Annotated in this window: 57 protein-coding genes and 1 pseudogene; 26 read left to right on the forward strand and 32 right to left on the reverse strand. The window is 62.2% G+C overall.

Features of this window, described 5'->3' with window-relative positions:
- Positions 1–3: 3 nt before the first annotated feature.
- From hisC to N5D53_RS06685, 10 genes are all read right to left on the reverse strand, one after another.
- Positions 4–1050: a histidinol-phosphate transaminase gene (gene hisC / locus N5D53_RS06640; RefSeq protein ID WP_104960859.1), complete on the reverse strand. Its 1047-nt coding sequence runs from the start codon at positions 1048–1050 to the stop codon at positions 4–6.
- 2 nt (positions 1051–1052) lie between these two features.
- Positions 1053–2378 (reverse strand): histidinol dehydrogenase, encoded by a 1326-nt coding sequence (gene hisD, locus N5D53_RS06645; RefSeq protein WP_064492416.1) that lies wholly within the window; start codon positions 2376–2378, stop codon positions 1053–1055.
- 286 nt (positions 2379–2664) lie between these two features.
- Positions 2665–3300 carry an ATP phosphoribosyltransferase gene (hisG, locus tag N5D53_RS06650; protein ID WP_003255118.1) on the reverse strand — a complete coding sequence of 212 codons (636 nt, stop codon included), beginning with the start codon at positions 3298–3300 and terminating at the stop codon, positions 2665–2667.
- A gap of 91 nt (positions 3301–3391) precedes the next feature.
- Positions 3392–4657 (reverse strand): UDP-N-acetylglucosamine 1-carboxyvinyltransferase, encoded by a 1266-nt coding sequence (gene murA / locus N5D53_RS06655; RefSeq protein ID WP_003255119.1) that lies wholly within the window; start codon positions 4655–4657, stop codon positions 3392–3394.
- Positions 4658–4680: 23 nt separating this feature from the next.
- Positions 4681–4920, reverse strand: coding sequence for a BolA family protein (locus tag N5D53_RS06660; RefSeq protein ID WP_003255121.1), 240 nt, complete (start codon positions 4918–4920; stop codon positions 4681–4683).
- 117 nt (positions 4921–5037) lie between these two features.
- Positions 5038–5340 (reverse strand): STAS domain-containing protein, encoded by a 303-nt coding sequence (locus N5D53_RS06665; protein ID WP_003255122.1) that lies wholly within the window; start codon positions 5338–5340, stop codon positions 5038–5040.
- Positions 5337–5984 (reverse strand): ABC transporter substrate-binding protein, encoded by a 648-nt coding sequence (locus tag N5D53_RS06670; RefSeq protein WP_010952153.1) that lies wholly within the window; start codon positions 5982–5984, stop codon positions 5337–5339. The genes N5D53_RS06665 and N5D53_RS06670 overlap by 4 nt, the downstream gene beginning before the upstream one ends.
- Before the next feature lie 9 nt (positions 5985–5993).
- The gene (gene mlaD, locus N5D53_RS06675) at positions 5994–6479 is read right to left on the reverse strand and encodes an outer membrane lipid asymmetry maintenance protein MlaD (RefSeq protein WP_014755441.1); all 486 of its coding nucleotides are present in this window, start codon (positions 6477–6479) and stop codon (positions 5994–5996) included.
- A complete protein-coding gene (gene mlaE / locus N5D53_RS06680) occupies positions 6479–7276 on the reverse strand; it encodes a lipid asymmetry maintenance ABC transporter permease subunit MlaE (RefSeq protein ID WP_003255125.1) in 798 nt (265 codons plus the stop codon). The genes mlaD and mlaE overlap by 1 nt, the downstream gene beginning before the upstream one ends.
- Positions 7276–8085, reverse strand: coding sequence for an ATP-binding cassette domain-containing protein (locus N5D53_RS06685; RefSeq protein WP_003255127.1), 810 nt, complete (start codon positions 8083–8085; stop codon positions 7276–7278). Before N5D53_RS06685 ends, mlaE begins: the two co-directional genes overlap by 1 nt.
- Before the next feature lie 248 nt (positions 8086–8333).
- Here N5D53_RS06685 and N5D53_RS06690 point away from each other — a divergent pair, with 248 nt between their 5' ends.
- The 10 genes from N5D53_RS06690 to N5D53_RS06735 all read left to right on the forward strand — a co-directional run bounded on the left by N5D53_RS06690 (position 8334) and on the right by N5D53_RS06735 (position 15345).
- Positions 8334–9308 carry a KpsF/GutQ family sugar-phosphate isomerase gene (locus N5D53_RS06690; protein WP_104960858.1) on the forward strand — a complete coding sequence of 325 codons (975 nt, stop codon included), beginning with the start codon at positions 8334–8336 and terminating at the stop codon, positions 9306–9308.
- Between the two features lie 12 nt (positions 9309–9320).
- A complete protein-coding gene (locus N5D53_RS06695; protein ID WP_014589828.1) occupies positions 9321–9845 on the forward strand; it encodes an HAD family hydrolase in 525 nt (174 codons plus the stop codon).
- Between the two features lie 8 nt (positions 9846–9853).
- Positions 9854–10426 (forward strand): LPS export ABC transporter periplasmic protein LptC, encoded by a 573-nt coding sequence (gene lptC, locus N5D53_RS06700; RefSeq protein WP_019438078.1) that lies wholly within the window; start codon positions 9854–9856, stop codon positions 10424–10426.
- Complete coding sequence (lptA, locus tag N5D53_RS06705) at positions 10413–10937, forward strand: lipopolysaccharide transport periplasmic protein LptA (protein WP_003255131.1); 525 nt, start codon at positions 10413–10415, stop codon at positions 10935–10937. Before lptC ends, lptA begins: the two co-directional genes overlap by 14 nt.
- Positions 10938–11663, forward strand: a complete 726-nt coding sequence (gene lptB / locus N5D53_RS06710) for an LPS export ABC transporter ATP-binding protein (RefSeq protein ID WP_003255132.1) — start codon at positions 10938–10940, stop codon at positions 11661–11663.
- Between the two features lie 175 nt (positions 11664–11838).
- Entirely contained in the window at positions 11839–13332 is a 1494-nt protein-coding gene (locus N5D53_RS06715) for an RNA polymerase factor sigma-54 (RefSeq protein ID WP_003255133.1), read from the forward strand.
- A 79-nt stretch (positions 13333–13411) separates the two neighbouring features.
- The gene (raiA, locus tag N5D53_RS06720) at positions 13412–13720 is read left to right on the forward strand and encodes a ribosome-associated translation inhibitor RaiA (RefSeq protein WP_003255135.1); all 309 of its coding nucleotides are present in this window, start codon (positions 13412–13414) and stop codon (positions 13718–13720) included.
- Between the two features lie 12 nt (positions 13721–13732).
- Positions 13733–14197, forward strand: a complete 465-nt coding sequence (ptsN, locus tag N5D53_RS06725; RefSeq protein ID WP_003255137.1) for a PTS IIA-like nitrogen regulatory protein PtsN — start codon at positions 13733–13735, stop codon at positions 14195–14197.
- 2 nt (positions 14198–14199) lie between these two features.
- Positions 14200–15054 carry an RNase adapter RapZ gene (gene rapZ, locus N5D53_RS06730; RefSeq protein WP_010952145.1) on the forward strand — a complete coding sequence of 285 codons (855 nt, stop codon included), beginning with the start codon at positions 14200–14202 and terminating at the stop codon, positions 15052–15054.
- 18 nt (positions 15055–15072) lie between these two features.
- Entirely contained in the window at positions 15073–15345 is a 273-nt protein-coding gene (locus N5D53_RS06735) for an HPr family phosphocarrier protein (protein WP_010952144.1), read from the forward strand.
- Positions 15346–15372: 27 nt separating this feature from the next.
- Here the strand turns inward: N5D53_RS06735 and N5D53_RS06740 are convergent, their stop codons facing one another.
- The 6 genes from N5D53_RS06740 to pmbA form a co-directional block, all read right to left on the reverse strand.
- Complete coding sequence (locus N5D53_RS06740) at positions 15373–16266, reverse strand: ZIP family metal transporter (protein WP_104960857.1); 894 nt, start codon at positions 16264–16266, stop codon at positions 15373–15375.
- Positions 16267–16277: 11 nt separating this feature from the next.
- Positions 16278–16889, reverse strand: coding sequence for a superoxide dismutase (locus tag N5D53_RS06745; protein WP_104960856.1), 612 nt, complete (start codon positions 16887–16889; stop codon positions 16278–16280).
- A gap of 1 nt (position 16890) precedes the next feature.
- Entirely contained in the window at positions 16891–17352 is a 462-nt protein-coding gene (locus N5D53_RS06750; RefSeq protein ID WP_064492413.1) for a hypothetical protein, read from the reverse strand.
- Positions 17353–17379: 27 nt separating this feature from the next.
- Complete coding sequence (locus tag N5D53_RS06755) at positions 17380–18756, reverse strand: class II fumarate hydratase (protein ID WP_029615372.1); 1377 nt, start codon at positions 18754–18756, stop codon at positions 17380–17382.
- On the reverse strand, positions 18749–19150 hold the full coding sequence (locus N5D53_RS06760; protein WP_012051310.1) for a hypothetical protein: 402 nt from the start codon (positions 19148–19150) through the stop codon (positions 18749–18751). The genes N5D53_RS06755 and N5D53_RS06760 overlap by 8 nt, the downstream gene beginning before the upstream one ends.
- 242 nt (positions 19151–19392) lie before the next feature.
- The gene (gene pmbA / locus N5D53_RS06765) at positions 19393–20739 is read right to left on the reverse strand and encodes a metalloprotease PmbA (RefSeq protein WP_014589820.1); all 1347 of its coding nucleotides are present in this window, start codon (positions 20737–20739) and stop codon (positions 19393–19395) included.
- Positions 20740–20848: 109 nt separating this feature from the next.
- Here pmbA and yjgA point away from each other — a divergent pair, with 109 nt between their 5' ends.
- Positions 20849–21370 carry a ribosome biogenesis factor YjgA gene (gene yjgA / locus N5D53_RS06770; protein WP_003255152.1) on the forward strand — a complete coding sequence of 174 codons (522 nt, stop codon included), beginning with the start codon at positions 20849–20851 and terminating at the stop codon, positions 21368–21370.
- A 57-nt stretch (positions 21371–21427) separates the two neighbouring features.
- Here the strand turns inward: yjgA and tldD are convergent, their stop codons facing one another.
- The 8 genes from tldD to mreB form a co-directional block, all read right to left on the reverse strand.
- The gene (gene tldD, locus N5D53_RS06775) at positions 21428–22867 is read right to left on the reverse strand and encodes a metalloprotease TldD (protein ID WP_003255154.1); all 1440 of its coding nucleotides are present in this window, start codon (positions 22865–22867) and stop codon (positions 21428–21430) included.
- 2 nt (positions 22868–22869) lie between these two features.
- Positions 22870–23721 (reverse strand): carbon-nitrogen hydrolase family protein, encoded by an 852-nt coding sequence (locus N5D53_RS06780; RefSeq protein WP_014589818.1) that lies wholly within the window; start codon positions 23719–23721, stop codon positions 22870–22872.
- Between the two features lie 8 nt (positions 23722–23729).
- Positions 23730–27551, reverse strand: a complete 3822-nt coding sequence (locus N5D53_RS06785) for a YhdP family protein (RefSeq protein WP_279840179.1) — start codon at positions 27549–27551, stop codon at positions 23730–23732.
- 82 nt (positions 27552–27633) lie between these two features.
- Positions 27634–29091, reverse strand: a complete 1458-nt coding sequence (rng, locus tag N5D53_RS06790) for a ribonuclease G (RefSeq protein ID WP_010952135.1) — start codon at positions 29089–29091, stop codon at positions 27634–27636.
- Positions 29092–29144: 53 nt separating this feature from the next.
- Positions 29145–29756, reverse strand: coding sequence for a Maf family protein (locus tag N5D53_RS06795; protein WP_190869666.1), 612 nt, complete (start codon positions 29754–29756; stop codon positions 29145–29147).
- Positions 29757–29788: 32 nt separating this feature from the next.
- Entirely contained in the window at positions 29789–30277 is a 489-nt protein-coding gene (mreD, locus tag N5D53_RS06800) for a rod shape-determining protein MreD (protein ID WP_003255161.1), read from the reverse strand.
- Positions 30277–31338 (reverse strand): rod shape-determining protein MreC, encoded by a 1062-nt coding sequence (gene mreC / locus N5D53_RS06805; RefSeq protein ID WP_104960852.1) that lies wholly within the window; start codon positions 31336–31338, stop codon positions 30277–30279. The genes mreD and mreC overlap by 1 nt, the downstream gene beginning before the upstream one ends.
- 166 nt (positions 31339–31504) lie before the next feature.
- Complete coding sequence (mreB, locus tag N5D53_RS06810; RefSeq protein WP_003255163.1) at positions 31505–32542, reverse strand: rod shape-determining protein MreB; 1038 nt, start codon at positions 32540–32542, stop codon at positions 31505–31507.
- A 205-nt stretch (positions 32543–32747) separates the two neighbouring features.
- Between mreB and gatC the strand changes: the two genes are divergently transcribed.
- The 5 genes from gatC to N5D53_RS06835 all read left to right on the forward strand — a co-directional run bounded on the left by gatC (position 32748) and on the right by N5D53_RS06835 (position 37564).
- Positions 32748–33035, forward strand: coding sequence for an Asp-tRNA(Asn)/Glu-tRNA(Gln) amidotransferase subunit GatC (gatC, locus tag N5D53_RS06815; protein ID WP_003255165.1), 288 nt, complete (start codon positions 32748–32750; stop codon positions 33033–33035).
- 15 nt (positions 33036–33050) lie between these two features.
- A complete protein-coding gene (gene gatA, locus N5D53_RS06820; protein WP_104960851.1) occupies positions 33051–34502 on the forward strand; it encodes an Asp-tRNA(Asn)/Glu-tRNA(Gln) amidotransferase subunit GatA in 1452 nt (483 codons plus the stop codon).
- A gap of 11 nt (positions 34503–34513) precedes the next feature.
- Positions 34514–35959: an Asp-tRNA(Asn)/Glu-tRNA(Gln) amidotransferase subunit GatB gene (gene gatB / locus N5D53_RS06825; RefSeq protein WP_010952130.1), complete on the forward strand. Its 1446-nt coding sequence runs from the start codon at positions 34514–34516 to the stop codon at positions 35957–35959.
- Positions 35960–36085: 126 nt separating this feature from the next.
- The gene (locus tag N5D53_RS06830) at positions 36086–36460 is read left to right on the forward strand and encodes a septal ring lytic transglycosylase RlpA family protein (RefSeq protein ID WP_010952129.1); all 375 of its coding nucleotides are present in this window, start codon (positions 36086–36088) and stop codon (positions 36458–36460) included.
- Between the two features lie 60 nt (positions 36461–36520).
- Complete coding sequence (locus N5D53_RS06835; RefSeq protein ID WP_064492408.1) at positions 36521–37564, forward strand: calcium/sodium antiporter; 1044 nt, start codon at positions 36521–36523, stop codon at positions 37562–37564.
- Positions 37565–38116: 552 nt separating this feature from the next.
- On the opposite strand, the gene N5D53_RS06840 is transcribed toward N5D53_RS06835, so the two are convergent.
- From N5D53_RS06840 to N5D53_RS06850, 3 genes are all read right to left on the reverse strand, one after another.
- Entirely contained in the window at positions 38117–39478 is a 1362-nt protein-coding gene (locus tag N5D53_RS06840; protein WP_104960850.1) for an amino acid permease, read from the reverse strand.
- A gap of 56 nt (positions 39479–39534) precedes the next feature.
- Positions 39535–40476 (reverse strand): AEC family transporter, encoded by a 942-nt coding sequence (locus N5D53_RS06845; RefSeq protein WP_012051304.1) that lies wholly within the window; start codon positions 40474–40476, stop codon positions 39535–39537.
- A gap of 193 nt (positions 40477–40669) precedes the next feature.
- The gene (locus tag N5D53_RS06850) at positions 40670–41557 is read right to left on the reverse strand and encodes an acyl-CoA dehydrogenase (protein WP_266022587.1); all 888 of its coding nucleotides are present in this window, start codon (positions 41555–41557) and stop codon (positions 40670–40672) included.
- Positions 41558–41717: 160 nt separating this feature from the next.
- Here N5D53_RS06850 and olsB point away from each other — a divergent pair, with 160 nt between their 5' ends.
- Both olsB and N5D53_RS06860 read left to right on the forward strand, forming a co-directional pair.
- Positions 41718–42473: an L-ornithine N(alpha)-acyltransferase gene (gene olsB, locus N5D53_RS06855; protein ID WP_190869668.1), complete on the forward strand. Its 756-nt coding sequence runs from the start codon at positions 41718–41720 to the stop codon at positions 42471–42473.
- On the forward strand, positions 42473–43261 hold the full coding sequence (locus tag N5D53_RS06860) for a lysophospholipid acyltransferase family protein (RefSeq protein WP_104960848.1): 789 nt from the start codon (positions 42473–42475) through the stop codon (positions 43259–43261). The genes olsB and N5D53_RS06860 overlap by 1 nt, the downstream gene beginning before the upstream one ends.
- Before the next feature lie 112 nt (positions 43262–43373).
- On the opposite strand, the gene N5D53_RS06865 is transcribed toward N5D53_RS06860, so the two are convergent.
- Positions 43374–43958, reverse strand: coding sequence for an ACP phosphodiesterase (locus tag N5D53_RS06865; RefSeq protein ID WP_190869670.1), 585 nt, complete (start codon positions 43956–43958; stop codon positions 43374–43376).
- A 150-nt stretch (positions 43959–44108) separates the two neighbouring features.
- Here N5D53_RS06865 and N5D53_RS06870 point away from each other — a divergent pair, with 150 nt between their 5' ends.
- Positions 44109–44411, forward strand: a complete 303-nt coding sequence (locus N5D53_RS06870) for a helix-turn-helix transcriptional regulator (RefSeq protein ID WP_003255178.1) — start codon at positions 44109–44111, stop codon at positions 44409–44411.
- Positions 44412–44428: 17 nt separating this feature from the next.
- The gene (locus N5D53_RS06875) at positions 44429–45478 is read left to right on the forward strand and encodes an alkene reductase (RefSeq protein ID WP_010952123.1); all 1050 of its coding nucleotides are present in this window, start codon (positions 44429–44431) and stop codon (positions 45476–45478) included.
- 109 nt (positions 45479–45587) lie between these two features.
- Here the strand turns inward: N5D53_RS06875 and N5D53_RS06880 are convergent, their stop codons facing one another.
- The 3 genes from N5D53_RS06880 to N5D53_RS06890 form a co-directional block, all read right to left on the reverse strand.
- Positions 45588–46457, reverse strand: coding sequence for an ATPase (locus N5D53_RS06880; RefSeq protein ID WP_190869671.1), 870 nt, complete (start codon positions 46455–46457; stop codon positions 45588–45590).
- 73 nt (positions 46458–46530) lie between these two features.
- Positions 46531–47523, reverse strand: a complete 993-nt coding sequence (locus N5D53_RS06885; protein WP_064492402.1) for an NAD(P)-dependent oxidoreductase — start codon at positions 47521–47523, stop codon at positions 46531–46533.
- Between the two features lie 49 nt (positions 47524–47572).
- On the reverse strand, positions 47573–48463 hold the full coding sequence (locus tag N5D53_RS06890) for a LysR family transcriptional regulator ArgP (protein ID WP_003255184.1): 891 nt from the start codon (positions 48461–48463) through the stop codon (positions 47573–47575).
- Between the two features lie 101 nt (positions 48464–48564).
- Between N5D53_RS06890 and N5D53_RS06895 the strand changes: the two genes are divergently transcribed.
- Both N5D53_RS06895 and N5D53_RS06900 read left to right on the forward strand, forming a co-directional pair.
- Entirely contained in the window at positions 48565–49164 is a 600-nt protein-coding gene (locus tag N5D53_RS06895) for a LysE/ArgO family amino acid transporter (RefSeq protein ID WP_020191198.1), read from the forward strand.
- 266 nt (positions 49165–49430) lie between these two features.
- The gene (locus N5D53_RS06900) at positions 49431–50027 is read left to right on the forward strand and encodes a Fe-Mn family superoxide dismutase (RefSeq protein WP_003255187.1); all 597 of its coding nucleotides are present in this window, start codon (positions 49431–49433) and stop codon (positions 50025–50027) included.
- 153 nt (positions 50028–50180) lie between these two features.
- Here the strand turns inward: N5D53_RS06900 and N5D53_RS06905 are convergent, their stop codons facing one another.
- On the reverse strand, positions 50181–50930 hold the full coding sequence (locus N5D53_RS06905) for a TIM barrel protein (protein ID WP_190869672.1): 750 nt from the start codon (positions 50928–50930) through the stop codon (positions 50181–50183).
- A gap of 193 nt (positions 50931–51123) precedes the next feature.
- On the opposite strand from N5D53_RS06905, the gene N5D53_RS06910 reads away from it, so the two are divergent.
- The 4 genes and pseudogenes from N5D53_RS06910 (at position 51124) to N5D53_RS06925 (ending at position 55944) form a co-directional block, all read left to right on the forward strand.
- Complete coding sequence (locus N5D53_RS06910) at positions 51124–52026, forward strand: GntR family transcriptional regulator (protein ID WP_190869673.1); 903 nt, start codon at positions 51124–51126, stop codon at positions 52024–52026.
- Positions 52027–52800: 774 nt separating this feature from the next.
- A complete protein-coding gene (locus tag N5D53_RS06915; RefSeq protein ID WP_223843559.1) occupies positions 52801–53106 on the forward strand; it encodes a hypothetical protein in 306 nt (101 codons plus the stop codon).
- A gap of 129 nt (positions 53107–53235) precedes the next feature.
- The gene (locus N5D53_RS06920; protein ID WP_324256254.1) at positions 53236–53592 is read left to right on the forward strand and encodes a hypothetical protein; all 357 of its coding nucleotides are present in this window, start codon (positions 53236–53238) and stop codon (positions 53590–53592) included.
- 300 nt (positions 53593–53892) lie between these two features.
- Positions 53893–55944, forward strand: a pseudogene (locus N5D53_RS06925) (EAL domain-containing protein).
- Positions 55945–55992: the final 48 nt, after the last annotated feature.

Here is a 55992-nt window from a genome sequence, read left to right on the forward strand (position 1 = left end):
ACGTCAGCTCAACGCATCCAGCAGCGCCTGGTTCATTTCCGGCGTACCGATGGTAATCCGCAGGAACTGGGCAATACGCGGCTGCTTGAAGTGACGCACGATCACGCCCTGCTCGCGCAAGCGTGCCGCCAGCTCGCCGGCATCCTGCTGCGGGTGGCGGGCGAAGATGAAGTTGGCAGCCGACGGCAGCACCTCAAAGCCCTTGGCCTGCAGCTGACCGACCAACACCTCGCGGCTGTCTATTACCTTGCGGCAGGTTTCCTCGAAGTACTCACGGTCTTCGAACGCCACCGCCGCGCCGACGATAGCTGCACGGTCCAGTGGATAGGAGTTGAAGCTGTTCTTGATCCGCTCCAACGCCTCGATCAGGTCCGGATGCCCCACCGCCAGGCCAACTCGCAGCCCCGCCAGCGAGCGCGACTTCGACAGCGTCTGGGTAACCAGCAGGTTATCGTAGCGGTCCACCAGGCTGATCGCCGTTTCACCACCGAAATCGATGTAGGCCTCATCCACCACCACCACCGAATCACGGTTGGCCTGCAGCAACTCCTCCACCACCTGCAACGGCATCAGGCAACCGGTCGGCGCGTTGGGGTTGGGGAAGATGATGCCAGCGTTGGGCTTTTTGTAGTCCTCAATGCGGATCTGGAACTGCTCATCCAGCGCCACCTGTTCGAAGGCAATGCCGTACAGGCCACAGTAGACCGGGTAGAAGCTGTAGCTGATGTCCGGGAACAGCAGCGGCGCATCGTGCTGGAACAGGCCGTGGAAGATGTGCGCCAGCACCTCGTCCGAACCGTTGCCGACAAACACCTGCGCCGGGGTCACGCCGTAGTACTCGGCCACCGCTTGCTTGAGACGGTCACCGTTCGGGTCCGGGTACAGGCGCAGGTTATCGTTCAGCTCGCCGCGCATGGCCTCCAGCGCCTTGGGCGACGGGCCATAGGGGTTTTCGTTGGTGTTCAGCTTGACCAGGCGGGCCAGCTTGGGTTGCTCGCCCGGCACGTAAGGCACCAGGTCCTTGACGAAGGGGCTCCAGAATCGACTCATGCTCAGTTCCCCTTCTCTTGGGTCAAAATACGGTATTCAGCGCTGCGGGCGTGGGCGGTCAGCGACTCGCCACGGGCCAGGACCGAGGCAGTGTGGCCCAGTTCGGACGCGCCCTGTTCGGAGCAGAAGATGATCGACGAACGCTTCTGGAAGTCATACACCCCCAGCGGCGACGAAAAACGCGCGGTACCTGAAGTGGGCAGCACGTGGTTAGGGCCAGCGCAGTAATCGCCCAGCGCTTCGCTGGTGTGGCGGCCCATGAAGATCGCGCCAGCGTGGCGAATGTGTGGCAGCCAGGCTTGAGGGTCGGCCACCGACAGCTCCAGGTGCTCCGGTGCAATGCGGTTGGCCACTTCCATGGCCTGCTGCATGTCACGTACCTGGATCAGCGCACCACGGCCATTGATCGACTTCTCGATGATATCGGCACGTTCCATGGTCGGCATCAGCTTGTCGATGCTGGCAGCCACGCGATCGAGGAAAGCAGCATCCGGGCTGACCAGGATGGCCTGGGCGTCTTCGTCGTGCTCGGCCTGGGAGAACAGGTCCATGGCAATCCAGTCCGGGTCGGTCTGACCGTCGCACACCACGAGAATTTCCGAGGGGCCGGCGATCATGTCAATGCCTACCTGGCCGAACACGTGGCGTTTGGCGGTGGCAACGTAGATGTTGCCCGGGCCGACGATCTTGTCCACCTGCGGCACGCTTTCAGTACCGTAGGCCAGCGCAGCCACGGCCTGGGCACCACCGACGGTGAACACCCGGTCGACACCGGCGATGCAGGCAGCCGCCAGCACCAGCTCGTTGACCTCACCACGCGGGGTCGGTACCACCATCACCACTTCAGCCACGCCCGCGACCTTGGCCGGGATGGCGTTCATCAGCACCGACGACGGGTACGACGCCTTGCCGCCCGGCACATACAGGCCAGCACGGTCCAGCGGGGTGACCTTCTGGCCGAGCACGGTGCCGTCGGCCTCGGTGTACTGCCAGGAATCCTGCTTCTGCCGCTCGTGATAAATGCGCACACGGTTGGCGGCCTTTTCCAGGGCCTCGCGCTGGACCGGGGTAATACGGGTCAGCGCCAGTTCCAGGCGCGCGCGATTGAGGATCAGGTCGTCAATCGACTTGGCGTCAACACCATCGAAACGCTGGGTGAATTCCACCAACGCCGCATCACCGCGTTCACGCACGGCCTTGATGATGTCGAGCACGCGCTGATTGACCGCGTCATCGGACACACTTTCCCAGCTCAGCAGATGATCCAGATGTCGGGCGAAATCCGGATCAGCGGCGTTGAGACGGGCAATTGCAGTGGACACGGTCATGGCGAGGGCCTCGTAATATTAGCGAATGCTCAGGCGCCCTAGGGGATTGTGCGAAAAGTGCCTGCGCGACGATCATGCTACGTTAAAAACAGGCTCGGAATGCTCATTTGCAACCAGCAAAGTCGGGCGCGACCCCGGCCGTTCCTCGCCTGTTTTCGTTCTTGCATGATCGCCGCTCGGCGACTTTTCGCACAATCCCAAGCTACCAGTCCATCCGCGCGGGCACCCGAGAAAAATGGCTATGACGCGGATAGACGGGCGCGACAGCGAAGGTCGCGCGCAGGAGTCAACCGCGGTGTCGCGATTCGACCGCTTGACGCAGCGTGTCGATCAGGCTCTGGATACGGGCGTGCTGCATTTTCATGGAGGCTTTGTTGACCACCAGGCGCGAGCTGATCGTGGCGATCAGTTCCTGGGGTTCCAGGCCGTTGGCACGCAGGGTGTTGCCGGTGTCGACCACGTCGATGATCTTGTCGGCAAGGTTGATCAGCGGCGCCAGCTCCATCGAGCCATACAGCTTGATGATGTCGACCTGGCGACCTTGTTCGGCATAGTAACGCTTGGCTACGTTGACGAACTTGGTGGCCACACGCAGGCGGCCCTTGGGCTCGGCTGCGCCGACTACGCCCGCGGTCATCAGCTTGCATTGAGCAATCTGCAGGTCCAGGGGCTCATACAGGCCCTGGCCGCCGTACTCCATCAGCACGTCCTTGCCGGCCACACCCAGGTCGGCAGCACCATGCTCGACATAGGTCGGCACGTCGGTGGCACGCACGATCAGCAGGCGCACATCGTCCTGCGTGGTAGGAATGATCAGTTTGCGGCTCTTGTCCGGGTTTTCAGTCGGCACGATGCCGGCCTCGGCGAGCAACGGCAAGGTATCGTCGAGAATACGGCCTTTGGAAAGCGCGATGGTCAACATTGGAACGTCGGTCCTTAAGCGGCTGCTGCCGGCCAGGTCATCGACCTGGCCGCATTCAATTCAAAAGGTGCGTCCTTGCACCCGCGGGGTACTAGCCCGGTACGCGGCGGATTTTCGCGCCGAGCATCTGCAGTTTTTCCTCGATGCACTCGTAACCACGGTCGATGTGGTAGATGCGATCGATCAGGGTATCGCCTTCGGCAACCAGCGCCGACAGCACCAGGCTGGCGGAAGCACGCAGGTCGGTGGCCATGACCGGGGCACCCTTCAGCGCCTTGACGCCAGTGACGATGGCGGTGTTGCCTTCGACCTGGATCTGCGCGCCCATGCGGTGCATTTCGTAAACATGCATGAAGCGGTTTTCGAAGATGGTCTCGATTACCGCGCCAGTGCCTTCGGCAATGGCATTAAGCGAGATGAACTGCGCCTGCATGTCGGTTGGGAACGCCGGATACGGGGCAGTACGCAGGTTGACGGCTTTCGGCCGCTTGCCATGCATGTCCAGTTCGATCCAGTCTTCGCCGGTGTTGATGTCGGCACCCGCTTCCTTGAGCTTTTCAAGCACGGCTTCAAGGATGGTAGGGTCGGTGTCCTTGACCTTGACGCGGCCACCGGTCACGGCAGCGGCAACCAGGTAGGTACCGGTCTCGATGCGGTCCGGCATCACGCGGTAGTTGGCCGAATCCAGTCGTTCGACACCATCGATGGTGATGGTGTCGGTGCCTGCGCCCTGAATGTTCCCGCCCATGGCGTTGATGAAGTTGGCCAGGTCGACCACTTCAGGCTCACGCGCGGCGTTCTGCAACACGCTGCGGCCCTTGGCCAAGGCAGCGGCCATCATGATGTTCTCGGTACCGGTCACGCTGACGGTGTCGAAGAAGAAGTGCGCGCCGCGCAGGCCACCTTCAGGCGCCTTGGCCTTGATGTAGCCGCCTTCCACTTCGATCTTCGCCCCCATGGCCTCAAGGCCACGGATGTGCAGATCGACCGGGCGCGAACCAATGGCGCAACCGCCAGGCAGGGCCACTTCGGCCTCGCCGAAACGGGCAACCATCGGGCCCAGCACCAGGATCGAGGCGCGCATGGTCTTGACCAGCTCGTACGGCGCGACCAGGGTCTTGATGGTGCGTGGATCGATCTCCACCGACAGCTTTTCGTCGATCACAGGCTCGATGCCCATGCGCCCGAACAGCTCGATCATGGTGGTGATGTCGTGCAGGTGCGGCAGGTTGCCCACGGTGACCGGGCCATCGGCCAGCAGGGTCGCTGCCAGAATCGGCAGGGCTGCGTTCTTCGCGCCCGAAATGCGGATCTCGCCGTCAAGGCGAGCGCCGCCAGTAATAATCAGTTTGTCCATTGGAGTCTCGCCGCCAAGTTGGCTCAGGTGCGCTCAGCCCAGGCTGCGCTGCTGAAAAATTTCATGGTTACCGCATGGATGCTGCCATTGGCGATCCACGGATTCAGGTGAGCATAGATCGCCTGCTGGCGTTTGACCGGACTCAGGCCAGCCAACTCGTCGCTGATCACGTTCAACTGGAAGTTGCAGCCTTCGCCTTCAACTTCGACCCGGGAACCCGGCAATTTCTCTTCAAGGAAGCTTTTAACTTCTACGGCCTGCATGCTCAACCTCAATCGGCGCCCGATGCGCACGGGTCGGCCATCATACAAAAAAGCCCCTCGCCTGCGAAGCCCAACGAAGGCTTCGCTGACCGAGGGGCCATCATCCGTGCCTGGCCACTAGCTTGCCAGCACTTCATCGAGATCATAGACCTCGGCAATTTCCCGCATGTCGTCAGGCATGCCACGCACTTCGCACGCCTTGCCAGTGGCCTGAGCATCCCGCATGTACGCAAGCAGCAGCGACAAGCCGACACTCGACGACTTCTCGACAGCCGAGCAATCAAGCACCAGTCGCGGCTCGCGCGAGCCATCGATCAGCACCTTGCCTTGCTTGCGCAAGGCCGGGCCGCTGCGGTAGTCCAGCACGCCAGCCAGACGCAGCACGCCCGGCTCTGCCATGCTTACAGCGGCCTCACTCATTTGACGCTCTTCTCTGGCGAGTTGTCGGCAGCCTGCTTGGCCTTGGCCACTTCGCCGGCCCAGCCGTCGATGGTCTTGTCCAGGTCATTGCCGTTACGCTGCATGGCATCGGCGAACTGGTCACGGAACAGCTTGCCGATGTTGATGCCGTTGACGATCACGTTACGCACCTTCCACTCGCCGCCAATGTTCTCCAGGGTGTACTGCACGGGGTACACGGCACCGTTGTTGCCGGTAACCTTCATGCCGACACTGGCGCGCTTGCCGTCATCGGCTTTAGCCGGGTCGACAGTGATGCCCTGGTTGTTGTACTCGAGCAAGGCATTGCCATAGAACTGCATCAGGCTGCGCTTGAAGTTTTCCTGGAAGCGCTGCATCTGCTCCGGGGTCGCCTTGCGGGAGTATTTCACGGTCATGATGCTGCGCGAGATACCGTCAGCATCCACCACCGGGCCGAGAATGCGGTTGAGCGAGTCATAGAAGGCGTTGGGGTTGGACTTGTACTGCTCCTTGTTGGCCTTGAGGTCACCGAGCAGTTCATTGGTGGTGCTTTGAACCACTTCGTGCGGTGTCTGCACAGCCAGGGCCAGCAGGGGGAAGGCCGCCAGCAGCACCAGCAAGCCACGTCGCAGGATCGAAATCATGGGTACTCCTTAATTAGCCGGTTGCGCTTCTTTCGGTTCCTTGCCAACAGAGTTGAGCAGGAACTTGCCAATCAGATCCTCCAGCACCAGTGCCGACTGAGTGTCATGGATGGTTGCACCATCCTTGAGAACGTCGTCTTCACCGCCAACGCTGATGCCGATGTACTTCTCACCAAGCAAACCGGCGGTCAGGATCGAGGCAGTGGAGTCGGTCGGCAGGTTATCGACCGACTTGTCCAGCTGCAACGTCACCCGACCGGTGTAGGAATCACGGTCCAGATCGATGGCGGTGACCTTGCCGATGGTCACACCGGCCATGGTCACTTTAGCTCTGACCGTCAAACCGGCGATATTGTCGAAGTAAGCATAAACTTTATAGGTATCGCTGCTCGGGCTGGCCGACAGCCCGCTGACACGCAGGGCCAGCAGCAGCAGCGCCAGGATCCCGGCCAGGAGGAACAGGCCGACACCGATTTCCAGGGTGCGGTTTTGCATCAGAAATCTCCAAACATCAAGGCGGTCAGAATAAAGTCCAGACCCAGCACTGCCAACGAGGCATAGACCACGGTCTTGGTGGTTGCACGACTGATCCCTTCTGAGGTGGGCTCACAGTCGTACCCCTGGAATACGGCGATCCAGGTCGAGACGAAAGCAAACACCAGGCTCTTGACCAGCCCGTTGAGCACGTCGTCAGTGAAAGAAACACTGTTCTGCATGTTGGCCCAGAACGAGCCCTCGTAGACACCCAGCCAGTCCACCGCCACCCACGAGCCACCCCAGATACCGACCACGCTGAAGATCAGCGCCAACAGCGGCAGCGAGATGAAACCGGCCCACAGGCGTGGCGCAACGATGTACTTGAGCGGGTCGACACCGATCATTTCCAGGCTCGACAACTGCTCGGTAGACTTCATGTTGCCGATTTCGGCGGTCAGCGCGGAACCGGCACGCCCGGCGAACAGCAACGCCGTTACCACCGGGCCAAGTTCACGCAGCAGGGTCAGGGCGACCATCTGCCCTACCGCCTGCTCCGAGCCGTACTTGGTCAGGATGCTGTAGCCCTGCAGCGCCAGCACCATGCCGATGAACACACCGGACACGACGACGATCGCCAGCGACAGCACACCCACCGAGTACAACTGCTTGGTCAGCAACTGGAAGCCGCCGCCAATACCACCGCGACCGACCAGCGCATGGAACAGGAACAGGCACGAACGCCCGAGCACGGCCAGCACGTCGATTGCCGAGCGGCCCAGCAGGCGGACACGTTCGAGTAAGGATTTTCTGCGCATCAACGCGCCCCCAGCAGGTCGGCGCGGTAGTCAGGCGCGGGAAAGTGGAAGGGAACCGGGCCATCCGGGTCGCCTTTCATGAATTGGCGGATCCGTGGATTGTCCGAACCCATCAACTCATCAGGCGTCCCCTGGCCCAGCACCTGGCCGTCACCTACAACGTAGATGTAGTCGGCGATGCTGGCAGTTTCTGCCAGGTCATGGGAAACCACGATGCTGGTGATGCCCAGGGCATCGTTGAGCAGGCGAATCAGGCGCACCAGTACCCCCATGGCGATCGGGTCCTGGCCGACGAACGGTTCGTCGTACATGAGGATCTGCGGGTCCAGGGCAATCGCCCGGGCCAGCGCCACACGGCGCTTCATGCCACCGGACAGCTCGTCGGGCATCAGGTCGATGGCACCGCGCAGGCCCACGGCCTGCAGCTTCATCAACACAATGTCACGGATCATTTCGTCCGACAGCTGAGTATGCACGCGCAGCGGGAACGCGACGTTCTCGAACACATCGAGGTCGGTGAACAACGCGCCGCTCTGGAACAGTACGCCCATCTGCTTGCGGGCGTCGAACAGGTCGCTGCGCGACAGCGTCGGCAGGTTCTGCCCGGCAACCCATACCTCACCGCTCGCGGGGCGCAACTGTGCGCCCATCAGGCGGAGCAACGTGGTCTTGCCGCACCCAGATGGCCCCATGATGCCGGTGACCTTGCCGCGCGGGATGCTGATGTCCACGTTGCTGAAAATGCTGCGCGAACCACGTTTGAAGGTTACTCCCTTCAACTCGACCGCGTAGGCGCTATCCACACTCATCTAGACTCCTTGCTAATGCAGCCTCGTCCTAATGGACGCCGGCCTCCATCTGGAAGGCACACGCACCCCTGACAGGCCGAATAGCGGCGAACTATAGCACCGCTGACAGCCCCGCCCCAAGGCCGGACAAGCAGTCGTTCAGCCCCGAGACAGGCTTTGGTGGTATTCACTGCAACAATCGAGGAGGTGAGGGTTTTCATCATTGCGCGTATAATCGTCGCCCTTTCATCAGGCATTGCTTTTTCGACATGAGCCAATCCAGCGAGCTGATCCAATCCGCCCAACGCACTCTGCGCCTGGAACTCGAGGCCGTAGAGGCCCTTTTGGCGCGCATCGACGACAATTTCGTCAAAGCCTGCAAACTGATTCTGGCCAGCAAGGGCCGGGTCGTCGTGGTCGGCATGGGCAAGTCCGGGCACATCGGCAACAAGATCGCCGCGACCCTGGCCAGCACCGGCACACCGGCGTTTTTCGTGCATCCGGCCGAAGCCAGCCATGGCGACATGGGCATGATCACCCGTGATGATGTCATCCTTGCGCTGTCGAACTCCGGCAGCACCGCCGAAATCGTCACCCTGCTGCCGTTCATCAAGCGCCTTGGCATCAAGCTGATCAGCCTGACCGGCAACCCGGACTCGCCGCTGGCCCAGGCCGCCGAGGTCAACCTTGACGCACGTGTCGAACAAGAGGCCTGCCCGCTGAACCTGGCCCCCACCTCCTCCACCACGGCAGCGCTGGTACTGGGCGACGCCTTGGCCATCGCCTTGCTCGAAGCCCGCGGCTTCACCGCCGAGGACTTCGCCTTCTCGCACCCGGGAGGCGCGCTGGGCCGCCGCCTGCTGCTGAAGGTCGAGAACGTGATGCACGCCGGCGACGATCTGCCTCAAGTTCCACGCGGCACCCTGCTCAAGGACGCGCTGCTGGAAATGTCCCACAAAGGTTTGGGCATGACCGTGATCGTCGAAGCCGATGGCAAACTGGCCGGGATCTTCACCGACGGTGACCTGCGCCGCAGCCTGGACCGCAATATCGATGTGCACACCACCCTGATCGACCAGGTCATGACCGTTCATGGCAAGACTGCGCGTGCCGACATGCTCGCCGCCGAAGCCCTGAAGATAATGGAAGACCACAAGATCAACGCCCTGGTGGTGGTGGACCGTGAAGACCGCCCGACCGGCGCCCTGAACATGCATGACCTGCTGCGCGCCGGCGTAATGTAAAGGAGCGATGGAATGAACCAGGACCTCATGCAACGCGGCAAAGGCATCAAGCTGGCAGTGTTCGACGTGGACGGCGTGCTCACCGACGGCCGCCTGTACTTCCTCGAGGATGGCAGCGAATTCAAGACGTTCAATACCCTCGACGGCCAGGGCATCAAGATGCTCATGGCCTCGGGCGTGACCACCGCGATCATCAGCGGGCGCAAGACCCCCGTGGTCGAACGCCGGGCCAGGAACCTCGGTATCCCGCACCTCTACCAAGGCCGGGAGGACAAATTGGTGGTGCTTGACGGCCTGCTCGCCGAACTGGGCCTAAGCTATGATCAAGTGGCTTACCTGGGCGACGACCTGCCCGACCTGCCGGTGATTCGCCGGGTGGCTCTGGGCATGGCCGTAGCCAACGCCGCACCGTTCGTACGCCAGCACGCCCACGGCGTGACCCAGGCACGTGGCGGCGAAGGCGCGGCCCGTGAATTCTGCGAAATGATCATGCAGGCCCAGGGCACCCTGGACGCTGCCAACGCCAACTACCTGTAAGGCTGCCCATGCTCAGCAAGAAAGCCCGAAACATTGCGCTGCTCGGGGCGATAGCCGCCCTGTTGGTAGCCATTGGCTACTGGAATGTCAGCCCGGAGAGCTTCCTCGACAAGCCCGTGGCCCAGGTCGACGAAAGCGCCATCGATTACTACGCGATCAACGCCCACAGCGTGCAGTTCCTGCCCGACGGCAAGCTGCAATACGAAATGACCGCCGACAGGATCGAACACCTCAAGACCAGCGAAATCACCCAGGTGACCACACCGGACCTGCACCTGTACCGCGGCACCGAGTACCCGTGGCATGTGCAGAGCACGCGCGCCGAGGTCAATCCTGACGGTACCGAGGTCGAACTGATCGACAAGGTGCGGATTGCCCGCACCGATGAAAAGCAGCGTGAAACCATCATCACCAGCTCACGCATGACCGTGTTCCCGCAGAAGCAATATGCGCAGACCGAGCAAGCCGTTAGAATCGACGGCGCCGGAGGCACCACTACGGGCAAAGGCATGAAAGCGTATTTGAAAGAAGGCAAGATGGACTTGCTCTCTAACGTAAGAGGACAGTATGAGGCTCGTTAAAACCCTCCCCCTTTTGCTCAGCCTGAGCGCAGCACTGGGAAGCGCGAGCGCCCTCGCCCTGCCGAACGACCGTGACCAGCCTATCCGCATCCAGGCCGACAACGCTCACCTGGATGACAAGCAAGGCGTGGCCACTTACACCGGCGACGTGATCATCACTCAGGGTTCTATGATGATCAAAGGCAACACCGTGACCATTACCCGCTCCGCCTCTGGCGATATCGACGTAGTGACCTCGGTGGGCAACCTGGCCTACTTCGAGCAGCAGCAGAGCGCAGCCAAGCCGGACAAGATGAAAGGCTGGGGCGTAACCATCCAGTACCAGTCGCAGAAGGACTTGGTCATTCTCACCGACCGCGCCAAGGTCGAGAGCGAAGGCAATACCACCGAAGGCGAAAAGATCGTCTACAACACCCAGACCCAGGTGGCGACCGCCGGTCGCGGTGGCAATGTGACAACACCCCGTCAGCGCATCGACATGGTGATCCAGCCCAAGAAGAAGGCCGAGTAAATGGCAACCCTCAAAGCCCAGCACCTGGCAAAGAGCTACAAGGGGCGGCAGGTAGTACGTGATGTCAGCCTGTCTATCGACAGCGGCCAGATCGTCGGCCTGCTCGGCCCCAACGGCGCCGGCAAGACCACTTGCTTCTACATGATTGTCGGGCTGGTCCAGGCCGAACAGGGCCGCGTACTGATCGACAACCTCGATGTCAGCCACCAGCCCATGCACGGCCGCGCCCGCGCCGGAATCGGCTACCTGCCGCAGGAAGCCTCGATCTTCCGCAAGCTGTCGGTCGCCGACAACATCATGGCCATCCTCGAGACCCGCAAGGACCTCGACCGGGACGGCCGCCGCAAAGAGCTGGAAAGCCTGCTGCAGGAGTTCCACATCAGCCACATCCGGGACAACCTCGGCATGAGCCTGTCCGGTGGTGAACGCCGCCGCGTCGAAATTGCGCGCGCCCTGGCAACCGCACCCAAGTTCATCCTGCTGGACGAACCGTTCGCCGGTGTCGACCCGATTTCGGTCGGCGACATCAAGCAGATCATCCACCACCTCAAGGCCAAAGGTATCGGCGTACTGATTACCGACCACAACGTGCGTGAAACCCTGGATATCTGCGAAACCGCTTATATCGTCAACGATGGCCGACTGATCGCCGAAGGCGACGCTGAAACCATCTTGGCAAACGACCTGGTCAAAGAAGTTTACTTGGGTCACGAGTTCCGCCTCTGACCCGGCACGTGCCTGAAGTACTGGCAAACAGCCCTGAAACTGCGGGTAAAGTTGTTACGGTACTCTAGGCAAACGCTACAATTTAAGGCATAAAACTTGCTTGATCTGGCGCTCCGGCGCCCTCGTGTAGTGGATGGCGCATGCGCGCCGGCGAACAAGGTATTAAGCCCCTGCCATGAAACCATCGCTCGTCCTAAAAATGGGCCAGCAACTGACGATGACACCTCAGTTGCAACAGGCCATCCGCCTGCTCCAGCTCTCTACCCTGGACCTCCAACAGGAAATCCAGGAAGCGCTGGAGTCGAACCCGATGCTCGAACGTCAGGAAGACGGCGAAGACTTCGACAACAGCGACCCGATGGCCGACAACGCCGAGAACAAGCCGGCCGCCGAAGTTCAGGACAACAGTTTCCAGGAAAGCACCGTCAGCGCCGACAACCTGGAAGACGGAGAGTGGAGCGAGCGCATCCCCAACGAGCTCCCGGTCGATACCGCCTGGGAAGACATCTACCAGACCAGCGCCAGCAGCCTGCCGAGCAACGATGACGACGAATGGGACTTCACCACGCGCACATCGGCCGGCGAAAGCCTGCAAAGCCACCTGCTGTGGCAGTTGAACCTGGCGCCGATGTCCGACACCGACCGCTTGATTGCCGTGACCCTGATCGACAGCATCAACGGCCAGGGCTACCTGGAAGACACACTCGAAGAAATCTGCGCCGGTTTCGACCCCGAGCTGGATATCGAACTGGACGAGGTCGAAGCCGTACTGCACCGCATCCAGCAGTTCGAGCCGGCTGGCGTCGGCGCCCGCAATCTCGGCGAATGCCTGTTGCTGCAACTGCGCCAACTGCCCGCTACAACCCCGTGGATGACCGAAGCCAAGCGCCTGGTCACCGATTTCATCGACCTGCTCGGCAGCCGTGACTACAGCCAGCTGATGCGGCGGATGAAAATCAAGGAAGACGAGCTGCGCCAGGTCATCGAACTGGTGCAAAGCCTTAACCCGCGCCCTGGTTCGCAGATCGAGTCCAGCGAGCCCGAGTACGTGGTGCCCGACGTCATCGTGCGCAAGGACAGCGACCGTTGGCTGGTAGAACTGAACCAGGAAGCCATCCCACGCCTGCGCGTCAACCCACAATACGCCGGCTTCGTGCGCCGTGCCGACACCAGCGCCGACAACACCTTCATGCGCAACCAGCTGCAGGAAGCGCGCTGGTTCATCAAGAGCCTGCAAAGCCGTAACGAAACCCTGATGAAGGTTGCCACGCAGATCGTCGAGCACCAGCGCGGCTTCCTCGACCACGGCGACGAAGCGATGAAGCCGTTGGTACTGCATGACATTGCCGAAGCCGTAGGCATGCACGAATCGACCATTTCGCGGGTTACCACGCAGAAATACATGCACACCCCGCGTGGCATCTACGAACTGAAATACTTTTTCTCCAGCCATGTCAGCACCTCCGAAGGCGGAGAATGCTCGTCCACGGCGATCCGCGCGATCATCAAGAAACTGGTTGCGGCGGAAAATCAGAAAAAGCCATTGAGTGACAGCAAGATCGCTGGTTTACTGGAGGCACAAGGCATCCAGGTAGCCCGTCGCACCGTCGCCAAGTACCGCGAGTCCCTCGGCATCGCACCGTCGAGCGAACGCAAGCGACTGATGTAGCCCCTGAGATGTGCCACAGCGTTTTCGTGGCAGGTGCAAGACCTGCCTCTTTATGCACGGGCAACAAAGGAGAAGCTGTATGCAAGTCAATATCAGTGGACAGCATGTAGAAGTCACCCAGCCACTGCGCGATTACGTGCTTGAAAAGCTCGCCCGCGTGGAGAGTCACTTCGACAAGATCACCAACGTGCAGGTAATCATGAAAGTCGAGAAGCTTCAGCAGAAGGTCGAGGCGACCCTGCAGATTCCCGGCGGCGAAGTGGTAGCCAACGCCGAACACGAAGACATGTATGCAGCGATCGACGCCCTGGCCGACAAGCTCGACCGCCAACTGAAAAAACACAAGGAAAAACAGCAAAGCCTGCTGCAAGGTGCAGCTGCCCGCTGATCCCCCTCATCCATGATCCGACTTGAAACCATCCTGACCCCCGGCCGTTCCCTCGTGAACGTGCCGGGCGGCAGCAAGAAGCGCGCCCTGGAAAAGGTCGCCACTGTCATCGCCGACCAAGTGCCAGAACTGGAGATGCAGGACGTCTTCGAAAAACTGGTAGCCCGGGAAAAGCTCGGCTCTACCGGTTTCGGCAACGGCATCGCCATCCCGCACTGCCGGCTTGAAGGATGCTCCGCGCCAGTCAGCGCCCTGCTGCACCTGGAAGCGCCTATCGATTACGACGCCATCGATGGCGCGCCGGTGGACCTGCTGTTTGTGCTGCTGGTGCCCGAAGCGGCCACCGATGCCCACCTTGAACTTCTGCGTCAGATCGCCAGCATGCTCGATCGCAAGGAGGTCCGTGATCGACTGCGTGCGGCCACCAGCAACGAGGCCCTGTTCCAGGTTGTCCTGGACGTACAGAACGAGCACTGAACATGCGCCTGATCATCGTCAGCGGCCGGTCCGGCTCCGGCAAGAGCACCGCCCTCGATGTCCTGGAAGACAGCGGTTTCTATTGCATCGACAATCTGCCCGCCGGGCTACTGCCGCAGTTGGCGGAAAATGCACTGATCAACACCGAATTGCTGCAGCCCAAGGTGGCGGTTTCGATCGACGCGCGCAACCTGCCCAGCCACCTGATGCGCTTTCCCGAGCTGCTCGAAGAAGCCCGCGCACGGCACATCCAGTGCGATGTGTTGTACCTGGATGCCGATGAAGAGGTCCTTCTCAAGCGTTTCTCGGAAACCCGCAGGCGGCACCCCCTGACCAACGCCAACCGCTCGCTCGCGGAAGCGATCCGCGTGGAAAGCGATTTGTTGGGCCCCATTGCCGACCTGGCCGACCTGAAGATCGACACCACCAACCTGAACCTGTACCAGTTGCGTGACTCGATCAAACTGCGCCTGCTCAACCAGCCCGAGCCTGGCACAGCGTTTCTGGTCGAGTCGTTCGGCTTCAAGCGGGGCATGCCGGTCGACGCCGACCTGGTTTTTGACGTGCGCTGCCTGCCCAATCCCTACTGGAAACCGGAACTGCGTGAGCACTCGGGCCTCGATCAACCCGTGATCGACTACCTGGCCGCACAACCGGATGTCGAAGACATGTACAACGACATCTCCAGCTACCTGCTCAAATGGTTGCCCCGCTTCGCTGCCAGCAACCGCGCCTACGTAACCATTGCCATCGGCTGCACTGGCGGACATCACCGTTCGGTGTACATCACCGAGCGCCTTGGTCGACAGCTGCAGCAAACCCTGAAAAACGTCCAGGTCCGCCATCGCGACCTCTAGCCCAAGGATCCGCCCCAGATGCCCGCCCGCGAAATCACCATCATCAACAAGCTGGGTCTGCATGCCCGGGCGGCAGCCAAGTTCGTTGGTGTGGCCGGCCGCTTCCCCTGCCAGGTACGGGTGGGTCGCGCCCCGGACAAGCTGGTGGATGGCAAGAGCATCATGGCGGTGATGATGCTGGCCGCAGGCAAAGGCACCCAGGTGCACCTGCATACCGAGGGCGAGCAGGACAGCGACGCCATGGACGCACTGGTCGAGCTGATCAACAATTTCTTTGACGAAGGCGAATAGGCCTCGCAAACCTGCGCTTGCACCAGGTCAGGACATCGCGGTATCCATCACCATCATCAGACAGAAGCCTGTACACAGCCCAAGGCTGGCCAGACGATGATGGCCGTTGCTGCGCGATTCGGGGATGATTTCCTGGGTGACCACCAGCAACATCGCCCCCGCTGCACAGGCCAGCCCCAGCGGCAGCAGCAGTTCGGCAACATTCACCAGCCAGGCACAGATCAACGCCGCCAGCGGCTCGACCAAGCCTGAGGCTGCGCCGATCAGGAAGGCCTTGAAGCGCGGCATGCCCGCCCCTGCCAGCACCAGCGCGATCACCAGCCCCTCAGGCACATCCTGCAAGGCAATGCCCATGGCCAGGCTGTCGGCGTCGGCCATTCCACCCCCGGCCGACACACCAATGGCCATACCTTCGGGGATGTTGTGGGCAATGATGGCAATCACGAAAAGCCAGATGCGCGCTGCAATCACCGGCTGGTTTGCCGTGCCCACCAGCGCTTCCGGCGAAGCCCAGGATACCTTGAGGTCGACCAGGAACAGGCACAACGCCCCGAACATCAGGCCAAAGCTGACCAGGCCACCTGCCCCCCAAGGGCTGAAACCAATAGACTGAGCCGCCGCCAGGCCCGGCATGATCAGGGAAAACGCGGTGGCCGCCAGCATCACGCCAGCACCGAAGCCCAACAGCGTATCCGCCAGCGCCACCGGCATATTGCGAATGACCAGTACCGGTACTGCGCCCAGTGCCGTACCCAGTGCGCATAAAGCACCGCCCTCCAGGGCGCGCAGTATGCGCGGGTCGAGATCTAGCCAGGCGAGGCCGCGCGCCACCAATAACGCGGCGCCAGCCAGCAAAAGCAAAGTCCCAAGCGCCAGGCGGAACAGGCGCACACTGCTGACAGACATCACCTCAGAGCGCATACCGGTCCGACTCACTTCAGGGCTTCAAGGTAACGACGTTCAACTTCCACCCAGTCAATGACGTTGTAGAAGGCACCGATGTATTCCGGACGACGGTTCTGGTACTTGAGGTAGTACGCGTGCTCCCACACGTCCAGGCCCAGGATCGGCGCATTGCCGTACATCAGCGGGCTGTCCTGGTTGCCGCTACTCTCCACCATCAAGGTTTTTTGCGGCGTCACGCTGAGCCAGGCCCAACCGCTGCCGAAGCGGGTCAACGCGGCTTTGGTGAAAGCCTCCTTGAAAGCCTCGAAGCCGCCAAGTTGTGCAGTGACGGCTTGCGCCAGCTGGCCCACAGGCTCGCCACCGCCCTGAGGCGACATGACAGTCCAGAACAGGCTGTGGTTGGCGTGACCACCGCCGTGGTTGGTCACGGCGCCACGCAGGTTTTCCGGCAGCTGCTTGACGGCAGCGACCAGTTTTTCCACCGGCCATTCGGCCCACTCGGTACCTTCGAGGGCAGCGTTGAGGCCGTTCACGTAGGTCTGGTGATGCTTGGTGTGGTGGATTTCCATTGTCTGGGCATCAATGTGTGGTTCCAGCGCATCGTAGGCGTATGGCAATGCAGGCAAGGTATGGGGCATGTCAGTGAATTCCGTAGGCATGGTTTCTGGGTGCCACATCCGGCAGGGCAGCGAGCTCGCTGGCCCCGGCGCTGTGGCGGTTGAGCAAGCGCTCGGTACGCGGGTACTGGCCATACTCGGCAATGAAACTCAGCAGCTCGGTGTAAGTGCGCGCACTGTGGCGCAAGGCTGCATCACGCAGCCCCTGAGGCAGGCGCGCTTCCTGGCAGGCCTGCAGCAGTCGCTGGTGAGCAGCGCACAGGTAGTCGGCGCTTTCATGCGGCTGGTCAAGGCGCAGGTGCAGGTCAGCCAGGTTGTGGTGGGCGATGACGAATGCAGCCACCGCTTCGTCCACGTCATGCCAGCGCTCGAACAGCACCTGGGCCAACGCCAAGGCTTGCAGGTAGTGTTCCCGGGCGTCCACCAGTTCGCCTTGTTCGAATAGGCGGTTGGCGGTTTCCGTGGTGCGTTTCCAGTGCTGCATGGTTGTCTCCTGGGCGGTGACGCCGTGTCAGATACCGCCGGCGGTGAGTTTTTCCGGGTCCAGCAGCGCTTCAAGCTGGTCGCGGGACAGGTCGGTGTGCTCCAGCGCCACATCGATGATTGGACGACCCTGCTTGTAGGCGGTCTTGGCGATTTCGGCGGCCTTGAGGTAGCCGATGATCGGATTCAACGCCGTGACCAGAATCGGGTTGCGGGCTAGGGCTTCCTTGAGTTTGTCTTCGTTGACCTTGAAGCTGGCGATGGCTTTGTCGGCCAGCAAGCGGCTGACATTGGCCATCAGCTCGATGCTTTCCAGCAGGTTGCGGGCGATCACCGGCAGCATCACGTTCAGCTCGAAGTTACCGGCTTGGCCTGCGACGGCGATGGTCGCGTCGTTGCCAATCACTTGGGCGGCGACCATGGCAGTGGCCTCCGGGATCACCGGGTTGACCTTGCCTGGCATGATCGAAGAGCCCGGCTGCAGAGCTTGCAGCTCGATTTCGCCCAGACCGGCCAGCGGGCCGGAGTTCATCCAGCGCAGATCGTTGGCGATTTTCATCAACGCCACAGCGGTGGTCTTGAGCTGGCCCGACAAAGCCACGGCAGTGTCTTGCGAGCCGATCAGGGCGAACAGGTTCTGGCCGGGCGTGAACTCGACCTTGGTCAGGCCACTGAGCTGGCGAGCGAAACCGACAGCGAACTGCGGATGGGCATTGATGCCGGTACCCACTGCGGTTCCGCCCTGGGCCAGCGCCTGCAAGTGCGGCAGTATCCCTTCGATGTGCGCCTTGGCAGCATTGATCTGCGCAGCCCAGCCATCCAGCACCTGGCTCATGCGCACGGGCATCGCGTCCATCAGGTGAGTACGACCGGTCTTCACGTATTGATGTACTTGTGCCGACTTGACCTCGATCACCTGTACCAGGTGCGCCAGGGCTGGCAGCAACTGCTCGTGCAGGGCCAGCGCGGCGCTGACGTGGATGGTGGTTGGAATGATGTCATTGCTGCTCTGGCCACAGTTGACATGGTCATTGGCATTGACCGCCTCACCCAGTACATGGGTAGCCAAGGTGGCGATCACCTCATTGGCGTTCATGTTCGAACTGGTGCCAGAACCTGTCTGGAACACATCCACCGGGAAGTGCTGGATGAAGTCCTCGGCCAGCAGTTGCTCGACAGCCTTGACGATAGCCTGGCCCTGCCCGGCAGACAGTTGCTCCAGTTCGACGTTGGCCTTGGCCGCAGCGGCCTTGGCCAGCAACAAGGCACGAATGAACTGGGCCGGCATACGCTGGCCGCTGATCGGGAAGTTGTCGACCGCGCGCTGGGTCTGGGCGCCGTAGAGGGCCTGGGCCGGCACCTGCAGCTCACCCATGCTGTCACGCTCGATACGGGTATCACTCATCATCAAATCCTTGCATCAGTTCATCGGGAGAAATCGAAGGCAGCAGACGGCAATTGGCCAACTGCAGGGCATAGGGTTGCCAGCGTTGGTTCTGTTCCTGGCGGTCGAGGTTGCGCAGGTCCAGCAGAGGGCGCCACGCCTGATCCAGGCACAGGCAACGCCAATGCCAGGGGAGCATGCGATCGCAGGCGGTATCCAGCAGCAGACGAAACGCTGTCAGCGCCACCGTCCATGGCGAGGTTTCGGTGCAGCACACCAGATAGCGGCCTTCGGCCAGGTAATGCTCGATCAGGCGCGGCTCGTCGGGGTCGAGCGCACAGCGAATGCGCCGGCTGAGCCAGCGCCAGTTTTCCAGGTAGGGCAGTTCGCGGAGGACGGATTTCATGAACATCATCGCCGGGTTACTGGATAATGATATTCATTATTAAATGATAAACAGAATCACTTCAAGGAGAAGGTGATGAAATAAAAACCCGGCGCGAGGGCCGGGTCTTCGGATTTGCAGGGAAAGGTGTAGGGCTGTGCCGGCCTCTTCGCGGGTGAACCCGCTCCTACAACGGCCTATGTCCTCGCCCCGATGTGCGTCTAATATCGTGTAGGTGATGGATCCGCGCTAGGGCCGGCGCAGGCTAAAGATCAGCTACCAGCAACGGTCATCCGCTCGATCAGCACCGAGCCCGTATGAATGTTGCTACGGGTTTCAAGATCGCTACCGATCGCGACAATCTGCTGGAACATGTCCTTCATGTTTCCGGCGATGGTGACTTCCTGTACGGCATGCTGAATCTCGCCATTCTCGACCCAGAACCCCGCCGCACCACGGGAATAGTCCCCCGTCACCATGTTCAAGCCATGCCCCATCAGTTCGGTCACCAGCAGCCCGCGCCCCATACGGCGAATCAGCGCGGCCTGATCTTCGACACCGTGGCTGACGAACAGGTTGTGCACGCCACCGGAATTGGCCGTACTCGGCAAACCCAGCTTGCGCCCCGAATAGGTACCCAGCAAGTACGACACCAGCTCGCCTTTGTCGACAAACGGTTTGGCATAGGTGGCCAGGCCATCACCGTCGAAGGCGGCGCTGCCCAACGCGCGCGGAATATGCGGGCGTTCGTCGAGGGTCAGCCAGGAAGGGAACAGGCGCTGGCCAATGGTACCCTCCAGGAACGACGACTTGCGGTACAGGTTGCCGCCGGAAATGGCCGACAGGAAGCTGCCGAACAGGCCTCCGGCCAATTCGGCCGAGAACAGCACCGGTACCTCGCAAGTCGGCACCGGCCGGGCGCCAAGGCGGCTGGCGGCACGCTGGGCAGCGCGCAGGCCGATGCTGCTCGGGTCGGCCAGCAGGTTGCCCTGGCGGTTCACGTCGTACCAGTAGTCACGCTGCATCTGCCCGTCGCCTTCGGCAATCATCACGCAGCTCAGGCTGTGCCGGGTCGAGGCGTAACCACCGATGAACCCATGGCTGTTGCCATACACGCGGCAGCCCTGGTGGGTATTGAGGGTGGTGCCATCGGCGTTGAGGATGCGCGGGTCGGCGTCGAACGCCGCCGCCTCGCAGGCCAGGGCCATTTCGATGGCCTTCTCGGGCTCGATATCCCAGTCGTGGTACAGGTCCAGATCCGGGATTTCACGCGCCATCAGCGCTGCGTCGGCCAAGCCCGAGCATTCATCCTCGGAGGTATGCCTGGCAATTGCCAACGCTGCGGCGACGGTCTCGCGAATCGCCTCCGGTCCACTGGCCGAGGTGCTGGCCGAACCTTTGCGCTGGCCAACATAAAGGGTGATACCAAAGCCCTGGTCGCGGTTGAACTCGACCGTTTCGACCTCACGCTGGCGTACGGTGGTGGACAGCCCTTGCTCCAGCGACACCGCCACTTCGCAGGCACTGGCCCCCTGACGACGCGCCTCGGCGATGATCGCCTCGACCTGTTCCTGCAATGCTGGCAGGTCTTTCGGACCTACGCTCTGGACTGCACTCATGGTTCTCTCCACTCAAATTCTGCGTTCGGCTTGGGGTCATTCTACGACCGGGCCGGACAAGCGGCCCCCGACTGGTTATCATGGCGGCGATTTCTAGCGGACTGCCACCATGGTTGATTCAAACGACGACGCCTTCGACGGCGAAAAAAGCAAAACCCAGATCAAGCGCGAACTGCATGCGCTGGTCGAACTCGGCGAGCGGCTTACCACGCTCAAGGCCGATACCTTGGCGCGCCTGCCTTTGACCGACGAGCTGCGCAAGGCACTGGCCGAGGCCAGCAAGCACACCGCTCATGGCGCCCGTAAACGCCACATGTCGTTCGTCGGCAAGCTCATGCGCGTGCAAGACCTCGATGCCATCCATGCCTTGCTCGAACAGATGGACAGCTCGACTCGCCAGTACAACGAACGTTTCCACAGCCTGGAGCGCTGGCGTGACCGGTTGATCGACGGTAACGACGAAGACCTCGAGCGCTTCGTCAACGAGTATCCCGACACCGACCGCCAGCAGCTGCGCTCGCTGGTGCGCCATGCCCAGCACGAGAAGGCGCGGAACAAGCCGCCTGCCGCCGCGCGCAAGGTGTTCAAGTACATCCGCGACCTCGACGAGTTGCAGCGCGGGTTGCGCTGACGGACTGGGGCCTTGTGGGAGCGGGCGTGCCCGCTCCCACAATGGCTCCCGAAGCCATCAAGCCCCGGTACCGCCCACGGTGATCGCATCCAGTTTCAAGGTAGGCTGCCCCACCCCGACCGGTACCGACTGCCCGTCCTTTCCGCACGTTCCTACCCCGCTGTCCAGTGCCAGGTCGTTACCGACCATCGAAACCCGGCTCATCGCCTCGGGACCATTGCCGATCAGGGTTGCACCCTTCACTGGCGCGGTAATCTTGCCGTCTTCGATCAGGTAGGCCTCACTGGTGGAGAACACGAACTTGCCGCTGGTGATATCCACCTGCCCACCACCGAGGTTGGCGCAGTAGATACCCTTCTTCACCGAAGCGATGATCTCCTGTGGGTCGCTTTCGCCGGCTCGCATGTAGGTGTTGGTCATGCGAGGCATCGGCAGGTGCGCGTAGGATTCACGGCGGCCGTTGCCGGTCACGGCCATGCCCATCAGGCGCGCGTTCAGCTTGTCCTGCATGTAACCCTTGAGCACGCCATTCTCGATCAGCGTGGTGCACTCGGTCGGGGTACCTTCGTCGTCTACGCTCAACGAGCCGCGGCGGCCTTCGAGGGTGCCATCGTCGACGATGGTGCACAGGCTCGACGCCACTTTCTCGCCAATGCGGCCACTGAACGCCGAACTGCCTTTGCGATTGAAGTCGCCTTCCAGGCCATGGCCGACCGCTTCGTGCAACAGCACGCCCGACCAGCCCGAGCCCAGCACAACCGGCAAGGTACCGGCCGGTGCCGGAATCGCTTCCAGATTCACCAGGGCCTGGCGCAGGGCCTCGCGGGCATAGCCCATCACCCGCTCTTCGGTGAAGTAGCGGTAATCGGTACGCCCGCCACCGCCCTGCCCGCCACGCTCGCGACGGCCATTCTGCTCGACGATGACGCTGACATTGAAGCGCACCAGCGGGCGTACGTCGGCGGCCAGGCTGCCATCGGCCGCGGCAATCAGAATGCGTTCCCAGACCCCGGCCATGCTCACGCTGACTTGCTGAATGCGCGGGTCCAGGGCACGGGTGGCGGCATCGACACGCTTAAGCAGCTCGACCTTTTCGGCACGGCTGAGCACGTCCAGCGGGTTGTCCGCGGTATACAGGGCGGCCACCTCCTGGCTGCGGAAGGCTTGCACCGTGCCGTTTTGCCCGGCACGGGAAATCGAACGGGCGGCACGGGCTGCCGAGGTCAGCGCTTCGAGGTTGATCGCGTTGCTGTAGGCGAAGCCGGTTTTTTCGCCGGACTGGGCACGCACGCCCACACCCTGGTCGAGGTTGAAGCTGCCCTCTTTGACGATGCCGTCTTCCAGCGCCCAGGTTTCCGAGATCTGGCCCTGGAAATACAGGTCGGCGGCATCGATGCCGGGGCCAGCCAACTCACCCAGCACGCTCTGCAGGCTGTCCAGGGTCAAGCCGCCTGGGGCCAGGAGCTGCTCACTGACGGTGGATAACATCTGGCTCATAGTCACTCCGAGGTATGCGCAGGCCGCAACGCGCCCTGCGAAAAAAAGCGCCGGTGCGATACCACCGGCATGCGCGTCCGAATGGACGCTTGTTCTTCAATGTCGCGCTCGGCAAGCAGTACCGCTTCACCTTGCGCCTGTTCTGCGAGAATGCGCCCCCAAGGGTCGACGATCGCCGCATGGCCATGGGTTTCCCGTGGGCCAGGGTGGGCACCGCCCTGTGCCGCAGCCAGCAGGTAACACTGGGTTTCGATGGCCCTGGCACGCACCAGCACCTCCCAATGTGCTGCGCCGGTCACTGCAGTAAAAGCTGCCGGTGCGGTGATCAGCTCCGCGCCGGCCGCGCGCAGCGCGCTGTAAAGTTCGGGAAAGCGCAGGTCGTAACACACGCTCAGCCCCAGCCGACCGACCGGCGTATCAGCCACCACCACCTGAGCACCCTGTGCGTAGTCATCCGACTCGCGGTAACGGCCCCGGTTGTCGGCCACGTCCACATCAAACAAGTGCAGCTTGTCATACCTTGCCGCCACCTCGCCGTGTTCATCGACCAGCAGCGAGCACGCATGGGCCTTGGCATCGGGCTGGCCGAACGGTGGCAAGGGCAAAGTACCGGCAACAATCCATAACTTGAGGTCGCGGGCGGTGCGTTTCAACCACGGCAGAATGGGCCCTTCCCCCAAGGCTTCGGCACGACCGATGGCAGCCGCGTCCTTGCGCCCCATGGCGGCAAAGTTTTCCGGCAACACCGCCAGCCGTGCGCCGCCCAGCGCGGCCTGCTCCAACAGGGCGCCGGCACGCTGCAGGTTGGTCTGCACGTCGTCCTGGCTGACCATCTGGATTACCGCTGCCTTCATGGGTACTCCTAGCGGGATTTCTCGAAAGGTTTCACAAATGTGATTCTAGGCTCTTTCCACGGCCCTTCGACACGGTAGTGCACGCTGGCAAAGCGTGACACGCGGTCACCGATCAGCCGATCGACCAGGAACAGCGCACCGCCCACCGCCGGCGCGCCGACGATCAACGCCGCCAGCGGCAGGTTGTTGGTCACCGGCAGGCTCACCTGCAAGTCAGCATCGACCCGGTCCCTGACCATGTCCAGCGTGCCGTCGAGCTCGAAGTTGCTCGACGGGCCGGTCACGGTAATCGGTTCGCGGGTCACGTACACGCCACTGCTGGCCACCAGCAAGCCCTTGACCCGGTCATAGGCCAGGCCCTTGTCAAACAGGTCGGAAAAGTCCAGACGCAGGCGCCGGCCAATCGAGTTGAAGTTGAGCAGGCCGAACACCCGCAGTGCCTGTGCGCTGCCTTCGACCTCGACGAACTGGCCGGTGCGCAGCGCCGCATCCATGCTGCCCGAGAAGCGCTTCAGGCCCACTGCGGCCGGCGAACCCGGCCAGCGGCCATCCACGTCCAAGCGGAAGTCGCGGCTGGTCACCGTCGGGGCAAAGCCCCAGGCGCTGAGCACATCCGCCAGGTTCTTGCCATCAAGGCGCCCTTTGTACCAACTGCTGGTTTTGCCCGTTTCACCCTCCCAGCCACCACCGCCATCGATGCGCAACCCCTTGAGGTCGAGGTCGATATCACTGGCTGTAACGCCACGTGGGGTCGGCCGCAGCTTGATCGCGGCGCTGCCGTAAAGATCGTCACCGCGATAGAGCTTGTCGATGCTCAGGTCCAGTGCCGGGACTTTGCGCGGATCGAACGAGGCCAGCGGGTCGGGGCCGTCTTCAGCCTGCTGTTCAGCGGCGCTGGCGGCAGGCAGCCGCAAGGTCTGCATGCGCACGACCATCGGCGCGCCCTTGGCATCCGGAACGCGCGCATTACCAATGACTTCCTTGCTGTCGAGGCGCAAATCCCAGGCCGGGCCGCCCCGGGCCAGGCGTACCACGGCCTGGTTCAGGTCCATGCCGAAGGCTTTCAACTGGCCGATGCTCAGGTCGACGCTTTGCAGGTTCTGCCGCGCGCTGCCACCGGGGTCGTCCCCAGCCAGCCGGCCCGCCTGCTCTTGCCAAGGGGCCAGGTCCAGGGTCTCCAGGCGCCCGCGCACCCTCAGCCCCTGGCTGGCAGGTACCCGGGCGTCGCCTGTGCCCAGCACTAGCTCGCCGCGGCCCTGGGTCAAGTTTTCAGCCGGTGCAGCATAGGCAAAGCGGGCAAGGTCGGCGTAGGCAGCATCGAATTGCCGCTCCGGGCCCTGAAGGCTCATGCTGAAACGGCTGTCGCGGGTATCTGCTGCCGCTTTGCCGAACGGAGCCGGCAGGTCGATGGCCAGCCCCTTGAGGCTGGAAGTGACACTCAGGCGGTTGTCCCGGCTCCCCAGACTGAGCTGCAACTGATAGGGCAGGTCACCGGAGGCCGGCAAGGCCTGCTTGAACTGCAGCCAGTCAGTCAGCGCCTTGAGCGATACCTGGCCATTGGCATTGATGCGGGTCTGCATCTGCCCAGCCTGACCTTCAGCGGTTATTTGCGCCGTTACCGGCTTGCCGAAGGCCTGCAGGCTGATGCCTTTGCCACTCAGGCCCTTGTCGAAGTCGAAGCTGAAGTCGCCCTTCAGGCGGTTCAACTCCAGGCTTGGCGGGGCGACTTTCAGGCGCGCATCGTGGGTGGCGAAGTCCACCTGCACCTTTGGGCGCTGCCCATGGGCCAGCGGGATATCGAGCTTGACCTTGCCCTTCAGCGGCCCCTCACCTTCCCAGCCGGCGAAAATTTCACCGGTGCCGATTGGCGCTTCCTTGAGAATCTTCAGGCCATCACCCAGGCTACCGTCGAAGTCGCCATCCAGGTAGAGATGGCTGTGCTGGTCGCCGTCGACATGCGGGATATCGACATTCACATCGCTGACCTTGGTGTCGAGCAGCACGCCTCGCTGGGCCTTGATGCGCACGCCACTGTCCTCGATGAACACATCGCCATCGACATGCTGCACCTGTGGCCAACCGGGCTGGAAGTCCAGCGCGGCGTCATGCACCTTGAAGAACAGGCTGATGCTGCGCGCTTGCGGGGATGCGCCATGGTTCAGCGAGCCCTGATACTGGAAGTAGCCTTCATCCACAGCGCCTTTGACGATAGCGCTGCGCAGCCACTCGTCGAGGGCCGGGCTGAGCACCTCGGGCAGATACTTGGCAGTAAAGCGGCCATCGCCTTCGGTCAGGCCGACGCGCAGGTCCATGTAGTCCTCGCGGCCTTCCTCGAACAACAGGCGAATCAGGAAGTCACCGGCGATCTTGCCCTCCTCGCCCAGCACCTTGAGGTAGGGCGCAATCAGGGTGAAACCGTCTTTGTCCAAGGTCCAGGTCAAGCGCGCATTCGCCTTCTGGTAATGCCAGGGCTTGGCGAAGATCGGGTACAGATGCAGCATGAACGCATCGGTATCCAGGCGCAGCTCGCCGTGGCCCAGGTCACCACTGATGCTGCCACTGACGTTACCGGCCGCCGGGGCGTTGTGATAAGCATCGAAGCCTACCTTCTCCAGGTTGGCTGCGAACTGCAGGCGCTGGTCACCCTCGGCCTTGGGCCTGGCCTCGAGGCGCACATTGCGCAACGCACCGGTCACCTTCAAGCCATCGACCACATCCTTGACCTTGTCCGGCAGGGGGGCCAGGGCATCGATCAGCGGAGTCAGCGGGGTGAGGTCGAGGCGGTCGGCCTGTAACTGCCAGCTTTCATCGGCTGCGTTCTGGCCAGGGCGCTGCTGCAACTGCAGGTGAGACTCCCAGCGGGCCTTGCCGAGGTCCATGGCCAACGAGTCGACGACCACATCGAAGCCTTGCTCCCGGCGCTGGAACCAGGCGCCCAAAGCCAGGTTATTCAGGTTGGCAGCCTTGCGCCCGGCATAGGCCCCCTCCAGCCTGGGTGCATTGAGCCTTACGACGGCCCGTTGCAACTGCCCCTTGCCCCAGCCGATCCAGAACTCACCGCCCGCCCGCAAGGTGTCAGCATGCCACTGCCCCAACACCCTGGGCGGCAACCAATGTGCCCAGTCACTTTGCGGCAGGCTGACATAGGCCTCTACCTCGCCATCACGCCAAGCGTCGGCCGACATACGGCTGTTCAGGCTCAACGCCAGGGGCTGGCCGTCAGGCAGGGTCGCACGCAGATCCAGGGCCTGGCGTTTAGCACCGGCCTGCAGGCCGGCACTCACATATGTCAGGGTCAGCGGGTCGCGCTGCCAGGGGTGCAGGGTGACCAGACTGTCGAACACATCGATGCGCCCCAGCTGGCGCAGGCGCTGCAGCAAGTCGGCAGGGTCCAGCGGCGCGTCGTCCTTCTTCGGCAGGCCTTCCAGGCTCCAGGCGCCCTGCTCGTTTTCGCGAAGGATCAGTTGCAGCCCGCCCAGCTGGATGCGCGCCAGGCGCACTTCGCGGGCGGTGAGGCTGGCCCAGATGTCGGGCACCACCATGACGTCGTCCAGCCGGAGCGCCCTGGTGCCTTCGCCCAGTTGCAGGTCACGTACCCGCAGCACAGGGGCCAGTCCGCTCCAGTGCCCTTCCAGGGCACCGACATGCACGGGCAGGCCCAGCGCCTGCTCGGCCTTGCTTTCTACGTCGGCACGGTACTCGGCTACCAGCGGCACCAGTTCACGACCAAGGCTGACATACAGCGCCACCAATACTGCCAGCAGGGCACATATGCCCAACCCCCAGCGGGTCAGAGCAACAAGAACGCGGTTCAGACGTCCCATGGCCATGGCCCTCCAAGTCGTTTATCCATGATGGCCCGTCGTGCCGGTTTTGCCAGCACGACGATGCAGTGGCGTGTTTCAGAAGACCTCAGAGCAGCACCACGTCGTATTGTTCCTGCGAATACATCGACTCGACCTGGAAGCGAATGGTTCGACCGATGAAGGCTTCCAGTTCCGCCACGTTGCCTGACTCTTCATCCAGCAGGCGGTCGACCACCTTCTGGTTGGCCAGCACACGGTAGCCTTCAGCCTGATAGGCACGGGCCTCACGCAGGATCTCGCGGAATATTTCGTAACAGATGGTCTCGGGTGTTTTCAGCTTGCCGCGGCCCTGACAGGCCAGGCACGGCTCGCAAAGCACCTGTTCCAGGCTTTCCCGCGTGCGCTTGCGGGTCATCTGCACCAGGCCCAGCTCGGTGATGCCGATGATGTTGGTCTTGGCGTGATCGCGCTCCAGCTGTTTTTCCAGGGTACGCAGTACCTGGCGCTGGTGATCTTCGTCTTCCATGTCGATGAAGTCGATGATGATGATGCCGCCAATGTTGCGCAGGCGCAGTTGTCGGGCGATGGCGGTAGCAGCCTCGAGGTTGGTCTTGAAGATGGTTTCTTCGAGGTTGCGATGGCCGACGAAAGCCCCGGTGTTGACGTCGATGGTGGTCATCGCTTCGGCCGGGTCGACCACCAGGTAACCGCCGGACTTCAACGGCACCTTGCGCTCCAGAGCCCGCTGGATCTCGTCTTCGACGCCGTACAGGTCAAAGATTGGGCGCTCGCCCGGGTAGTGTTCGAGGCGGTCGGCAATTTCCGGCATCAACTCGCCGACGAACTGCGTGGTCTTCTGGAAGGTTTCCCGCGAGTCGATGCGGATCTTCTCGATCTTCGGGTTGACCAGGTCGCGCAGGGTACGCAGGGCCAGGCCAAGGTCTTCGTAAATGACCGTGGGCGCGCCGCAGGTCTTGATCTGGGTGCCAATCTGCTCCCACAGGCGGCGCAGGTAACGGATGTCCTGCAAGATCTCCTCGGCACGCGCGCCTTCGGCGGCGGTGCGCAAGATGAAACCACCGGCATCCTTGATGTTTTCGCCATCCATGCAGTCGCTGACCACTTGCTTGAGGCGCTCACGCTCGGCTTCGTCCTCGATTTTCAGCGAAATACCGACATGGCTGCTGCGTGGCATGTACACCAGGTAACGCGACGGAATCGATAGCTGGGTGGTCAGGCGTGCACCCTTGGTGCCGATCGGGTCCTTGGTCACCTGCACCACCAGGGCCTGGCCTTCATGTACCAGTGCGGTGATGTTCTCTACCGCCGAGCCTTCGCGCTGGGAGATTTCCGAGGCATGGATAAACGCTGCGCGTTCGAGGCCGATGTCGACGAAGGCCGCCTGCATGCCTGGCAGCACACGCACCACCTTGCCCTTGTAGATATTGCCGACGATGCCACGGCGCTGGGTGCGCTCGACGTGCACCTCCTGCAGCACCCCGTTTTCCACCACCGCCACACGTGACTCCATCGGGGTGATGTTGATCAGGATCTCTTCACTCATGGCAGGCTCTCGTCAAAGGTTCTTCTAATGATGGATGGCGTATGCACTGCTGGCTACTGCGGGTTTGTTACCTCTGGCGTATGCGCGAGCGACTGCCAGCAGGCGATGCCGAACTGGCCAAGCAAATCGGCCGTTTCACAGAGTGGCAAGCCGACCACCGCCGAATAGCTGCCGGAAAGGCCGCTGACGAAGACCGCACCCAGCCCCTGGATGGCATAGCCGCCAGCCTTGTCAGATGGCTCGCCGCTGGCCCAATAGCGTTGCGCTTCATCAGTGCTGATGGCGCGAAAGCGCACCGTGCTGGTCACGCAAAAACTGTGCACACGCTGGCCATCGTCCAGGGCGACAGCGGTCAGCACCTGATGCTCACGGCCTGACAGGTCAGCCAGCATGGCCAAGGCATCTTCACGGTTTTCCGGTTTGCCGAGAATACGACCATCGAGCACCACGGCAGTGTCTGCGCCGAGCACTACAGCCGGGCCGTCGACACTGGCCAGGCCGGCGGCGGCCTTTGCCCGGGCCAGGCGTTCGACGTAGGCAGGGGCGCTTTCGCTGGGTAGCGGAGATTCATCGACCGGGGCACTGATGACAATGAACGGCACGCCGATCTGCGTCAGCAGTTCACGACGACGGGGCGAGCCTGAAGCCAGGTATAGCGGGGTCATGCAGACATCTCCCTGTCAGTGGCGCGTTGCCGTCAGTTGATGTGCAAGCGTCGACGCAGGTCGCGCAAGGCAAAGCTGATCCACGGCCAGAGCAAGGCGCTGATCACCGCCGACCAGACAAGCGCCAGGGTGGGCAGGCGGTTGCCGGTCAGTGCACTGAGCCACAGCTGGATCAACTGGGCGATACCGAAGATCACCAGAATGACCAGGCTTTGCTGCCACATGGGGAACATGCGCAGACGCTGCTGCAGGGACAGCACCAAGAAGGTGATGAGGGTAAGGACCAGCGCATTCTGCCCCAGCAACGTGCCATACAGCACGTCCTCGGCAAGGCCCAGCACGAATGCCGTGGTCATGCCGACCTTGTTCGGCACGGCAAGGGTCCAGAACGACACCAGCAAGGCCAGCCACATGGGCCGGAACACTTCCATGAACTGCGGCATGGGGGAAACGCTGAGCAGCAGGCCGATGGCGAACGTAAGCCAGATGACCCAGCCGTTATTGCGGCGTGATGCAGCCATCATTGCCTCCGGGGTTGAGCGGGTGCGGCCGGCGTGGCAGGTGCAGCAGACGGGGCTGCTGGCTGCGCGACCGGAGTGGCCGGTGCTGCCGGTGCTGCCGGTGCGACCGACGCGGCAGGCGTGCCAGCGGCGGGTGCGACCTGATCACGGGTAGCGGCCGGCTGGCCAGCAGGTGCAGCGCCCTTGCGGTCAGCCTCTTCCTGGGCAATGGCGGCATCGGTGGCGCGCTGCTCCGGGCTACGCCGGTCACTGAACACCAGCAACATATAGCGGCTGCGGTTGAGCGCGGCGGTGGGGATGGCACGGACGATGGCAAAGGGTTGGCCGGAATCGTGGATCACTTCGTTGACCGTGGCCACCGGGTAGCCGGCAGGAAAGCGCTGCCCCATGCCGGAACTGACCAGCAGGTCGCCTTCCTTGATGTCGGCAGTGTCGGCCACATGGCGCAACTCCAGGCGCTCCGGGTTGCCAGTGCCGCTGGCGATGGCACGCAAACCGTTGCGGTTGACCTGCACCGGAATGCTGTGGGTGGTATCGGTCAGCAACAGCACCCGCGCGGTATAGGGCATCAACTCTACGACCTGGCCCATCAGGCCGCGGGCATCGAGCACCGGCTGGCCCAGGAACACACCATCACGCTCACCCTTGTTGATCAGAATGCGGTGGGTAAACGGGTTGGGGTCGACGCCGATCAGTTCCGCCACTTCAACCTTCTCGTTGACCAGCGCCGAAGAGTTGAGCAACTCGCGCAGCCGCACGTTCTGCTCGGTCAGGGCCGCCAGCTTCTGCAGGCGCCCCTGCAGCAGCAGGGCTTCGGTCTTGAGCTTCTCGTTTTCGGCAATCAGCTCGGTGCGGCTACCGAACTGGCCGGCCACACCTTGCCAGGCACGCTGTGGCAAATCGGTGATCCAGTACGACTCCATCAGCACCAGGCCCATCTGGCTGCGCACGGGTTTGAGCACGTCGAAGCGCGCGTCGACAACCATCAACGCGACCGACATCACCACCAGAACGAGCAGGCGAACGCCCAGCGAAGGGCCCTTGGAGAAAAGCGGTTTAATGGGCCGTTCCTCGTGGACGACTCAGGAGGTCATTGGACATGGAACAACGCACCAGCCTGGTTGCGGGTTGACGGATACGGCGCCCCAAACGGGCGCCAGCCCAGCGCATACAGGTAGCACTGTACGTACTACCTGTAAACCGGGCGCTCGTGAACAGCGAGCGGGATCACTCGCTGGAGAGCAGGTCCATCGCGTGCTTGTCCATCATCTCCAGGGCGCGACCGCCGCCACGGGCGACGCAGGTCAGCGGGTCCTCGGCGACGATCACCGGCAGGCCGGTTTCCTGGGCCAGCAGTTTGTCGAGGTCACGCAGCAGCGCACCACCACCGGTCAGCACCAGGCCGCGCTCGGCGATGTCCGAGGCGAGTTCCGGCGGCGATTGCTCGAGGGCGCTCTTGACCGCCTGGACGATGGTCGCCAGCGATTCCTGCAGCGCTTCGAGCACTTCGTTGGAATTCAGGGTGAAGGCACGCGGTACACCTTCGGCCAGGTTACGACCACGCACGTCGACTTCACGTACTTCGCCACCTGGGTAGGCAGTGCCGATTTCCTGCTTGATACGTTCGGCGGTGGATTCGCCGATCAAGCTGCCGTAGTTGCGACGCACGTAGGTCACGATGGCTTCGTCGAAGCGGTCACCGCCAACGCGGACGGACTCGGCATAGACCACGCCGTTCAGCGAGATCAGGGCGATTTCAGTGGTACCGCCACCGATATCGACGACCATCGAACCGCGGGCCTCTTCAACCGGCAGGCCTGCACCGATGGCAGCGGCCATCGGCTCTTCGATCAGGAACACTTCACGGGCACCCGCGCCGAGGGCCGACTCGCGGATGGCGCGGCGCTCGACCTGGGTCGACTTGCACGGCACGCAGATCAGCACGCGCGGGCTCGGCTGCAGGAAGCTGTTCTCGTGAACCTTGTTGATAAAATATTGCAACATTTTTTCGCAGACGCTGAAGTCGGCAATGACGCCGTCCTTCATCGGACGAATGGCTGCAATGTTGCCAGGCGTACGGCCCAGCATGCGTTTGGCTTCGGTACCGACGGCGACGACGCTTTTCTGGTTGCCATGGGTACGGATGGCAACAACCGAGGGCTCATTCAGGACGATACCGCGCTCACGCACGTAAATAAGGGTGTTGGCAGTACCCAGGTCGATAGAAAGATCGCTGGAAAACATGCCACGCAGTTTCTTGAACATGGGAAAGTGACCCTGGGGAAAGCGTGGGTAAAAAAGTGCGGCAAACTCTAACAATGGCAGGGATTTTGGGCAAGGAGCCAATATGTTAAATTGGCTGTTTTTCCGAGCACGCCAGCAGAATTTCGCGGCCGTTAGACCGCCAGAAAGCTGACATGTTCCTCACCGCGGACCCAAATTCCGTTCTTTGTTTCCCTTGGAGATCCTCATGGCGCTTGAACGCTGCGACGTGGAAAAGATCGCCCATCTGGCCCGCCTGGGCCTGAATGATGGCGAACTGCCACGCATTACCGACGCCCTGAACAGCATTCTCGGCCTGGTCGACCAGATGCAAGCGGTCGATACCACTGGCATCGAGCCCCTGGCCCACCCGCTGGAGGCCAGCCAGCGCCTGCGTCCTGACCAAGTCACCGAAAGCAACCAGCGCGATGCCTACCAGGCCATCGCGCCGTCGACCGAAAGCGGTCTGTACCTGGTTCCCAAAGTCATCGAGTAAGGGATAGAGCCTGCCATGCATCAATTGACCCTGGCCGAGATCGCCCGCGGACTCGCCGACAAATCGTTTTCTTCCGAAGAGCTGACCGGCACGCTGCTGGCGCGCATCAAGCAGCTCGACCCGCAGATCAACAGCTTCATCAGCATCACCGACGACCTGGCCCTGGCTCAGGCGCGTGCCGCCGATGCCCGTCGCGCCGCTGGCGAAACCGGCGCGCTGCTGGGTGCACCGATCGCCCACAAAGACCTGTTCTGCACCAACGGCGTACGCACCAGCTGCGGCTCGAAGATGCTCGACAACTTCAAGGCGCCCTATGACGCCACCGTGGTCGCCAAGCTGGCCGAAGCCGGCATGGTCACCCTGGGCAAGACCAACATGGACGAGTTCGCCATGGGTTCGGCCAACGAATCCAGCCATTACGGCGCGGTGAAGAACCCGTGGAACCTCGAGCACGTTCCGGGCGGATCGTCCGGTGGTTCGGCCGCTGCCGTGGCCGCGCGCCTGCTGCCCGCCACCACGGGCACCGACACCGGCGGCTCGATCCGCCAACCAGCGGCACTGACCAACCTCACCGGCCTCAAGCCGACGTACGGTCGTGTGTCGCGCTGGGGCATGATCGCCTACGCCTCCAGCCTCGACCAGGGCGGCCCGCTGGCCCGCACCGCCGAGGACTGCGCGCTGCTGCTGCAAGGTATGGCCGGTTTCGACGCCAAGGACTCCACCAGCATCGAAGAACCGGTGCCGGACTACAGCGCCAGCCTGAACGCTTCGCTGCAAGGCCTGCGCATCGGCCTGCCGAAAGAGTACTTCGGTGCCGGCCTCGACCCACGCATCGCCGACCTGGTCCAGGCCAGCGTCAAAGAGCTGGAAAAGCTCGGTGCAGTGGTCAAGGAAATCAGCCTGCCGAACATGCAGCATGCCATTCCGGCCTACTACGTGATCGCTCCGGCTGAAGCCTCTTCCAACCTGTCGCGTTTCGACGGCGTACGCTTCGGCTACCGCTGTGAAGAGCCCAAAGACCTCACCGACCTGTACAAGCGCTCACGCGGCGAAGGGTTCGGCGTTGAAGTACAGCGCCGCATCATGGTCGGTACCTACGCCCTGTCGGCCGGCTACTACGACGCCTATTACGTGAAGGCGCAGCAAATCCGCCGCCTGATCAAGAACGACTTCATGGCCGCCTTCAACGATGTCGACCTGATTCTCGGCCCGACCACGCCAAACCCGGCCTGGAAGCTTGGCGCCAAGAGCAGCGACCCGGTTGCCGCCTATCTCGAAGACGTCTACACCATCACCGCCAACCTGGCGGGCCTGCCAGGCCTGTCGATGCCTGCGGGCTTCGTCGACGGCCTGCCGGTCGGCGTGCAACTGCTGGCGCCGTACTTCCAGGAAGGCCGCCTGCTCAACGTCGCGCACCGCTACCAACAGGTGACCGACTGGCATACCCGCGCCCCCAACGGCTTCTGAGGAATTCACACATGCAATGGGAAGTTGTGATCGGGCTGGAAATCCACACTCAGCTCGCCACCCAGTCGAAGATCTTCTCCGGCAGCGCTACCACCTTTGGCTCCGAGCCGAATACTCAGGCCAGCCTGGTTGACCTGGGCATGCCCGGCGTACTGCCGGTGCTGAACGAGCAAGCCGTGCGCATGGCGTGCATGTTCGGCCTGGCCATCGATGCCGAGATCGGCAAGCGCAACGTGTTCGCACGCAAGAACTACTTCTACCCCGACCTGCCCAAGGGCTACCAGATCAGCCAGATGGACCTGCCGATCGTCGGCAAGGGCCACCTGGACATCGCGCTGGAAGACGGCACCATCAAGCGCATCGGTGTAACCCGCGCGCACCTGGAAGAAGACGCCGGCAAGAGCCTGCACGAAGACTTCAGCGGTTCCACCGGCATCGACCTGAACCGTGCCGGCACCCCGCTGCTGGAAATCGTCTCCGAGCCTGACATGCGCAGCGCCAAGGAAGCCGTGGCTTACGTCAAGGCGATCCACGCGCTGGTGCGCTACCTGGGCATCTGCGACGGCAACATGGCCGAAGGTTCGCTGCGCTGCGACTGCAACGTATCGATCCGCCCGAAAGGCCAGACCGAGTTCGGCACTCGCTGTGAAATCAAGAACGTCAACTCGTTCCGCTTCATCGAGCGCGCGATCAACAGCGAAATCCAGCGCCAGATCGACCTGATCGAAGACGGTGGCAAAGTGGTGCAGGAAACCCGCCTGTACGACCCGAACAAGGACGAAACCCGCTCCATGCGCAGCAAAGAGGAAGCCAACGACTACCGTTACTTCCCCGACCCCGACCTGCTGCCGGTGGTCATCGAGGACAGCTTCCTCGAAACCATCCGCGCCGGCCTGCCGGAGCTGCCGCCACAGAAGGTCGAGCGCTTCCAGACTCAGTACGGCCTGTCGGCCTACGACGCCAACGTATTGGCCTCCAGCCGCGAACAGGCAGACTACTTCGAAGAAGTGGTGAAGATCGGTGGTGATGCCAAGCTGGCAGCCAACTGGGTCATGGTCGAACTGGGTAGCCTGCTGAACAAGCTGGGTGTCGAAATCGATCAGGCGCCGGTCAGCGCCGCGCAACTGGGCGGCATGCTGCTGCGCATTCGTGACAACACCATCAGCGGCAAGATTGCCAAAACCGTGTTCGAGGCCATGGCCGCCGGTGAAGGCGATGCCGACAGCATCATCGAGAGCAAAGGCCTGAAACAGGTTACCGACACGGGTGCGATCGACAAGATGCTCGACGAAATGCTGGCAGCCAATGCCGAGCAGGTCGAACAGTATCGCGCAGCCGATGAGGCCAAGCGCGGCAAGATGTTCGGCTTCTTCGTCGGCCAGGCCATGAAAGCCTCCAAAGGCAAGGCCAACCCGGGGCAGGTGAACCAATTGCTCAAAGCCAAGCTCGAAGGGTGATGGTTTTACCCCTGTAATGCTGCGAGGGCTTCGCCCTCGTTCGCGGCTGAAGCCGCTCCTACACAAGCCAGCGTTCCCTGTAGGAGCGGATTTACCCGCGAATGGTCGCACCGGAGAGCACCTGACTTGCTAAAACGTTCCCTCGGCACCCTCGCCCTGTTTTCTTTCCTGGCCGGCTGCGCCAGCCATGACATCGACCCGCGCGGCTACGACCAGACGGGCACCGCTTCCTACTACGGCTCGCGCCACCATGGCAAACGCACCGCCAGTGGCGAACCGTTCAACCAGCACGCCCTTACCGCCGCCCACCGCAGCCTGCCCTTCGGCACACGTGTACGGGTGACCAACATGGCTAACCAGCGCAGTGTGGTGGTACGCATAAACGACCGTGGCCCGCACACCCGCGGCCGCCTGATCGACCTGTCTCGCGCAGCAGCGGAAAAAATCGGCATGCTCCGTAGCGGAACAGCGCGTGTGCGAGTACAAGGGCTTAGCGACTGACGCGACAGGAGTCCGACCATTTTCGACCTGGCCACCCTTCCCACTTTTAGCCTGCTGCAAATGGGCGTTGCCCTGCTGTTGCTGGTCGGCGGCGCCGAGCTACTGGTGCGCTCCGCTTTGCGCCTGGCGCAGCGCCTGCACGTGCGCCCGCTGATCATAGGCCTGAGCCTGGTGGCCTTCGGCAGTACCGCGCCACAATTGACCGTAAGCCTGCAGGCCGCCTACCAGGGTGCGCCGGATGTGGCAGTAGGCAGCGTGATCGGCAGCAACATCTTCAACGTACTGGTCATTCTCGGCCTGGCCGCGCTGATCATCCCGCTGCGGGTGTCACGCCAGCTGGTGCGGCTGGACATTCCCCTGATGATCCTTGCCAGCGGGCTGGTGTATGCGCTGTCCGCCAATGCCCATCTGGGCAGGGTTGAAGGGGCACTGCTATTGCTGGGGCTGGCCGGTTACCTGGCAATGCTCTGGCATCAGTCGCGCCATTACGCACGCACCTACCCTGCCCCGGACGCCGCCAGGTCCGGGGCCGGGCGCTTCTGGTCAGGTACGCTGCTGCAGATACTGGTCGGCCTTGGCCTGCTGAGCCTGGCGGGCCACTTGCTACTGGAAGCTGCCATCGAGGTGGCCACCGACCTGGGCCTGTCCGAGCGTATTATCGGCCTGACGGTCGTCGCCATCTGCACCTCCCTGCCGGAACTGGCCGCTGCGCTGATCGCCGCCTTGCGTGGCGAACGGGAGATCGCCGTGGGCACGGTGATCGGCAGTAACCTGTTCAACCTGCTGGCTGTACTGGGCCTGACCGCACTGATCACCCCGGAACCCCTGTCGATCTCGCCTAACGCGCTGTCTTTCGATCTGCCTGTAATGCTCGGCGTTGCTGTCCTGAGCCTGCCAGTGTTCTATTCCGGTTACCGCATCACTCGCGCAGAAGGCCTGGTGTTTCTTTGCCTGTACCTGGCCTACGGCCTTCATGTGGCGGCTTTTACCATGGGTATGCCGCTGGCTGGCCGCCTGGAGCGATTGATGCTGTTCTATGTACTGCCGGTGCTCGCTACAGTGTTGCTGTACACCACCGTGCGTGCCTGGCGGAGGCAGCATTGAGGGGCATGGAAGGGAAACGCGTCAGGGCCGCCAGACGCATGCCTTTAGGCTTTCATCGCCTGTGAGATCGAGCGCCGCCCGCGCGGCGCTTCGCGGGTAAACCCGCTCCTACGTTTGTTTCGGGCCAATTATTCCTGTGGGATTTGCGCGCGAACGCTTTGGCGCATGCCTCGATATCGCGTCGTACAAACAAGGCGGTCGCGCGCGCCTGGCACAGAACGGTTTGTTTCGGGCCAATTATTCCTGCGGGATTTGCGCGCGAACGCTTTGGCGCATGCCTCGATATCGCGTCGTACAAACAAGGCGGTCGCGCGCGCCTGGCACAGGACGGTTTGTTTCGGGCCAATTATTCCTGCGGGATTTGCGCGCGAACGCTTTGGCGCATGCCTCGATATTGCGTCGTACAAACAAGGCGGTCGCGCGCGCCTGGCACAGGAGGGACTGGCCCGAAACAAACGTAGGAGCGGGTTTACCCGCGAAGCGCCGCGCGGGCGGCGCTCGATCTCACAGGCACCGAAAACCTAACGGCATACCCCTTACGAACAAACCCGATCAGCCCTTGGCCTGGCGAGCCTTCTTCAGCTTGAAAGCCACCCACAGCACAGCGATCCATGCCGGGATCAGCATTACCGAGATGCGAATCGGCGGCGTCAGGTACATCACCACCAGGATCAGCACGATGAACGCCAGGCACAGGTAGTTGGTCAGCGGGTGCCCCAGGCTTTTGTAGAAGGGGGTGATCCCGGCGGCCAGCTTGGCCTTGCGGAATTTGAGGTGGGTAATGCTGATGCTCGCCCAGTTGATCACCAACGCGGACACTGCCAACGCCATCAGCAAGCCAAAGGCCCCGCCCGGCATCAGGTAATTGATCAGCACGCACAGGCCGGTCGCAAAGGCCGACACGCCCAGCGCGGTCAGCGGCACGCCGCTACGGCTTACCTTCAGCAACTGACGCGGCGCATCGCCCTGGCTGGCGAGGCCGAACAGCATACGGCTATTGGCGTACACACAGCTGTTGTACACCGAGAGCGCAGCCGTCAGCACCACGATATTGAGAATGGTCGCCACCAGGTCGCTGTCCAGTTCGTGGAAGATCATCACGAACGGGCTGCCGCCCTGCACCACCTTCTGCCAAGGGTACAGCGACAACAGCACTGCCAAGGCACCGATGTAGAAAATCAGGATGCGGTACACCACCTGGTTGGTGGCCTTGGGGATGCTCTCGCGCGGGTTGTCAGCCTCGGCAGCCGTGATGCCGACCAACTCCAGGCCACCGAAGGAGAACATGATCACAGCCAGGGCCATTACCAGACCCGTGACGCCGTTAGGGAAGAAGCCGCCGTACTGCCACAGGTTGGCCACGCTGGCATCCGGGCCACCATGACCGCTGCCCAGCAACCAGGCACCAAAGCCGATCATGCTGACGATGGCTACTACCTTGACCAGGGCGAACCAGAACTCCATCTCGCCATAGACCTTTACCTGAGTCAGGTTGATCAGGTTGATCACCACGAAGAAGATCGCCGCCGTGGCCCAGGTGGGGAAGTCCGGCCACCAGTACTGCACGTAGATACCGACCGCCGTCAGCTCGGCCATGCCGACCAGCACGTACACCACCCAGTAATTCCAGCCTGAGACAAAGCCGGCAAACTCGCTCCAGTATTGGTGGGCGAAGTGGCTGAAGCTGCCGGCGACCGGCTCTTCCACCACCATTTCGCCCAGCTGACGCATGATCAGGAAGGCCATCAGGCCGGCGATGGCGTAGCCCAGCAACACGGAGGGGCCGGCCAACTGAATGGTCTGGGCAATGCCCAGGAACAAGCCGGTACCGATGGCCCCGCCCAGCGCGATCAGCTGGATATGGCGATTCTTCAGCCCGCGCTGTAACCGCTCGGGCGTGCTCTGGTCTTGCATGAAGTGTCCTTTAGCTCAGTGAGGCAGTGTTGTTGCTGTTATTTGCAGTCAAGGATCTAGATCCATCCGCCCCACTGCAAGATGAAAATACCAATGTTGGTGGTGATCGCCGCCATTAGCGTGGTAATCACGATGATCGACGCGGCCAGCTCATGATTGCCGTTGGCCGCGCGCGCCATTACGTAGCTGGCTGCAGCGGTCGGGCTGCCTATGTACAGGAACAGGATGCCCAGCTCCGCCCCGCGAAACCCGCACAACCAGGCACCAAGAGTGCCGAGCAGCGGCAGCCAGAGCATCTTCACCAGGCTGGCATCGATGGCCAGCCGGCCACAGTTACGCAGCGCTGCCAGCGACAGCGTGCCACCGATACAGATCAGCGCCAGCGGCAGCGTCATCTGTGCCAGGTAGTCGCCCGAGGTCAGCAGCCAGTTGGGCAGCGGCACCTGGCCGTAAGCCATCGGTGCGGCCACCAGCACGCTGATAATCAGCGGGTTGCTGAAAATGCTTTTGCAGATGCTCCACGGATCGGACTTGAGGTCCGGGCTGTACACCGCCAGCACCACCGCGGACAGCGAGTTGTACATGAGGATGACCAAGCCTGCGAGCACCGCCCCCAGGGAGATGCCATAGTCACCGTACAGGCTGGCGGCCAGGGCCAGGCCTATCACACCATTGTTGCCGCGGAAGGCGCCCTGGGTATAGATGCCCCGGTCGGCCATCGGGCTGCGCCAGATGGCCATGCCCCAGGCAATGGCGAAACCGACCAGGGTGGCGACGATGAAATACAGGATGACACCGGGCTTGACCGCTGCGGCCAGGTCGGCGTGGTAGATGCCGAGGAAGAGCAGCGCCGGCATGCAGACGTTGAATACCAGCTGCGAGGCGACGCGGTTGAAGTTGTCGTCGATCAAGTGAATGCGTTTGAGCAGGACGCCCATGAACAGCATGGCGAAAACCGGCGCCGTGATGTTCAGGGTCTGGATAAGAAGGGCGAGCATGCGCAAGCGATCCTGGAGGGGTTGCCGTCAGGCGGCCAATGATACGTCAACGGCTGGGATTTGCGGGGATCAAGCGCGATAAAAGGAAATGTCTTTCAGGTTTTCTGCTGCCAGTACCGGCCGCTTTGCACCTAACCCCGCCCCCACAGGTACCACGCCGCGATTCATCGGTTCACACAAACCTGTGAGCCATTCATGAAAAGCCCGCAGCAGCCCAAGCCTTGTTCAGCCGCTTCTCCCGCGCCGACGCCGCCAGCGCCATCACCCCTTGGTCACGCTGCCAGACTTGCGCCCACTGCACCGGCCCTGTCGCCAACGCCGCATCGATCTCCCCCCGCAAGGCCTGGAACTGCGCAAACAACCCGCCAAGCAACAAGTGACAACCCATGCTATCGGCACACTGGCGGCTACCCTCGGCGCAGCCGGCCAACAGCCCAAGCAACTGCAGGCGCAGCCCCTGCGGCCAGGCGCACTCCTGCCCAACGCCATACAACCAGGCGGTCAGCGCCGCGAGCACATACAAATCCTCCAGCGAACGGAACGGCTTCACGTAGGCATCCCAGCCGTCACCGGCCAGCAACTCGCACGACGCCTGCTCCAGCAGCAATCGGCCATGACCGACTTCCGGCATCAGCGGCAGGGTTGGCAATGGCTCCAGTGTTACCCCCGGCTCCCCGGGGTAAACCACCGCCAGGCTCAACTGCGGCGCAGCGCCAGCCGCTTCGCTACGCGCTGCCACCAGCAACCACTCCGCCTCCAGGCCCGCAGTAACGAAGTCTTTGCAACCCGACAGCCGCAGAGCGTCCAGCCGTGTGTGCATGTCTGCCGGCCGCACGCTGCGCCGCTCGGTGGCACACAAGGCGCCAAGGCTGTGCGGCGCACTGGGCCACAGCACGCGAAGGGCAGCCTGGTAACCCACCAGGAAGGCCAGGCCCGGGGTGGCCATTGCACGCCCGCCCAGTACCGCCAGTTCGAACGGGGCAACCGGGCCGAGGCGCTCAAGCAGCGCGGCGTAGGTTTCGCCCAGGGTGCCTGTCGGCGCGAGGCGAAGCGGATCGTTGAGTCGTTGCAACCAGGCCATGGAACAGCTCCTTGCTGGAGGGCTTTCAGTTAAGGCTCAGGGTGTGTCACGCAAGCATCACCAAAGATTCACAGGGGTGACACTGGGTCTACCTAGGCTGACTTTGCACAACAAAGCCGACCGGCCGCAACCCTTCTTGGCTGGCTTATGGAGACTCGTAATGACTCGGATCGCTACCGCTGGCGACTACAGCACTGAACGCCGTCTGCAAGCCGAACGCCTGGTTGGCGCCACGGCGCTGCAAGAAGCCCAAGCCTTGCGCTACAAAGTATTCAGCGCAGAATTCAAGGCCAAGCTCAAAGGTGCCGAGCAGGGCCTGGACATGGACGACTACGACGTGCACTGCCGCCACATTGGTGTACGCGACCTGAGCACCGGCGAACTGGTTGCCACCACCCGCCTGCTCGATCACCAGGCCGCCAGCAGCCTGGGCCGTTTCTACAGCGAAGAAGAATTCAGCCTGCACGGCCTGTTGCAGCTGCAAGGCCCGATCCTCGAACTGGGCCGTACCTGCGTCGCCCCCGACTACCGCAACGGCGGTACCATCGCCGTGCTCTGGGGCGAACTGGCCGAGGTGCTCAACGAGGGCCGCTACAGCTATCTGATGGGCTGCGCCAGTATCCCCATGCAGGACGGCGGCGTGCAGGCCCATGCAGTGATGCAGCGCCTGCGTGAACGTTACCTGTGCACCGAACACCTGCGTGCCGAGCCGAAAAAACCACTGCCGAAACTGGCCCTGCCCAACAACGTCATTGCCGAAATGCCACCGCTGCTCAAGGCCTATATGCGCCTGGGCGCGAAGATTTGCGGCGAGCCATGCTGGGACGAAGACTTCCAGGTGGCAGACGTGTTCATCCTGCTCAAACGCGACGAGCTGTGCCCACGCTACGCCCGCCACTTCAAGGCGGCGGTCTGATGCCGAAGTTGCGGGTACTGGCCCGCCTCATCCGACTGCTGCTGGTGCTGGCGCAGGGCATGCTGATGGCCAGCATTATCGCCTTGGGCGAACGCTTGGGCTTCAAGGCGCCGATCGAACGGCGCCAGCGCTGGACTTGCCTGTTCATGAAGCGCCTGGTCGCTGCCCTGCCCTTCGACGTCAAGGTAGTCGGCGAACTTCCGCAACGGCCGATGTTGTGGGTCAGCAACCATGTTTCCTGGACCGACATCCCCCTGCTTGGCATGCTCACGCCGCTGTCTTTCCTGTCCAAGGCCGAAGTGCGCCACTGGCCGGTGGCCGGCTGGCTGGCGGAAAAGGCCGGCACGCTGTTCATTCGCCGTGGTGGTGGCGACAGTCAGCGCCTGCGCGAACAGATCGCCGGGCAACTGGGGCTGGCCCGCCCGCTGCTGATATTCCCCGAAGGCACCACTACCACCGGCCGCACGTTGCGCACCTTTCATGGCCGCCTGCTGGCAGGTGCCATCGACCGTGGCGTGGCAGTGCAGCCAGTCGCTATCCAGTACCTGCGTGATGGCCAGATCGACCCGGTAGCGCCGTTCATTGGTGAGGACGACCTGGTGTCGCACCTGATGCGCCTGTTCGCCCTGCCGCGGGGCGAGGTGTGCATCCACCTGCTGCAGCCAATAGGTAGCGTGGGCAAGGAACGTGCGGTGCTGGCATTGCAGGCACAGCAGGCGATTCACCTGGCGCTGTTTGGGGTTGAAGACGTGGAGATGGCGCCACGTCGACAGGCGCGGGCTGCCTGAATGCGTGTACTGCCTGTTCTGGCCCTTTCGCGGGTGAACCCGCTCCTACACCGAGCGCATTGCCCGTAGGAGCGGGTTTACCCGCGAAGAGGCCAATATCACCCACACACCTCTAACTGTCAGACATCCGCCCTACCGCCGCAAACGCCTGCAGTTGCGGGTAGAACTCGCGAAAATCCGCCAGCAGCGGCTCATACAGCCGCTCCAGCTCCACCATCACCCCGGCCATCCCCTCAGGCCGCGACAAGCGCCGGGCAATGCCGTTGAACACCTGCGCCAGCGTATCGAAGTCGCCATACGCCCCTAGCCAGTCATCCGCTGCCATGAACGGCGCAATCCGCGCCAGCCGCCCAGGCAGCTCAGGCTCTGCCAGCAATACCCGATAGAACGCGCCAGTGAACTGCTCCAGCGGCTGATCGGCGTAGTTGCCCCAGTGCCGTGCCAGGCAATGGTCGAAAAACACATCCAGGACGATGCCGGCAAAACGCCGCCGCTCGCGTGGAAAACGTGCCAGAGCCGCCAGCACCACTGGGTGCCGGTCAGTGTAACTGTCGATTTGCCGGTGCAGCCGGATGGCCGCCTCCAGCGCAGGCGGAAAGCGCCCTTCCAACGAGCCTTTGACAAAGTCGCCATACAGGCTGCCAAGCAGTTGTTGCGGCGCCGGGCCGCCCAGGTGCAAGTGTGCGAGGTAGTTCATGAGCGCAGTCTAGCATCGTCACCGAACATATCGTTATAACGCGATATATCGATTCGTGCTCAGCTCAGAACACCTTCGTATTTGTATATCGGAATTCAGCGAATTATATTTCGCTCCATCGCGATATACCGCTACAACGAGCCTCAAACCATGCCACTCGATCTCGACGAAATCATAAAAGCACTGGCCCACCCGGTCAGGCGAGAAATTCTCAGCTGGCTGAAAGACCCGGCAACCCAGTTCCCGGACCAGTACCACAGCACCGAAAACGGTGTGTGTGCCGGGCAAATCGACCAACGCTGCGGCCTGTCGCAGTCGACCGTCTCTGCCCACCTGGCCACGTTGCAGCGCGCCGGGCTGATCAGCAGCCAGAAGATTGGCCAATGGCACTTCTTCAAACGCGACGAAGCCACCATCCAGGCGTTCCTCGAACAACTGCGCCAAGCACTTTGACAAGGCAGGTAACCGCTATGACCACGCTTTTCGATCCGATCAAACTGGGCGACCTGCAACTGCCCAACCGTATCATCATGGCCCCGCTCACCCGCTGCCGCGCCGATGAAGGCCGCGTGCCCAATGCACTGATGGCCGAATACTACGTACAACGTGCCAGCGCCGGGCTGATCCTCAGCGAAGCGACTTCGGTCAGCCCCATGGGCGTCGGCTACCCAGATACCCCCGGCATCTGGAACGATGAACAGGTACGTGGCTGGAACAACGTGACAAAGGCCGTGCATGCTGCGGGCGGTCGCATTTTCCTGCAGCTGTGGCACGTGGGTCGTATCTCCCACCCCAGCTATCTGAATGGCGAACTGCCTGTGGCCCCCAGCGCGATCCAGCCCAAGGGCCATGTGAGCCTTGTGCGCCCACTGAGTGACTACCCTACCCCGCGGGCGCTGGAAACCGAAGAAATCAACGACATCGTCGAGGCCTACCGCAGTGGCGCCGAAAATGCCAAGGCTGCCGGTTTCGATGGTGTGGAGATCCATGGCGCCAACGGTTACCTGCTCGACCAGTTCCTGCAAAGCAGCACCAACCAGCGCACCGACCGTTACGGTGGCTCGCTGGAAAACCGCGCGCGCCTGTTGCTGGAGGTGACCGATGCGGCCATTGAAGTGTGGGGCGCGCAGCGCGTAGGTGTGCACCTGGCACCGCGAGCCGACGCCCACGACATGGGCGACGCCGACCGCGCCGAGACCTTCACCTATGTGGCCCGAGAGCTGGGCAAGCGCGGCATCGCCTTCATCTGCTCACGGGAGCGGGAAGCCGACGACAGCATCGGGCCGCTGATCAAAGAGGCATTCGGTGGCCCGTACATCGTCAACGAGCGGTTCGACAAGGCCAGTGCCAATGCGGCCCTGGCCAGTGGCAAAGCGGATGCCGTGGCGTTTGGTGTGCCGTTCATCGCCAACCCCGACCTGCCGGCACGGCTGGCAGCGGATGCGCCGTTGAACGAGGCACATCCCGAAACCTTCTATGGCAAGGGGCCGGTGGGTTACATCGATTATCCGCGGTTGTGATTGAGGGCCATTCGCGGGCATGCCCGCTCCCACCGGTATAGCGACAGGCTTGAAAGCTGTGCTCGATCCTGTGGAAGCGGGCGTGCCCGCGAACAAGGCTCAGCTGATGTTACGGACGGGCGTTGATCTGTTGCTGCAGGTTCTGAATCTGGCTCTGCAGCGTATTCAGGTTACGCGTCATCTGCGCACGGAAGGCATCGAACTCCTGCACCGAAGCACCACTGGATGACGCCGCAGCCGGGCGGTTGTCGACCTGACTCTTCAACACCAGCATGTCCTGCTGCAGGCTCTGAATGTCAGCGCTCGGGTTGCCCTGTTTCTTCAAGGCCGCCACCTCGCTACCCAAACTCTTGAGCTGGCCGTCCAGCTGAGCGCCATCCAACTGTGAGGCCTTCAGCGCGGCAACCTGCTCGCTCAGGCTCTTCAACTGGGCATCCAGCTTGCCACCATCGACCTGGCCGGAACGCAGCGCCGCCAACTCGCCATTCACCAGCTTCAGTTGCGCCTGCAACTGGCTTTGCAGCTCGGTAACAGCCTTCTGCTGTTCTCGGGTATCGGCCAGCACCTGCTCCAGACGCTTGCCCAGGTCGCCGGTCTGCCCGGCAACACCCTGCTGCAACTGGCGCAGCTGTAGCTTCAATGCCTCGCTGCTGGTAGTGGCGCCAGACTCACTGGCCGCCACCTTGCCACTGATTGCCTGAAGGCGGCCAGCCGCCTCTTCACTGATGCGGGCAAAGCTTTCCTGGGTCGCCACCAGTTGCTGCTCCATCAGCGAGATCTGCTGGAAGCTCCACCAGCCCAGACCCGCCAACGCGATGAACGAGGCACCGAGCAATGCCCACAACGGCGCCGTGCTGGCCCCGCGGGCGGCTTTCTGGCGGCTGCGCATCACATGCGCCGGCATCAGTTCGTCATCATCAACGGTGCCCGCCCGCAAGGCAGGCACGTCATCAAAGTCATCGTGAGCATGGTTACGCATGGATACATTCAACCGCGGTAGTCACAAAGAGGCACGAGTATAAACCGCCAGCGCAGCGCATTGATGACCATTGTCAGCCGGGCGGCAAATGCTTCCACCAGCCGCAGAATTCATCCACCGCCGTCCACAGGCTGACCTTGGGCTGATAGTCCAGGTACTGCCGGGCACGGCTGATATCCAGGGTGAAGTCACGGCTCATCACCTGCATGCCCAGGCGCGACAAGGTCGGTTGCGGGCGACCTGGCCATAACATACAGGCTGCCTCGTTCAGCGCGGCCAGGCTGTAGGCCAGGCCATAGGAACGGTAGCGGGTCACCTGGGGAAGCTGCATCTGGCGCATCACGTAGTTGACCACGTCCCACAGCGGCAGTGGCTGGCCGTTGCTTATGTTGTAAGCCTGGCCCAGCGCCCGGTCATCAGCGAACAATGCACTTAGCAGCGCCTCGTTGAGGTTGTGCACACTGGTGAAATCGACCTTGTTCAGGCCGTTGCCGATGATCGCCACACGCCCTTTGCGCTGCATCTGCATCAGCCGCGGGAAGATACTGGCATCGCCCGCGCCGGTGACGAAGCGCGGGCGCAGCGCCAGCACTTCGAGGCCGAACTCCTGGGCGCCGAACACTTTCTGCTCGGCCAGGTACTTGGTTTGCCCATAGTGATCGTGGAAGCGACGCGGTACCTGGTCTTCACGGACGTCCAGACGCGAACGGCCATTGAAGTAGATCGACGGCGAAGACAGGTGCACCAGGCGCCGTACGTGCTCTTTCAGGCAGCCCTCGACCACGTTCTCGGTCACCACCACGTTGCCTTGGTAGAAATCCTGATAGCGCCCCCAGTTACCCACTGCGCCAGCGCAGTGCACCACGGCTTCGACACCCTGGCACAAACGCCGGGCCAGCTCGGCGTCACCCAGGTCGCCCGGGATGAACTGTGCGCCACGCTTGACCAGATGCTCGACCCCTTCGGCACGGCGGCCGCTGACGCGCACGTCCAGGCCTTGCTCCAGGGCGAAACGCGCAAAGCGCCCGCCAATGAAGCCACTCGCGCCGGTGACCAGAATTCGCATGTAACACTCCGTCTTGCCAGATTTCAGATGCAACTGACGCCAGCCATGGCTACAAGGGCACCAGCCAATGCTGTGCGGTGTGCCGCAGGTGGTCGGTCAGTTGCGCGAGCAATTGCCCGCCATTGCGCCAATGATGCCAGTACAGCGGCACATCGATAGGGGTATCGCGGCAGATTTCCACCAATTGCCCACTGGCCAGTTGCTCCCGGGCCTGCAATTCGGGCACCAGGCCCCATCCCAACCCGGCCTCGGTCATGCGCAGGAAGCCTTCGGATGAAGGGCACAGGTGGTGCAGGAAACCACCCTCTATGCCCAGCGATGCCAGGTAGCGATGCTGCAGGAAATCGTCCGGGCCGTACACGATCGCTGGAGTACGGGCCAGGCGGCTGGCGACAAAACCTTGGGGGAAGTGCCGCGCCATGAACACGGGACTGGCCAATGCCCGGTAGCGCATGGCCCCCAGTGGCAAACTACGTGCGCCGGCTACCGGCCGCTCACTCCCACACAGGCAGGCCGCCACTTCGCCGGCACGCATGCGTTTCAGGCCCACTTCCTGGTCCTCAACCACCAGGTCGGTCAGCACGTTCTGTTGTGCGCAGAAGTTGCCCACCGCGCCGGCCCACCAGGTGGCCAGGCTATCGGCGTTGAGGGCGATGCGCAGGCGCTCCGGCATGCCCTCTTCGTCCAGCGCCGGTACCTGGCGCTGCAGGTCGCGTTCGAGCAGGCGCACCTGCTGCACATGGTTGAGTAGCTGGCGGCCGACTTCGGTCGTGCCGGGCGGCGAGGCACGTACCAGCACCGGCTGGCCGACCCGCGCCTCAAGCAACTTGATGCGCTGGGAAATCGCCGATTGCGACAAGCCCAGCACCTGCGCCGCACGCTCGAAACCGCCTTGTTCGATCACTGCCGCGAGGGCAGCCAGCAGCTTGTAGTCGAACATCGATTTTCCTAATGGGTGATGAGCTTTATTTGTTTTTCTTATACAGCGCCGAACATCACAATGGCCAGCATCTTTCGTGACCCTTTTTGGAGAGCCCTGCCATGTGGCAAAGCTATCTCAATGGCATGCTGGTGGCCTTCGGCCTGATCATGGCCATTGGCGCCCAGAACGCCTTCGTCCTCGCCCAGAGCCTGCGCCGTGAGCATCACCTGCCGGTGGCAGCGCTGTGCATCATCTGTGACGCCATCCTCGTGGCCGCCGGGGTATTCGGCCTGGCTACCGTGCTGGCACACAACCCGACCTTGCTGGCGATTGCCCGCTGGGGCGGCGCAGTGTTCCTGATCTGGTACGGCGCCAAGGCGCTGCGCAGTGCCTGCTCCAAGCAGAGCCTGCAGCACCAGCAAGGCCAGGGCGTTCGCTCACGTCGCGCCGTACTGCTCAGCGCCCTGGCGGTGACCCTGCTGAACCCGCACGTGTACCTCGACACCGTGTTGCTGATCGGCTCGCTGGGCGCCCAGCAGTCCGCCCCTGGCGCCTATGTGGCCGGGGCGGCCAGCGCTTCGCTGCTGTGGTTCTCGACCCTGGCCATTGGCGCGGCGTGGCTGGCACCGTGGCTGGCGCGGCCGGCGACCTGGCGCATGCTCGACCTGATGGTGGCGGTGATGATGTTCGCGGTGGCGGCGCAATTGATCTTCAACTGACCTCGGGGCGCGGCATATTCATCAACGGCAAGATCGTGCAGCACGCGGTCTTGCAGGCAACACCCGCGCAACGCCGAGCCGCCGGTCGGCACAGCCCAGCCCCTGCGGAACCTCTATTCCCTATGTTTGTTGCGTGGTTATGCGCCGGGCCCGGTGCTATGATCCAGCCCTTGCGTCGCAAAGAGTACAGACTCGCCGACGCTTATCGGGCCGCCCGTGATCGGCCTTGCGCAAACCGCAAACAGACCTGAATCAGGAGATCCACCATGGCTTTTGAATTGCCGCCGCTGCCGTACGCCCATGACGCCCTGCAGCCGCACATCTCCAAGGAAACCCTGGAGTATCACCACGACAAGCACCACAACACCTACGTCGTGAACCTGAACAACCTGGTCCCAGGCACCGAATTCGAAGGCAAGACCCTGGAAGAGATCGTCAAGAGCTCTTCGGGCGGCATCTTCAACAACGCCGCTCAAGTCTGGAACCACACCTTCTACTGGAACTGCCTGTCGCCAAACGGCGGCGGCCAGCCTACCGGTGCACTGGCTGACGCCATCAACGCCGCTTTCGGTTCCTTCGACAAGTTCAAGGAAGAGTTCACCAAGACTTCGGTGGGCACCTTCGGTTCCGGCTGGGGCTGGCTGGTCAAGAAAGCTGACGGTTCCCTGGCCCTGGCCAGCACCATCGGCGCCGGCTGCCCACTGACCAGCGGCGACACCCCGCTGCTGACCTGCGACGTCTGGGAACACGCCTACTACATCGACTACCGCAACCTGCGTCCGAAGTACGTCGAGGCGTTCTGGAACCTGGTCAACTGGGCCTTCGTTGCCGAGCAGTTCGAAGGCAAGACCTTCAAGGCCTGAGTCCCTCAGCCTTGAGCAAGAAACCCGGCCTCGTGCCGTAATGCTGGCAGTCCAGCATTGCCATCCACGCCGGGCTTCCTCGAAAAACCGATGCCAGTCTTCTGGCATCGGTTTTTTTTCAAGGGTTCTGGAACGGGCCAGCGCACAGGGCGTTCATGAGGCGTACTGACCAAGCCAGCCAAGGCTATCCGCAGTAGCGCCCGTAGGCCGGTACTCACACCCGACCCAGCCCGCATACCCGCGCTGCTCCAGCGTCGCAAACAACCCTGCAATATCCATCTGCCCCGTCCCCGGTTGATGCCGCCCAGGACAGTCGGCCACCTGCACATGCACCGTCCGCTCAAAGAACTGTGCCAGCACATCGGCCGCATTTCCGGTCAACAACTGCGCATGGTACAGATCAAGGATCAGCCCGATACTCGCATGCGCCTCCAGCACCTGCTGTGCCTTGTTGAAGTCGGACATGTAATACCCTGGCATTTCCTGCGCGCAGATCACTTCGATCAATGGCCGCAGCCCCTGGTCCTCGAAATACTTCACGGCATAGTCCAGGTTGCTCGCGTACACCTTGCCGGCGCCATCCTCGTGGGTTATCCCGGACATCAGGTGCACATCCGTACATGCCAGTGTGCGGGCATAGCTGGCTGCCTGGCGCAACCCGTCACGAAACTCGGGCTCCTTGCCCGCCACCGCGGCAATGCCCTTGGAAACGCCAGCCGGTGCGGCAAACTGGACCAATGGCAACGCATACTTCGCCAGTTCATCAGCCAACAAACTCGCATCCAACTCATAGGGCGAGGGGAATTCCACCGCGCGAAATCCGGCGGCAGCGGCGGCTTCGATACGCTGCAGAAAAGGCAGTTCGTTGAACTGGAAGCCGAGGTGAGCATTGAATTTGAGCATGTGTAAAGATCCATCCCGGGAAGAAAACATTCGTCGTTGCAAAGCCTGAGCCGCGGCTCAGGCACTGCACTGGCGGCAACTGCGCCAGCTCGCTGCGTGCAGACACTCAGGTCCTTCGTGTGTGGTATTTTCCTGCCCCAGTCCGACCCAAATCTGCCGGATCGACTGAAGTCAAACATTCGGAATACAGCCTGTGATCAAGAAAGACCTCGCCCTGCAATTGGCCCCTCGCGTCATCGAGATGATCCGCGCCCGGTCGATGAAGGCCGGCGAGCCATTGCGCGAGCAGACCTTCGCCCAAGCCTTCGATGTCTCCCGCTCCCCCATCCGCAGGGTATTCGCCCTGCTCGCCGAGTGGAACATCGCGGTCCAGGAGCCCAATCGCGGCTATTTTCTGAAACAGGACGCCGGGCAGATCCAGGAAGCCACCGTACCGCCCGTCTGCGACCCCTTCGAAGACTTCTACCTGCGTGTGGTGGACGACATCCTCAACGGGGAAATCCCTGCCGAATTCTTTGAAGCCCAGCTACTGCGACGCTACTCTGTGCCTCGCGGGCAACTGCTCAAGGTCCTCAACCGGCTGGCAAGCGAAGCCATGGTCGAGCGCAAGCCCGGGCAAGGCTGGAGCCTCAACGAATTCGTGCACAACGCCCAGACCCACATCCAGAGCTACCGCTTCCGCATGGCCATCGAGCCGGCCGCACTGCGTGAGCCGGGCTACAACGTGAACCAGGCCGCCTTTGCCAAAGCCAGGGCGCAACAGCAGGCCATGCTCGACGGCGAGATTCACACGCTGTCACGTGCCCAACTGTTTGAAATCGGCGCCCAGTTTCATGAAATGATCGTGCAATGCTCGGGCAACCTCTTCTTCATCGATGCCATACGCCGGCAAAACCAGCTCAGACGCTTCATGAGCTACAAAGCCAACGTCGACCGCAGTCGCCTGATGACGCAATGCCTGGAGCACCTGCACCTGCTCGACCTGATCGAATCCGGTCGGCGCGAAGAGGCCGCACGGTTTCTGTGGAAACATCTGGACGAAGTCGGCCGCCTCAAAACCGGCCAGGCTGCCTTGCAGGAAAGCCAGCAGGCATAACCCCTCTCCCCCTTCCTTCAAACCTGCGCGTGAATCAGTTATGGCAGCTTAGCCATTGCCTCCTTTTGACACAAGATACAAAGAAGCCTGAAAAATCAGCGCTCGGCGTAAAATTTGCGCCACTCATTGTATTTCATTGCAACAATAAGCAATATGCGCATCGCTCGGACGCACTGTGGCACCGAATCACACAGGAAGGGATGCAATGGAACAAGGAACGTTGGCTAAAGGGACGGGGGTTTCGAGCCTTCTGTTCGGGGTGTACACGATTCTGCTGGCCCTGCTTGGCCTGACACTGGCCTATCAGGGAGGCGCGCTGGTCAATGCCGGTGGCTCGCCTTACTACGCGATGATGGGCACCGTATTGTTGCTGGCCGCCGCACTCATGGGCCTGAAGAAGGCGGCCGGAATTTACCTCTATGGCGCAGCATCCCTAGCCACCTACGGTTGGGCGATCTGGGAGTCGGGCTACAACGGCTGGGCCTATATTCCACGCCAGGCCTGGCTGGTACTGCTCAGTGTGATCTTTCTGGCTTTCTGGCCACTGGTCCGCCGCGACTTCGCCAAAATCAACAAGGCACTGTACTTCAGCATCATGGGCGTGCTGCCGCTGCTGATGGCGGCCACCATCCTGGCACCGCTGTTCTTCCCGAACATCGTTCATCTGGCCGACTCGCCGGCTATTACCGCGCATTCACAGCAACCGTTCAGCCGCAGCACGGTGGCATCACCAGATGCCAACCCATCCGCGGGGTGGTCATCACCGGTAGCCGGGTGCTGGACTCGGATGTGCGCCCGGCACCGTCAGGCGTGGTTCGCGCCTACGATGCAGTCAGCGGCAAACAAAAGTGGGCCTGGGCTCATGGCCGTCCCGATAGCACTGCACCTGCCGACGCAGATGAAACCTATACGCTCAGCACGCCCAACTCATGGGCGCCGATTTCCGCCGACGACGAGCTGGGGCTGGTCTACATCACCACTGGTAATGCAACAGGTGACTTCTATGGCGGTACCCGCACCGAACAGGAAGACAAGTTCAGTTCTTCGCTGGTGGCCCTGGATGCCCTACGCCGCCAGTAGTCGCCCGGCAATAACCAGGGGTTCCGCGTCCAGGCCGGCCTGCCGTACGGGGCCATCAAGGACCCATGGACGTGGGCGCTGGAACAACCGTGCATCGCGCCACCCTGGGGGTTCATCTCAGCTATCGACCTGCGCACCCGTGAAGTACGCTGGAGCCGCCCATTCGGCACCGGCTATGGCAGCGGCCCCTTGGGCATCGCCTCGAAACTGCGCTTCGAAATCGGTACACCGAGCGATGCCACCGGCGTGGCTACAGCCGGCGGCGTGACCTTCATCGGCGCTGCCATCGACCGTTTCATGCGCGCCTACAACAGCGAAAGTGGTGAATTGCTGTGGGAAGAACGCCTACCGGCCGGCAACCAGGCGTCGCCCCTGACCTACGTGAGCGAAGGCCGCCAGTACGTGGTTGCAGTGGTCGGCGGGCATGACCGGATTCCGACCAAGCTGAGTGACAGCATCATTGCCTGGGCGCTGCCGGAGAAATAGCGCTGCCTTTCAGGGGCAGCCATCGTTTACTTCCGCTCCACAGGCCCTCTGTTCGAGGAGTGTGCCATGCCTGTGCGGGCGGGCTCTCCGCGAAGCAGCCAGCACGTATTTCACCTTCGCCCCACCCGCAAAACGCTTGCTCAGACCGCATACCACGCTAACATCAAACCTCTGGAAGATTGATACAGCGCATTCAAGTTGCGGGGTCAGGCAACCGATACACTGCTAATGGTCGACCGGTAGTGTATCGTCATCGTTGATGGCAAAATGATGCCATGCGCATGGATTAAGGAAACCCCATTGAAGCTGGAATTGCGGAACAGCTTGTCGGTCAAGTTGCTCAGGGTCGTGCTGCTGTCGGCGCTGGCGGTCGGCGTCGTGCTCAGCTGTGCGCAAATCATCTATGACACCTAGAAGACCCGCCAGGCCGTGGACAGCGACGCCCAGCGCATCCTCGACATGTTCCGCGATCCTTCGACCCAGGCGGTTTACAGCCTCGACCGTGAAATGGGCATGCAGGTCATGGAAGGCCTGTTCCAGGACGAATCAGTGCGCATGGCCTCCATTGGCCATCCCAACGAAACCATGCTGGCAGAAAAGTCCCGCCCGCTGCAGGACATGTCCATGCGCTGGCTCACCGACCTCATCCTCGGCCAGGAGCGCACCTACACCACGCAACTGGTCGGCCGTGGCCCTTACAGCGAATACTACGGCGACCTCAGCATTACCCTCGATACCTCCTCCTACGGCAAAGATTTCCTGATCAACGCGGTGATCATCTTCATATCCGGCGTGCTGCGGGCCATGGCCATGGGCCTGGTGCTTTACCTGGTCTACCACTGGCTGCTGACCAAACCGCTGTCGAAGATCATCGAGCACCTCACCCAGATCAACCCTGACCGCCCCAGCCAGCACCAGATACCGCTGCTCAAGGGCCACGAGAAAAACGAGCTGGGCCTGTGGGTGAACACCGCCAACCAGTTGCTGGCCTCGATCGAGCGCAACACCCATTTGCGCCACGAGGCGGAAAATAGCCTGCAGCGCATGGCCCAGTACGACTTCCTCACCGGCCTGCCCAACCGCCAGCAACTGCAGCAGCAACTGGACAAGATCCTCGTCGACGGCGGCCGCCTGCAGCACCGAGTGGCAGTGCTGTGCGTTGGCCTGGACGACTTCAAGGGTATCAACGAACAATTCAGCTACCAGGTCGGTGACCAGTTGCTGCTGGCCCTGGCCGATCGACTACGCGCCCACAGCGGCCGCCTGGGCGCTCTGGCGCGGCTGGGCGGCGACCAGTTCGCCCTGGTACAGGCCAATATCGAGCAGCCCTACGAGGCTGCCGAACTGGCGCAAAGCATCCTTGACGACCTGGAAGTACCGTTCGACCTCGACCACGAGCAAATCCGCCTGCGCGCGACCATCGGCATCACCCTGTTCCCCGAAGACGGTGACAGCACCGAAAAACTGCTGCAGAAAGCCGAACAGACCATGACCCTGGCCAAGGCCCGCTCGCGCAACCGCTACCAGTTCTATATCGCCAGCGTCGACAGCGAGATGCGTCGCCGTCGCGAACTGGAAAAGGACCTGCGTGAAGCCCTGCCCCGCAACCAGCTGTACCTGGTGTACCAACCACAGATCAGCTACCGCGACCACCGGGTGGTCGGCGTAGAGGCCCTGCTGCGCTGGCAGCACCCGGACCTAGGCATGGTGCCACCCGACCAGTTCATCCCCTTGGCCGAGCAGAACGGCAGCATCATCAGCATCGGCGAATGGGTGCTTGACCAGGCCTGCCGGCAACTGCGCGAATGGCACGACCAGGGCTTCAGCGACCTGCGCATGGCGGTCAACCTGTCTACCGTGCAACTGCACCACAGCGAGCTGCCACGGGTGGTCAACAACCTGCTGCAAGCCTATCGCCTACCACCGCGCAGCCTGGAACTGGAAGTCACCGAAACCGGTCTGATGGAAGACATCAGCACCGCCGCCCAGCACCTGTTGAGCCTGCGCCGCTCCGGGGCGCTGATTGCCATCGACGACTTCGGCACCGGCTACTCGTCCCTCAGCTATCTGAAGTCGCTGCCCTTGGACAAGATCAAGATCGACAAGAGTTTCGTTCAGGACCTGCTCGACGACGATGACGACGCCACCATCGTTCGCGCCATCATCCAGCTGGGCAAGAGCCTGGGGATGCAGGTGATCGCCGAGGGCGTGGAAACGGCCGAGCAGGAAACCTACATCGTGGCCCAGGGTTGCCACGAGGGCCAGGGCTACCACTACAGCAAGCCCCTTTCGGCCCGTGAACTGACCCACTTCCTCAAACAAGCGCAACGCAACCAGGTTTCGGTGTCCTGAGGCACCTGCCCGGTTACAGGCCGAGCCCCTGATTTACATGAATTGCGC

The organism is Pseudomonas sp. GD03862 (genome assembly GCF_029840855.1).
Lineage (GTDB): Bacteria > Pseudomonadota > Gammaproteobacteria > Pseudomonadales > Pseudomonadaceae > Aquipseudomonas > Aquipseudomonas alloputida.

Excerpts from the sequence above, each read along its gene's own strand:
- hisC (WP_104960859.1), bottom strand. The coding sequence starts at position 1,050 with ATGAGTCGATTCTGGAGCCCCTTCGTCAAGGACCTGGTGCCTTACGTG.
- hisD (WP_064492416.1), bottom strand. The coding sequence starts at position 2,378 with ATGACCGTGTCCACTGCAATTGCCCGTCTCAACGCCGCTGATCCGGAT.
- hisG (WP_003255118.1), bottom strand. The coding sequence starts at position 3,300 with ATGTTGACCATCGCGCTTTCCAAAGGCCGTATTCTCGACGATACCTTG.
- murA (WP_003255119.1), bottom strand. The coding sequence starts at position 4,657 with ATGGACAAACTGATTATTACTGGCGGCGCTCGCCTTGACGGCGAGATC.
- N5D53_RS06660 (WP_003255121.1), bottom strand. The coding sequence starts at position 4,920 with ATGCAGGCCGTAGAAGTTAAAAGCTTCCTTGAAGAGAAATTGCCGGGT.
- N5D53_RS06665 (WP_003255122.1), bottom strand. The coding sequence starts at position 5,340 with ATGAGTGAGGCCGCTGTAAGCATGGCAGAGCCGGGCGTGCTGCGTCTG.
- N5D53_RS06670 (WP_010952153.1), bottom strand. The coding sequence starts at position 5,984 with ATGATTTCGATCCTGCGACGTGGCTTGCTGGTGCTGCTGGCGGCCTTC.
- mlaD (WP_014755441.1), bottom strand. The coding sequence starts at position 6,479 with ATGCAAAACCGCACCCTGGAAATCGGTGTCGGCCTGTTCCTCCTGGCC.
- mlaE (WP_003255125.1), bottom strand. The coding sequence starts at position 7,276 with ATGCGCAGAAAATCCTTACTCGAACGTGTCCGCCTGCTGGGCCGCTCG.
- N5D53_RS06685 (WP_003255127.1), bottom strand. The coding sequence starts at position 8,085 with ATGAGTGTGGATAGCGCCTACGCGGTCGAGTTGAAGGGAGTAACCTTC.
- N5D53_RS06690 (WP_104960858.1), top strand. The coding sequence starts at position 8,334 with ATGAGCCAATCCAGCGAGCTGATCCAATCCGCCCAACGCACTCTGCGC.
- N5D53_RS06695 (WP_014589828.1), top strand. The coding sequence starts at position 9,321 with ATGAACCAGGACCTCATGCAACGCGGCAAAGGCATCAAGCTGGCAGTG.
- lptC (WP_019438078.1), top strand. The coding sequence starts at position 9,854 with ATGCTCAGCAAGAAAGCCCGAAACATTGCGCTGCTCGGGGCGATAGCC.
- lptA (WP_003255131.1), top strand. The coding sequence starts at position 10,413 with ATGAGGCTCGTTAAAACCCTCCCCCTTTTGCTCAGCCTGAGCGCAGCA.
- lptB (WP_003255132.1), top strand. The coding sequence starts at position 10,938 with ATGGCAACCCTCAAAGCCCAGCACCTGGCAAAGAGCTACAAGGGGCGG.
- N5D53_RS06715 (WP_003255133.1), top strand. The coding sequence starts at position 11,839 with ATGAAACCATCGCTCGTCCTAAAAATGGGCCAGCAACTGACGATGACA.
- raiA (WP_003255135.1), top strand. The coding sequence starts at position 13,412 with ATGCAAGTCAATATCAGTGGACAGCATGTAGAAGTCACCCAGCCACTG.
- ptsN (WP_003255137.1), top strand. The coding sequence starts at position 13,733 with ATGATCCGACTTGAAACCATCCTGACCCCCGGCCGTTCCCTCGTGAAC.
- rapZ (WP_010952145.1), top strand. The coding sequence starts at position 14,200 with ATGCGCCTGATCATCGTCAGCGGCCGGTCCGGCTCCGGCAAGAGCACC.
- N5D53_RS06735 (WP_010952144.1), top strand. The coding sequence starts at position 15,073 with ATGCCCGCCCGCGAAATCACCATCATCAACAAGCTGGGTCTGCATGCC.
- N5D53_RS06740 (WP_104960857.1), bottom strand. The coding sequence starts at position 16,266 with ATGCGCTCTGAGGTGATGTCTGTCAGCAGTGTGCGCCTGTTCCGCCTG.
- N5D53_RS06745 (WP_104960856.1), bottom strand. The coding sequence starts at position 16,889 with ATGCCCCATACCTTGCCTGCATTGCCATACGCCTACGATGCGCTGGAA.
- N5D53_RS06750 (WP_064492413.1), bottom strand. The coding sequence starts at position 17,352 with ATGCAGCACTGGAAACGCACCACGGAAACCGCCAACCGCCTATTCGAA.
- N5D53_RS06755 (WP_029615372.1), bottom strand. The coding sequence starts at position 18,756 with ATGAGTGATACCCGTATCGAGCGTGACAGCATGGGTGAGCTGCAGGTG.
- N5D53_RS06760 (WP_012051310.1), bottom strand. The coding sequence starts at position 19,150 with ATGATGTTCATGAAATCCGTCCTCCGCGAACTGCCCTACCTGGAAAAC.
- pmbA (WP_014589820.1), bottom strand. The coding sequence starts at position 20,739 with ATGAGTGCAGTCCAGAGCGTAGGTCCGAAAGACCTGCCAGCATTGCAG.
- yjgA (WP_003255152.1), top strand. The coding sequence starts at position 20,849 with ATGGTTGATTCAAACGACGACGCCTTCGACGGCGAAAAAAGCAAAACC.
- tldD (WP_003255154.1), bottom strand. The coding sequence starts at position 22,867 with ATGAGCCAGATGTTATCCACCGTCAGTGAGCAGCTCCTGGCCCCAGGC.
- N5D53_RS06780 (WP_014589818.1), bottom strand. The coding sequence starts at position 23,721 with ATGAAGGCAGCGGTAATCCAGATGGTCAGCCAGGACGACGTGCAGACC.
- N5D53_RS06785 (WP_279840179.1), bottom strand. The coding sequence starts at position 27,551 with ATGGCCATGGGACGTCTGAACCGCGTTCTTGTTGCTCTGACCCGCTGG.
- rng (WP_010952135.1), bottom strand. The coding sequence starts at position 29,091 with ATGAGTGAAGAGATCCTGATCAACATCACCCCGATGGAGTCACGTGTG.
- N5D53_RS06795 (WP_190869666.1), bottom strand. The coding sequence starts at position 29,756 with ATGACCCCGCTATACCTGGCTTCAGGCTCGCCCCGTCGTCGTGAACTG.
- mreD (WP_003255161.1), bottom strand. The coding sequence starts at position 30,277 with ATGGCTGCATCACGCCGCAATAACGGCTGGGTCATCTGGCTTACGTTC.
- mreB (WP_003255163.1), bottom strand. The coding sequence starts at position 32,542 with ATGTTCAAGAAACTGCGTGGCATGTTTTCCAGCGATCTTTCTATCGAC.
- gatC (WP_003255165.1), top strand. The coding sequence starts at position 32,748 with ATGGCGCTTGAACGCTGCGACGTGGAAAAGATCGCCCATCTGGCCCGC.
- gatA (WP_104960851.1), top strand. The coding sequence starts at position 33,051 with ATGCATCAATTGACCCTGGCCGAGATCGCCCGCGGACTCGCCGACAAA.
- gatB (WP_010952130.1), top strand. The coding sequence starts at position 34,514 with ATGCAATGGGAAGTTGTGATCGGGCTGGAAATCCACACTCAGCTCGCC.
- N5D53_RS06835 (WP_064492408.1), top strand. The coding sequence starts at position 36,521 with ATGGGCGTTGCCCTGCTGTTGCTGGTCGGCGGCGCCGAGCTACTGGTG.
- N5D53_RS06840 (WP_104960850.1), bottom strand. The coding sequence starts at position 39,478 with ATGCAAGACCAGAGCACGCCCGAGCGGTTACAGCGCGGGCTGAAGAAT.
- N5D53_RS06845 (WP_012051304.1), bottom strand. The coding sequence starts at position 40,476 with ATGCTCGCCCTTCTTATCCAGACCCTGAACATCACGGCGCCGGTTTTC.
- N5D53_RS06850 (WP_266022587.1), bottom strand. The coding sequence starts at position 41,557 with ATGGCCTGGTTGCAACGACTCAACGATCCGCTTCGCCTCGCGCCGACA.
- olsB (WP_190869668.1), top strand. The coding sequence starts at position 41,718 with ATGACTCGGATCGCTACCGCTGGCGACTACAGCACTGAACGCCGTCTG.
- N5D53_RS06860 (WP_104960848.1), top strand. The coding sequence starts at position 42,473 with ATGCCGAAGTTGCGGGTACTGGCCCGCCTCATCCGACTGCTGCTGGTG.
- N5D53_RS06865 (WP_190869670.1), bottom strand. The coding sequence starts at position 43,958 with ATGAACTACCTCGCACACTTGCACCTGGGCGGCCCGGCGCCGCAACAA.
- N5D53_RS06870 (WP_003255178.1), top strand. The coding sequence starts at position 44,109 with ATGCCACTCGATCTCGACGAAATCATAAAAGCACTGGCCCACCCGGTC.
- N5D53_RS06875 (WP_010952123.1), top strand. The coding sequence starts at position 44,429 with ATGACCACGCTTTTCGATCCGATCAAACTGGGCGACCTGCAACTGCCC.
- N5D53_RS06880 (WP_190869671.1), bottom strand. The coding sequence starts at position 46,457 with ATGCGTAACCATGCTCACGATGACTTTGATGACGTGCCTGCCTTGCGG.
- N5D53_RS06885 (WP_064492402.1), bottom strand. The coding sequence starts at position 47,523 with ATGCGAATTCTGGTCACCGGCGCGAGTGGCTTCATTGGCGGGCGCTTT.
- N5D53_RS06890 (WP_003255184.1), bottom strand. The coding sequence starts at position 48,463 with ATGTTCGACTACAAGCTGCTGGCTGCCCTCGCGGCAGTGATCGAACAA.
- N5D53_RS06895 (WP_020191198.1), top strand. The coding sequence starts at position 48,565 with ATGTGGCAAAGCTATCTCAATGGCATGCTGGTGGCCTTCGGCCTGATC.
- N5D53_RS06900 (WP_003255187.1), top strand. The coding sequence starts at position 49,431 with ATGGCTTTTGAATTGCCGCCGCTGCCGTACGCCCATGACGCCCTGCAG.
- N5D53_RS06905 (WP_190869672.1), bottom strand. The coding sequence starts at position 50,930 with ATGCTCAAATTCAATGCTCACCTCGGCTTCCAGTTCAACGAACTGCCT.